Origin of the sequence: Cryobacterium sp. 10C3, from assembly GCF_034314285.1 — a bacterium.
GTDB lineage: Bacteria > Actinomycetota > Actinomycetes > Actinomycetales > Microbacteriaceae > Cryobacterium > Cryobacterium glucosi.
In genome coordinates, this window is the sequence record NZ_JAVIWF010000002.1 from 227,482 (window position 1) to 284,864 (window position 57,383).

General features: G+C 68.2%; 46 protein-coding genes and 5 pseudogenes (2 of these 51 only partly in view). 36 read left to right on the forward strand and 15 right to left on the reverse strand.

Annotated features, from left to right (window positions below; all coding sequences use genetic code 11):
* The 10 genes and pseudogenes from RGU41_RS01660 to RGU41_RS01705 all read left to right on the forward strand — a co-directional run.
* Positions 1-8, forward strand: a pseudogene (locus RGU41_RS01660) (TIGR02679 family protein) (it extends 1,113 nt beyond the left edge of the window).
* Positions 9-195: 187 nt separating this feature from the next.
* Positions 196-648: a helix-turn-helix domain-containing protein gene (locus RGU41_RS01665; protein WP_322135333.1), complete on the forward strand. Its 453-nt coding sequence runs from the start codon at positions 196-198 to the stop codon at positions 646-648.
* 408 nt (positions 649-1,056) lie between these two features.
* Entirely contained in the window at positions 1,057-1,368 is a 312-nt protein-coding gene (locus RGU41_RS01670) for a hypothetical protein (protein WP_134445961.1), read from the forward strand.
* Between the two features lie 127 nt (positions 1,369-1,495).
* Positions 1,496-3,028 carry an MDR family MFS transporter gene (locus tag RGU41_RS01675; protein WP_322135334.1) on the forward strand — a complete coding sequence of 511 codons (1,533 nt, stop codon included), beginning with the start codon at positions 1,496-1,498 and terminating at the stop codon, positions 3,026-3,028.
* Between the two features lie 165 nt (positions 3,029-3,193).
* Positions 3,194-4,130, forward strand: a pseudogene (locus RGU41_RS01680) (ABC transporter ATP-binding protein).
* Positions 4,131-4,133: 3 nt separating this feature from the next.
* Positions 4,134-5,450 carry an ABC transporter permease gene (locus RGU41_RS01685; RefSeq protein WP_322135335.1) on the forward strand — a complete coding sequence of 439 codons (1,317 nt, stop codon included), beginning with the start codon at positions 4,134-4,136 and terminating at the stop codon, positions 5,448-5,450.
* 83 nt (positions 5,451-5,533) lie between these two features.
* Positions 5,534-6,664: an ABC transporter substrate-binding protein gene (locus RGU41_RS01690; RefSeq protein WP_322135336.1), complete on the forward strand. Its 1,131-nt coding sequence runs from the start codon at positions 5,534-5,536 to the stop codon at positions 6,662-6,664.
* A pseudogene (locus RGU41_RS01695) lies at positions 6,654-7,515 on the forward strand (ABC transporter permease). Before RGU41_RS01690 ends, RGU41_RS01695 begins: the two are co-directional and overlap by 11 nt.
* On the forward strand, positions 7,512-8,357 hold the full coding sequence (locus tag RGU41_RS01700; protein WP_241975406.1) for an ABC transporter permease: 846 nt from the start codon (positions 7,512-7,514) through the stop codon (positions 8,355-8,357). Before RGU41_RS01695 ends, RGU41_RS01700 begins: the two are co-directional and overlap by 4 nt.
* Complete coding sequence (locus RGU41_RS01705) at positions 8,354-9,523, forward strand: ABC transporter ATP-binding protein (protein ID WP_322135337.1); 1,170 nt, start codon at positions 8,354-8,356, stop codon at positions 9,521-9,523. The genes RGU41_RS01700 and RGU41_RS01705 overlap by 4 nt, the downstream gene beginning before the upstream one ends.
* Before the next feature lie 3 nt (positions 9,524-9,526).
* On the opposite strand, the gene RGU41_RS01710 is transcribed toward RGU41_RS01705, so the two are convergent.
* Positions 9,527-10,549 (reverse strand): diacylglycerol/lipid kinase family protein, encoded by a 1,023-nt coding sequence (locus tag RGU41_RS01710; protein ID WP_322135338.1) that lies wholly within the window; start codon positions 10,547-10,549, stop codon positions 9,527-9,529.
* Positions 10,550-10,690: 141 nt separating this feature from the next.
* Positions 10,691-12,634 (reverse strand): DUF2207 family protein, encoded by a 1,944-nt coding sequence (locus tag RGU41_RS01715; protein WP_322135339.1) that lies wholly within the window; start codon positions 12,632-12,634, stop codon positions 10,691-10,693.
* A 256-nt stretch (positions 12,635-12,890) separates the two neighbouring features.
* Here RGU41_RS01715 and RGU41_RS01720 point away from each other — a divergent pair.
* Both RGU41_RS01720 and RGU41_RS01725 read left to right on the forward strand, forming a co-directional pair.
* A pseudogene (locus RGU41_RS01720) lies at positions 12,891-13,285 on the forward strand (wax ester/triacylglycerol synthase domain-containing protein); the annotation flags it as partial.
* A 119-nt stretch (positions 13,286-13,404) separates the two neighbouring features.
* Positions 13,405-14,211, forward strand: coding sequence for a WS/DGAT domain-containing protein (locus tag RGU41_RS01725; protein ID WP_322135341.1), 807 nt, complete (start codon positions 13,405-13,407; stop codon positions 14,209-14,211).
* 76 nt (positions 14,212-14,287) lie between these two features.
* Here RGU41_RS01725 and RGU41_RS01730 read toward each other — a convergent pair whose 3' ends face one another.
* The gene (locus RGU41_RS01730) at positions 14,288-15,280 is read right to left on the reverse strand and encodes a hypothetical protein (RefSeq protein ID WP_322135342.1); all 993 of its coding nucleotides are present in this window, start codon (positions 15,278-15,280) and stop codon (positions 14,288-14,290) included.
* Positions 15,281-15,502: 222 nt separating this feature from the next.
* On the opposite strand from RGU41_RS01730, the gene kduI reads away from it, so the two are divergent.
* From kduI to RGU41_RS01745, 3 genes are read left to right on the forward strand one after another with little or no spacing between them, the layout of a single operon-like run.
* Entirely contained in the window at positions 15,503-16,351 is an 849-nt protein-coding gene (gene kduI / locus RGU41_RS01735) for a 5-dehydro-4-deoxy-D-glucuronate isomerase (protein ID WP_134445951.1), read from the forward strand.
* Positions 16,351-17,208, forward strand: a complete 858-nt coding sequence (locus RGU41_RS01740; RefSeq protein ID WP_322135343.1) for an IclR family transcriptional regulator — start codon at positions 16,351-16,353, stop codon at positions 17,206-17,208. The genes kduI and RGU41_RS01740 overlap by 1 nt, the downstream gene beginning before the upstream one ends.
* Positions 17,205-17,972 carry an SDR family NAD(P)-dependent oxidoreductase gene (locus RGU41_RS01745; RefSeq protein WP_322135344.1) on the forward strand — a complete coding sequence of 256 codons (768 nt, stop codon included), beginning with the start codon at positions 17,205-17,207 and terminating at the stop codon, positions 17,970-17,972. The genes RGU41_RS01740 and RGU41_RS01745 overlap by 4 nt, the downstream gene beginning before the upstream one ends.
* Positions 17,973-18,121: 149 nt before the next feature.
* Here the strand turns inward: RGU41_RS01745 and RGU41_RS01750 are convergent, their stop codons facing one another.
* Entirely contained in the window at positions 18,122-19,144 is a 1,023-nt protein-coding gene (locus RGU41_RS01750; RefSeq protein WP_134445950.1) for a LacI family DNA-binding transcriptional regulator, read from the reverse strand.
* A gap of 298 nt (positions 19,145-19,442) precedes the next feature.
* Here RGU41_RS01750 and RGU41_RS01755 point away from each other — a divergent pair.
* The 6 genes and pseudogenes from RGU41_RS01755 to RGU41_RS01780 form a co-directional block, all read left to right on the forward strand.
* Positions 19,443-21,076 (forward strand): annotated as a pseudogene (locus RGU41_RS01755) (beta-galactosidase); the annotation flags it as partial.
* Between the two features lie 30 nt (positions 21,077-21,106).
* Positions 21,107-21,346, forward strand: coding sequence for a Beta-galactosidase C-terminal domain (locus tag RGU41_RS01760; RefSeq protein ID WP_322137278.1), 240 nt, complete (start codon positions 21,107-21,109; stop codon positions 21,344-21,346).
* Complete coding sequence (locus RGU41_RS01765) at positions 21,343-22,302, forward strand: carbohydrate ABC transporter permease (RefSeq protein WP_134445948.1); 960 nt, start codon at positions 21,343-21,345, stop codon at positions 22,300-22,302. Before RGU41_RS01760 ends, RGU41_RS01765 begins: the two co-directional genes overlap by 4 nt.
* Before the next feature lie 110 nt (positions 22,303-22,412).
* The gene (locus tag RGU41_RS01770; protein WP_134446013.1) at positions 22,413-23,219 is read left to right on the forward strand and encodes a carbohydrate ABC transporter permease; all 807 of its coding nucleotides are present in this window, start codon (positions 22,413-22,415) and stop codon (positions 23,217-23,219) included.
* 87 nt (positions 23,220-23,306) lie between these two features.
* Positions 23,307-24,635, forward strand: a complete 1,329-nt coding sequence (locus tag RGU41_RS01775) for an ABC transporter substrate-binding protein (protein ID WP_198413369.1) — start codon at positions 23,307-23,309, stop codon at positions 24,633-24,635.
* Positions 24,636-24,732: 97 nt separating this feature from the next.
* Entirely contained in the window at positions 24,733-26,964 is a 2,232-nt protein-coding gene (locus tag RGU41_RS01780; protein WP_322135345.1) for an alpha-galactosidase, read from the forward strand.
* Between the two features lie 90 nt (positions 26,965-27,054).
* On the opposite strand, the gene RGU41_RS01785 is transcribed toward RGU41_RS01780, so the two are convergent.
* From RGU41_RS01785 to RGU41_RS01795, 3 genes are all read right to left on the reverse strand, one after another.
* On the reverse strand, positions 27,055-28,227 hold the full coding sequence (locus RGU41_RS01785; protein WP_322135346.1) for a GmrSD restriction endonuclease domain-containing protein: 1,173 nt from the start codon (positions 28,225-28,227) through the stop codon (positions 27,055-27,057).
* 80 nt (positions 28,228-28,307) lie between these two features.
* Positions 28,308-28,991 carry a nucleoside/nucleotide kinase family protein gene (locus RGU41_RS01790; RefSeq protein ID WP_322135347.1) on the reverse strand — a complete coding sequence of 228 codons (684 nt, stop codon included), beginning with the start codon at positions 28,989-28,991 and terminating at the stop codon, positions 28,308-28,310.
* Entirely contained in the window at positions 28,988-29,389 is a 402-nt protein-coding gene (locus RGU41_RS01795; protein WP_241975404.1) for a winged helix-turn-helix transcriptional regulator, read from the reverse strand. Before RGU41_RS01795 ends, RGU41_RS01790 begins: the two co-directional genes overlap by 4 nt.
* Positions 29,390-29,559: 170 nt before the next feature.
* On the opposite strand from RGU41_RS01795, the gene RGU41_RS01800 reads away from it, so the two are divergent.
* A complete protein-coding gene (locus tag RGU41_RS01800; RefSeq protein WP_322135348.1) occupies positions 29,560-29,922 on the forward strand; it encodes a DoxX family protein in 363 nt (120 codons plus the stop codon).
* 1 nt (position 29,923) lies between these two features.
* On the opposite strand, the gene RGU41_RS01805 is transcribed toward RGU41_RS01800, so the two are convergent.
* From RGU41_RS01805 to RGU41_RS01820, 4 genes are all read right to left on the reverse strand, one after another.
* Positions 29,924-30,901, reverse strand: a complete 978-nt coding sequence (locus RGU41_RS01805; protein ID WP_322135349.1) for an NAD(P)H-quinone oxidoreductase — start codon at positions 30,899-30,901, stop codon at positions 29,924-29,926.
* A 49-nt stretch (positions 30,902-30,950) separates the two neighbouring features.
* Positions 30,951-31,364, reverse strand: coding sequence for a DUF6176 family protein (locus tag RGU41_RS01810; protein ID WP_322135350.1), 414 nt, complete (start codon positions 31,362-31,364; stop codon positions 30,951-30,953).
* Positions 31,365-31,580: 216 nt separating this feature from the next.
* On the reverse strand, positions 31,581-32,471 hold the full coding sequence (locus RGU41_RS01815; RefSeq protein WP_322135351.1) for a DUF4190 domain-containing protein: 891 nt from the start codon (positions 32,469-32,471) through the stop codon (positions 31,581-31,583).
* A gap of 86 nt (positions 32,472-32,557) precedes the next feature.
* A complete protein-coding gene (locus tag RGU41_RS01820; protein WP_322135352.1) occupies positions 32,558-33,451 on the reverse strand; it encodes a neutral zinc metallopeptidase in 894 nt (297 codons plus the stop codon).
* A 262-nt stretch (positions 33,452-33,713) separates the two neighbouring features.
* On the opposite strand from RGU41_RS01820, the gene RGU41_RS01825 reads away from it, so the two are divergent.
* The 3 genes from RGU41_RS01825 to RGU41_RS01835 are packed head-to-tail and all read left to right on the forward strand — an operon-like array spanning position 33,714 to position 39,444.
* Positions 33,714-36,266, forward strand: coding sequence for an NAD-glutamate dehydrogenase domain-containing protein (locus RGU41_RS01825; RefSeq protein ID WP_322135353.1), 2,553 nt, complete (start codon positions 33,714-33,716; stop codon positions 36,264-36,266).
* A complete protein-coding gene (locus RGU41_RS01830) occupies positions 36,263-38,587 on the forward strand; it encodes an NAD-glutamate dehydrogenase domain-containing protein (protein WP_322135354.1) in 2,325 nt (774 codons plus the stop codon). Before RGU41_RS01825 ends, RGU41_RS01830 begins: the two co-directional genes overlap by 4 nt.
* A 14-nt stretch (positions 38,588-38,601) precedes the next feature.
* Entirely contained in the window at positions 38,602-39,444 is an 843-nt protein-coding gene (locus tag RGU41_RS01835; protein WP_322135355.1) for an alpha/beta hydrolase, read from the forward strand.
* Positions 39,445-39,575: 131 nt separating this feature from the next.
* Here RGU41_RS01835 and RGU41_RS01840 read toward each other — a convergent pair whose 3' ends face one another.
* Both RGU41_RS01840 and RGU41_RS01845 read right to left on the reverse strand, forming a co-directional pair.
* Entirely contained in the window at positions 39,576-41,027 is a 1,452-nt protein-coding gene (locus RGU41_RS01840; protein ID WP_322135356.1) for an HNH endonuclease signature motif containing protein, read from the reverse strand.
* A gap of 105 nt (positions 41,028-41,132) precedes the next feature.
* A complete protein-coding gene (locus RGU41_RS01845) occupies positions 41,133-42,050 on the reverse strand; it encodes an IclR family transcriptional regulator (protein WP_322135357.1) in 918 nt (305 codons plus the stop codon).
* 374 nt (positions 42,051-42,424) lie between these two features.
* Between RGU41_RS01845 and RGU41_RS01850 the strand changes: the two genes are divergently transcribed.
* The 6 genes from RGU41_RS01850 to RGU41_RS01875 all read left to right on the forward strand — a co-directional run bounded on the left by RGU41_RS01850 (position 42,425) and on the right by RGU41_RS01875 (position 51,075).
* Positions 42,425-44,623, forward strand: coding sequence for a tagaturonate reductase (locus RGU41_RS01850; protein ID WP_322135358.1), 2,199 nt, complete (start codon positions 42,425-42,427; stop codon positions 44,621-44,623).
* A gap of 64 nt (positions 44,624-44,687) precedes the next feature.
* The gene (gene uxaC / locus RGU41_RS01855) at positions 44,688-46,085 is read left to right on the forward strand and encodes a glucuronate isomerase (RefSeq protein ID WP_322135359.1); all 1,398 of its coding nucleotides are present in this window, start codon (positions 44,688-44,690) and stop codon (positions 46,083-46,085) included.
* Between the two features lie 153 nt (positions 46,086-46,238).
* Positions 46,239-47,699 carry a glycoside-pentoside-hexuronide (GPH):cation symporter gene (locus RGU41_RS01860; RefSeq protein ID WP_322135360.1) on the forward strand — a complete coding sequence of 487 codons (1,461 nt, stop codon included), beginning with the start codon at positions 46,239-46,241 and terminating at the stop codon, positions 47,697-47,699.
* Between the two features lie 51 nt (positions 47,700-47,750).
* Positions 47,751-49,298, forward strand: coding sequence for a UxaA family hydrolase (locus RGU41_RS01865; protein WP_134559596.1), 1,548 nt, complete (start codon positions 47,751-47,753; stop codon positions 49,296-49,298).
* Complete coding sequence (locus RGU41_RS01870) at positions 49,298-50,419, forward strand: sugar kinase (protein WP_322135361.1); 1,122 nt, start codon at positions 49,298-49,300, stop codon at positions 50,417-50,419. The genes RGU41_RS01865 and RGU41_RS01870 overlap by 1 nt, the downstream gene beginning before the upstream one ends.
* Positions 50,416-51,075: a bifunctional 4-hydroxy-2-oxoglutarate aldolase/2-dehydro-3-deoxy-phosphogluconate aldolase gene (locus RGU41_RS01875; RefSeq protein ID WP_134559592.1), complete on the forward strand. Its 660-nt coding sequence runs from the start codon at positions 50,416-50,418 to the stop codon at positions 51,073-51,075. The genes RGU41_RS01870 and RGU41_RS01875 overlap by 4 nt, the downstream gene beginning before the upstream one ends.
* A 101-nt stretch (positions 51,076-51,176) precedes the next feature.
* On the opposite strand, the gene RGU41_RS01880 is transcribed toward RGU41_RS01875, so the two are convergent.
* Entirely contained in the window at positions 51,177-51,776 is a 600-nt protein-coding gene (locus tag RGU41_RS01880) for a histidine phosphatase family protein (protein WP_322135362.1), read from the reverse strand.
* 289 nt (positions 51,777-52,065) lie between these two features.
* On the opposite strand from RGU41_RS01880, the gene RGU41_RS01885 reads away from it, so the two are divergent.
* The 5 genes from RGU41_RS01885 to RGU41_RS01905 all read left to right on the forward strand — a co-directional run bounded on the left by RGU41_RS01885 (position 52,066) and on the right by RGU41_RS01905 (position 56,753).
* Positions 52,066-52,878, forward strand: a complete 813-nt coding sequence (locus tag RGU41_RS01885; RefSeq protein WP_322135363.1) for a hypothetical protein — start codon at positions 52,066-52,068, stop codon at positions 52,876-52,878.
* A 314-nt stretch (positions 52,879-53,192) separates the two neighbouring features.
* Positions 53,193-54,161: a phospholipase gene (locus RGU41_RS01890; RefSeq protein WP_322135364.1), complete on the forward strand. Its 969-nt coding sequence runs from the start codon at positions 53,193-53,195 to the stop codon at positions 54,159-54,161.
* A 123-nt stretch (positions 54,162-54,284) separates the two neighbouring features.
* Entirely contained in the window at positions 54,285-54,710 is a 426-nt protein-coding gene (locus RGU41_RS01895; RefSeq protein WP_134445931.1) for a hypothetical protein, read from the forward strand.
* A 75-nt stretch (positions 54,711-54,785) separates the two neighbouring features.
* Positions 54,786-55,805 (forward strand): LLM class flavin-dependent oxidoreductase, encoded by a 1,020-nt coding sequence (locus RGU41_RS01900; RefSeq protein ID WP_322135365.1) that lies wholly within the window; start codon positions 54,786-54,788, stop codon positions 55,803-55,805.
* 138 nt (positions 55,806-55,943) lie between these two features.
* The gene (locus tag RGU41_RS01905; protein ID WP_134445929.1) at positions 55,944-56,753 is read left to right on the forward strand and encodes an endonuclease/exonuclease/phosphatase family protein; all 810 of its coding nucleotides are present in this window, start codon (positions 55,944-55,946) and stop codon (positions 56,751-56,753) included.
* Positions 56,754-56,821: 68 nt separating this feature from the next.
* On the opposite strand, the gene RGU41_RS01910 is transcribed toward RGU41_RS01905, so the two are convergent.
* Positions 56,822-57,383, reverse strand: partial view of a potassium channel family protein gene (locus RGU41_RS01910; RefSeq protein WP_322135366.1) — the 3' portion only. The gene runs 191 nt beyond the window's last position; the window shows 562 of its 753 coding nt (coding positions 192-753); its start codon lies off the right edge, out of view; the stop codon is at positions 56,822-56,824.

Below are 57,383 nucleotides of genomic sequence, written 5' to 3' on the forward strand. Positions count from 1 at the left end.
TCGACTAGTCCGGCCATCGTGGTGGCGCCCGCGCTGGTTTGCGCAGGCCGCGCCCGAAACGGCGGGCGCGGTGTGCCGAAACCGGCGCGGGCGTGAGGGCAAGGGGGCGCGGGCTGCCGAAAGGGGCGCGGGCGTGAGTGACGGTGACGGGAGCGGGCCCGCGGAGGTCCTATAGCTGCGAGCTATACTCCGTGCATGAACACAGCGGAGAGCATCCTCGAGGCACGCACGCGCGAAGGGCTCTCGCAGAGCCAGCTCGCCGTGCGCGCCGACGTGCCGCAGCCGAATCTCTCCGCCTATGAGTCCGGTCGGGTGCAGCCGCGCCCCGAAACCCTCGCCCGCATCATGGCCGCGACCGCCGAGCGACCATCGGTCGTGCTGCAGCGGGGGCGCGAGCGCGTGATCGAGCTGGCCGCACGCCGCCGCGCCGGCAATGTGCGGGTCTTCGGGAGCATTGCCCGGGGCACGGATGCCGTCGGCAGCGACATCGACCTCCTCGTCGCATTCGCGCCCGAGGCCTCAATCCTCGATGCGGCGGGCCTGGTCCTCGATCTTGAACACCTTCTCGGCGTGCGGGTGGACGTCATGAGCGACCGGGCCGAGGGCAGCATCCGTGATCGTGCCGTCGCCGAGGCGGTGCCCCTGTGAGGGAGGGGCCAACGGGCGAATCCGCCGAGGTCGGAGCCGCTGTTTCAGGGCACCTTGCTCGATTCCCTTGCGCGATCGTGGGGGCGACGGGTACCGTGGCAGCTACGCCACCCGACGAGAGGAGCCGTCCCATGATTCAGTCCAAGATTTCCGCAGTGAACTGCCTCGCCGTCGGCCTCGTCGGCGTCTTCACCGCCTGACCGGCGCGAGTTTCCGTCACCGGTTCTGCGGTGGCGACGCCCTCGATGTCCGCACGCAGCCAGCGTTTTCCGCGCCCCGGGATCACTCCCGTTCCCTGACGTCGCACTCCTGGCGACGTCCCTTTGCGCCGCCTCGGCGGCCCCGCCGGTGCACTCGACGGATGCCTCCGCATCCGTTCTGGGCACCGCCACAGTGAGGCTCACTCTCATGACCACAACGCTGTCGACCACTGCCGGTCGCCACGACCACCCGCTGCACCCGCAGCCCGAACCGGACCCGCACTCCGGATCCGAACGCGCATCCGCTGACCGCAACCTGCGTCCCCTCGGCCGCATCGATCGCCTGGCGCTGCACCTCGGCGTCGCCCTGATCCGGTGGGGACGTCGGCCGCGCGTGCAGCGCCCGGTCGCCGCCGTCGACTGGGAGGCCGTCCGCCTCGTCCGCGAGGAACGCGAGCGGGCTCTCGAGCGCCAGCATGCGGACCTGCTGCGCTACCGGATGACCACGCCCTATCGGTGACCGGTGAAGCGGAATTCCGTCCCACGGAGTTTCGCTTCACCGGAACAATCGGGCGGTGTCAGTGGTTTGAGTTTGAATAGCTGCACCGCCCCACCATCTTGACCGCACTTCTCGACGGGACCTTCACATGGCTGAAATCGCCACCGCCACCACCACACACGAGAACACGAACCACGGTTCACCGGGGGCGGATGCCGCGGCATCCGCGGCCGAGGCTGCCCTCGGCGTGCGCAACCGCCTCGTCATCACCCTGCTCCTCATCTCCACCTTCGTCGTGATCCTGAACGAGACGATCATGGGCGTGGCGCTGCCGCGACTGATGGAAGACCTCAGCATCTCTGCGAGCGCAGCCCAGTGGCTCACGAGCGCGTTCATGCTCACGATGGCCGTGGTCATCCCGATCACGGGGTTCCTGCTGCAGCGCTACAACACGCGGCCGGTGTTCATCGCGGCGATGACCCTGTTCAGCACCGGAACGCTCATCGCAGCGCTCGCACCCGGGTTCACCGTGCTGCTCGTCGCCCGGGTGGTGCAGGCGACCGGAACGGCGATCATGTTCCCGCTGCTGCTCACGACCGTGATGACGCTCGTTCCGGCGGCGCACCTCGGCCGGATGATGGGCAACATCTCCATCGTGATCTCGGTCGCACCGGCGATCGGCCCGACGATTTCCGGGGCGATCCTGAGCGTGCTCGACTGGCGCTGGATGTTCATCATCGTGCTGCCCATCGCGCTGACCGCGCTCGTCGTCGGCGGCATCCTGATGAAGAACGTCACGACGCCGACCAAGACCCCGATCGACGTGCTCTCGGTGATCCTCTCCGCGCTCGGCTTCGGTGGGCTCGTCTACGGGCTGAGCAACCTGGGCGCTGCGGGCGGCGGCATCGGTTCGGTGTCCGGCTGGTTGCCGCTCGCGGTCGGCGCGCTCGGCCTCACGGCGTTCATCCTGCGTCAGCTGTCCCTGCAGAAGCGCAACCGCGCCCTGCTCGACCTGCGCACCTTCCGCTCGCGCACCTTCACGTTCGCGATCGTGATGATGGCGATCAGCATGATGGCCCTGTTCGGCACCATCATCCTGCTGCCGATCTACATTCAGACCGTGCTCGGCCTCGACACGCTCACCACCGGGCTGATGCTGCTGCCCGGGGGGCTCGTGATGGGCCTGCTCGCGCCGCTCGTGGGACGGCTCTACGACCGGTCGGGCCCCACCCGGCTCCTCGTCACTGGCTCGGTGATCGTGAGCGCGGTGTTCTGGGGGATGACCCTGCTGAACGAGCACAGCGCGCCCTGGATGGTCGTCGCTGCGCACGTGACCCTGAGTCTCGGCCTCGCCCTGCTCTTCACTCCGCTGTTCACCGCGGGGCTGGCGGCTGTGCGCCCCGAGCTCTACTCGCACGGCAGCGCCATGGTTGGCACAATTCAGCAACTCGCCGGCGCGTTCGGCACCGCCCTGTTCGTGACGGTGATGGCCTCCGTCGCCGCGTCGCAGCTGGCCACCGGTGTGACCGCAGTGACCGCAACGAGCGCAGGGATCCACGCGGCCTTCCTCTGCGGCGCCGTGATCTCGCTGTTCGCGATCCCGGCGGCGTTCTTCATCCGCCGCACGCCGGCGGTCGAGGGCGCGGATGCCGACGCACCGGCCGGAGCGCACGGCCACTGACGCGCGCAGGCCCCTCCGGTGTAACGTCGTGGTAACGAAACTGGGGGGATCTTCGGCATGGCGTCTTCACTTCTTTCTTCACTTGATAAGCCCGATCAGCAGGCTGTTCCGCGGAAGGACTCGCGGTCGGAAACTGAGCCGCTCGTGCACATCAGCAACTTCCGGATGGACTTCGGCCGCACCACCGTGATCCGCGACCTGTCCTTCGACATCAACCGGGGCGAGACCTTCGGGTTCCTCGGGTCCAACGGATCCGGCAAGACCACCACCATCCGCGCGCTGCTCGGGATCTACCAGCCCACCGCCGGTCTGCTGCACATCAACGGGAAGCCGTTCAGCCCCGAGGACGGCGCCACCCTCGGCTACCTGCCCGAGGAACGCGGCCTGTACAAGAAGGAATCCGTCATCGACGTGATGACCTATTTCGGGCGCCTCAAGGGACTCAGCCGATCGAACGCGCACTCCTGGTCGCTGCAGTATCTCGAACGGGTCGCGCTGGCCGATAAGGCGAAGGTGCGGCTCGACAAACTTGTCGGGCGGCCAGCAGCAGAAGGTGCAGCTCGGCGTCACGATCATGAACGACCCGGAGCTGCTCATCCTCGACGAGCCGACCAAGGGCTTCGACCCGGTCAACCGCAAACTTCTGATGGACATCATCGAAGACCAGAAACGCGCCGGCGCCACCGTGCTGATGGTCACCCACCAGATGGAAGAGGTCGAGCGCCTCTGCGACCGGATCGTGCTCCTGAAGAACGGTGAGGCCGAGGCATACGGCACCGTCGAAGACGTGCAGGACCAGTACGGCGGAACCGTGGTCCGGGTCCGCTACTCCGGCGAGATCCCCGACTCTCCGCACTACACGGTCACCCGGCGCGAGAGCAGCTACGCCGAACTGACCGTGACCGGCCCGATCGACGAGGCCGTCATCCTGCGCGAACTGATGGATGCGGGGGTGACCGTTCGCGAGTTCACCGCCGGTCGTCCTTCCCTCGACGACATTTTCGTCGCCGTCTATGGTGACCAGAACACCGGTGATCAGAACCCCGGCGACCAGAACGCCGGCGCTACTGCCGGTGAACGTAACGGAACGGCGGGGGAGTAGACCATGGCTCGGCACAATCTCGGCACCGTCGTCTCCTTCGAAGTGACCCGCACGCTCAAGAAGAAGCAGTTCTGGCTCACGACCCTGCTCGTGCCAGTGGTGATCGGCATCGTGATCGCGCTCATCGTGCTGTCCAACACCTCCACGGAGAGCAAGGTCGACTCGCAGAAGGACGCGACCCTCCGGTTCACCTACAGCGACGCATCCGGTTACATCGACCCGGCCATCGCCACCGCGTTCGGGGGCACCCTCGCCGCCGACCCCGACCAGGCGATCGCGGACGTGAAGTCGGGCGCATCGGCGGCCTACTTCTCCTACCCGGCCGAACCGACGAAGGAGGCCACCACGGTCTACGGCGCCGACGTCGGCATCTTCGACAACGGCAAGTACTCCTCGGTGGCGACCCAGTTGATGGTCGCCAGCGCCCAGGCGAAGATCGGCGACCAGACGTTGACCGGGCTGGCGCGGGGCTCCTTCCAGGTCGATGCGATCACCTATAAGGACGGCGCGGTCTCCGGCGGAATCCTCGGTGCCGTCGCCCCCCTGCTCTTCCTGCTGATCTTCTACGTCGTGATCGTGATGCTGGGCAACCAGATGCTCACGAGCACCCTCGAGGAGAAGGAGAACCGGGTCACCGAGATGATCCTGACCACCCTCAACCCGACGACCCTGATCATGGGCAAGATCATCTCCCTGTTCATCATCGGGATCGTGCAGATGCTCGTGTTCATCCTGCCGGTGCTGGTCGGCTACCTGTTCTTCCGCACCTCGCTGAGCCTGCCCGACGTCGACCTCTCCCAGCTCATCGTCAACCCCGGCCAGATGGTCGTCGGCGCCCTGCTCCTGATCGGTGGGTTCACCCTGTTCATGGGCACCCTCGTCGCAGCCGGGGCGATCATGCCCACCGCCAAGGAGGCCAGCCAGGTCTTCGGCATCGTGATGGCGCTCGTTTTCGTGCCCCTCTACGCGGTGTCGCTCGTGGTGTCCGATCCGCACGCGCTGATCGTGCAGCTCTTCACGTTCTTCCCGTATTCCGCGCCGGTGACGGCGATGCTCCGGAACGGACTGGGCTCGCTGAGCCCCTGGAGTCCGGCATCGTCATCGCGGAACTCTTCCTGCTCGGCGGAATCGTGCTCCGGCTCGCGGTGCAGCTGTTCCGCTACGGCTCGGTCGAATACACCAAGCGGGTCTCGCTGCGTACCGTGTTCGCGCGCTCGCGGCGGTGAGCGCGGGAGTCGTTCCGTGCGGAGGGAAACGTGGCGCCGAGCATTCATGAGCTGTTCAGGAACGTTTCGCCGTCCCGTCAAGAACGACTTTTAGTCTCTCGGTGACCAGCACCGCGGCAACGAACTGCGCTCGCCGATGCGTGTGCGGCCTCTCGCTGCTGGTCAGACGGAGGAAAATTGATCACCCCACGCACCCTGATCACATCCCTGGCTGCCACGGCCGTGCTTGCGATCGGCCTCACCGGATGCTCCGGCACGGCCGCGAGCGGAACCGCCACCACCGATGCCGCAACAGCCACCAGCCTGAGCGCATTCGGCGACCTGCCGGCCCTCGAGAACGCAGCCAAGGCGGAAGGCAATCTCAACGTCATCGCCCTCCCTCGTGACTGGGCGAACTACGGCGCCGTGCTCGACGCGTTCTCGAAGAAGTACCCCGAGATCACGATCAACGAAGCCTCCCCGGACGGCTCGAGCGCCGAGGAAATCCAGGCGGCGGACACTCTGAAGGGGCAGGACACCGCGCCAGACGTCTTCGACCTGGGCCTGGCCGTAGCCCTGTCCAGTACCGACCGGTTCGCCCCGTACAAGGTGGCCACCTGGGCCGATATCCCCGACGCCCTCAAGGAAGCCACCGGGCTCTACACCGGCGACTACGGCGGATACCTGGCCGTCGGCTATGACCCCGACGCCGTCCCGGCGCCGACGCAGCTGAGCGACCTGCTCGGCGCAGCCTACAAGGGCAAGGTCGCCATCAACGGCGACCCGACCCAGGCCGGGGCCGCGTTCGCCGCCGTCGGGATGGCGACCGTGCAGAACGGTGGCACCGTCGACAACTTCCAGCCCGGAATCGACTTCTTCGCCAAGCTCAACGCCGCGGGCAACTTCGTCAAGATCGACCCGACCCCGGCCACGATCGCTTCCGGCGAGACCCCTGTCGTCTTCGACTGGGACTACCTCAATGTCGGCTACGGCACCAAGCTCGCCGGTCAGCGCAACTGGAAGGTCGTCGTGTTCCCGGGCACCGGCTACGCCGGGTACTACAACCAGGCCGTGAGCAAGGACGCCCCGCACCCCGCCGCAGCCCGGCTGTGGCAGGAGTTCCTCTACAGCGACGAAGGCCAGAACCTCTGGCTCGCCGGTGGTGCACGCCCTGCGCGTGCCGAAGCGATGACGGCCGCGGGCACCATCGACGCGGCACTGTTGGGCGCCCTTCCGACGGCCCCCACGGAGACCGTGGTCCCGACCAAAGAGCAGAGCGCAGCCGCGGCTACCCTGCTCGGCGCGACCTGGGCCGCCGCTGTCCAGTAGCACCCGCACAACGGCAGCAGCCTTCGGGCTGCTGCCGTTCGCGGTCTACGTGCTCCTCTTTCTCGCCCTGCCGACGCTGATCGCCGTCGGTACCGGATTCTTCGACAAGTCCGGCTCGTTCACCCTGGCGACGGTCGCGGCACTCGGTAACCCCGTGGTGCTCAACGCGTTCGCCAATTCCCTGTGGTTGTCCGCCCTCACCGCGGTGCTTGGCGCGTTGGTCGGCGCGATCGCGTGTTACGGGCTGCTCGGCGCACGTCCGGACGGGGCCCTCCGCACGGTGGTCGATTCGCTCAGCGGAGTCCTCGCCCAATTCGGCGGCGTGATGCTGGCCTTCGCGTTCGTCGCCACCATCGGCATCCAGGGCATCGGTCACGCTCATCCTGCGCGACACCTTCGGCCTGGACATCTTCGCGGGCGGTGTCTGGCTCTATGAATTGCCCGGGCTGGTGCTGCCCTACCTCTACTTCCAGGTGCCGCTGATGATCATCACGTTCATGCCCGCTCTCCAGGCCCTCAAACCGACCTGGGCCGAGGCCAACGCCACCCTGGGCGGGAGCACCGCCTCCTACTGGCTGAGGATCGCCGGCCCGGTTCTCGCGCCCTCCTTCCTCGGCAGCCTCCTCTTGCTGTTCGCGAACGCGTTCTCGTCGTATGCGACCGCTGCGGCGCTCACGAGCCAGGGCTCCCAGATCGTGCCGCTGCAGATCCGGTCGGCGCTGACCAGCGAGACGGTGCTCGGCCGGGAGAACCTGGCCGGTGCGCTCGCCCTCGGGATGGTCGTGGTGATGGTGGTCGTCATGGCCGGCTATTCGGCCCTGCAATCGAGGGCCGCACGGTGGCAGCGGTGACCGGCCCGATCGTGCGGGAGGGCGTAGCGCACGCTCCTTCGCGCGCCGTGCGCGCCCTGATCCTGGGTGTGATCGGTTTCCTCTTCGTCATTCCGTTCGTGGCCATGGTCGAGTTCACCCTCCGCAAGGGACTGGCCGGTGGCCACGATTTCTCCCGCTGGAGCGCGCTGTTCCAGGGCGGTCTCACCGGGCCGTACCGCCAGGTGCTCGTTGCCGTCGGCAATTCGGTCGGCCTGGCCGTCGGAACGGTGCTGATCGTGCTCCTGCTGCTCGTGCCTACGATGCTGCTGGTGCACATCCGTTTTCCCCGGCTGCGACGCCTGCTGGAATTCGTCTGCATCCTGCCGATCAGCATCCCGGCGATCGTCCTCGTCGTCGGACTGGCGCCGGTCTACTCGGTGCTCTCCCGGCTCGCCGGCAGCGGAGTCTGGACGCTGTCCCTGGCATACGGCATCATCGTGCTGCCGTACGCCTACCGGGCGATCCAGGCCAACCTCGATGCCGTTGACGTGCGCACGCTGAGCGAGGCGGCCCGCACCCTGGGAGCAGGCTGGGGGAGCGTGCTGTTCCGCGTGCTTCTGCCCAACCTGCGCCGTGGCCTGCTGGCCGGCGCATTCATCGCGGTCGCCGTGGTCCTCGGCGAATTCACCATCGCGTCGCTGCTGAGCCGGGTGAACCTGCAGACCGCGCTCGTCGTGGTCAGCAAGGCCGACCCGTACACGGCCGTGATCCTGTCCCTGCTTTCGCTGATCCTCGCGTTCCTGCTGCTCCTTCTCATCGGCCGCCTGGGCGCCGAACGCACCCGCTCGCCACGACACCGCCCCATCGGAGGCAGGCAATGACCCGCAACACGAGCAACACCCCGCTGGACACGCCGACCGGGAGCACCGCGCCGGCTCCCTCCGGTCAGGCTGCTCAGACGGAGGTGTCGTCGAGCGCAGCCACGCACCGCCACGGAGCCGTCGTCGAATTCTCGGGCGTCACCAAGGATTTCGGGGGACACCGAGCCCTCGCCGGATTCGACCTCACCCTGCACGCCGGCGAGTTCGTGGCGCTTCTCGGCCCGAGCGGAAGCGGCAAGACCACGGCACTCCGGGCGCTCGCCGGTCTCGAATCGACGGATGCCGGCATCATCCTGGTCGACGGAGTCGACGTGTCCACCCTCCCGACGAGCCGGCGCGACATGGGCATGGTCTTTCAGGCCTACTCCCTGTTCCCGCATCTGAGCGCGGGCGAGAACGTCGAATTCGGGCTGCGGATGCGCGGGGTCGCCGCCGCGGCTCGCCGGCGTCGAGCCGGGGACGCCCTCGCCCTCGTCGGCCTTGCGGACCACTACGACAGGTTCGCCCACCAGCTGTCCGGCGGTCAGCAGCAGCGGGTCGCACTGGCCCGCGCCCTGGTCACCGAACCACGGGTGCTCCTGCTCGACGAGCCGCTCTCCGCTCTCGACGCCAAGGTGCGGGTGACCCTGCGCGAGGAGATCCGGCGGATCCAGACCGAGCTGGGCATCACGACCCTGTTCGTGACGCACGATCAGGATGAGGCGCTCGCGATCGCCGACCGGGTCGCAGTCATGCGCGACGGCCGGATCGAGCAGGTCGGTACCCCCGAAGACCTCTACTCCCGGCCGGTCTCGCCGTTCATCGCCGATTTCGTCGGCCTGAGCAACCAGCTGACGGGAATGGTGCGCAACGGATTCGCGGAGCTGTACGGAACCCGGTTGCCCCTTCTCGACCCGTCACAGGCGGACGGGACCGTACTCGTCGCGGTGCGGCCGGAAGACCTCGAGCTCGCCGCGGACGGGGTGGAGGGCGTCGTCACCGCTTCCAGCTTCCACGGGTCGCTTCGCCGCACCCGGGTGCGGTTCGCCGACGGCGCCGAGGTCTCGGTGCAGCACGGCGTGCGCGTGCACCCCGCTCCCGGCGACGCCGTGCGGGTGCGCTTCACCGGCGCTCCGGTCTCCGTCGCAGCGGCCGCGAACCCGGTGCAGGCCGGATCCCGGCCGTAATGGCTACGCAGCCGGGGCGGGCACGCGCACGGTGAGGCCGCCCGGGGAGATCCAGGTCTTGAACGCGATGGCCGACCCGAATTCGTCGCCGTCGAGCTCGATCTCTTCCGGCCGGTGCAGGCGCAGGACGAGCTCGGTTCCGGTCGCGTAGTTGAGGGCGTCGACGTCCTTCGTCCTCAACCGGCGCGCGAGTGGGGTGCGGCTGAGCACCCCGTTCTCCCAGATCACCTTGGAGACGATCTGCACCCAGCCGAGCACTCCCTTCGGCTTGAGCACGACGATGTCGAAGTGCCCGTCGTCGACGACCGCGTCGGGCAGCAACACGATCTCGGCAGGAAGCAAGCCGCAATTGCCGACCATGATCGTGTGGGCCCGCATGGACTGCGCGGGCTGTTTGTCAAGGCTGTACCGGAAGTGCAGGTCGTTCCGGTCCTGCCCCACGGCGACGAGGGCCTTCACGTAGGCCAGCCAGCCGACCTTCGCCTTGAGGTCGTCGTCGGTGTTGGCGAGCATCTTGGCATCGAGGCCGAGACCGGCCATGACCAGGTAGGCGTGCCGGTCGACCGTGCCGTCGGCGCGCCGGATGTCGATCATGCCCACGTCGATGGGGCGGTCGGTCCCGGTGAACGCCGAGCGGATCGACCCTGCGGCATCGTCGAGGGCGAGTTTGAGGTTGCGGGCGAGCAGGTTCCCGGTGCCAGAGGGCACCAGGACGAGCGCGCGATCGGTGCCGTGCACGACCTCGGCGACCGCGCGCACGGTGCCGTCGCCGCCCGCCACGATGATGACGGATGCGCCCGCCTCGATCGCCTGCCGGGCCGCGCCCTGTCCCGGGTCGTCTTCCGAGGTCTCGAACCAGAGCGTCTCCGGCCAGCCCGCGGCGGACTCTTCGGTCGCGACGGAGGCCTTGAGCGCGGGGAGGTCGACCTTGATCGGGTTGTAGACGACCGCGGCCAGGCGGGTCCGGGCGTCCGGGGCGGTTCCGTTTCCGGTCGCGTCGGGATCCGTCAGCTCTGTGTTTGTCATGGGGTGTCCTCCGGGTTCTGTGCGGGAAGCCTAGCGCCCCGCAGGCTCGGCGGTCACCGTCGTGCGACATCCGTCACCTGTAAGACGGTTCTTCGGCGGAATTGTCACGCCGATCGGCCAGAATTCCCTGAGCCTCTCTGTTCAGGGGGTGCGGTCAAGGTCCCGCGGGAGCCACCAGCCACGGGGCAGCGCTCCGGCCGACGCGAGGTCGAGCTCGCGTCGCCAGCCACGCTCCAGGCCGAACAGCACGGCGTAGGCGAGCAGCGGATCGTTGAGCTCGGCGACCTCGACCGTGGCCTTGCGTTGCGTGTACAGCGCGCCGGACGGGCTCTGCAGGAAGTTGATCCGGAGCTGCTCGGCGACCCGGATGTACTCCCGCAGGCCGAGCAGGTGCTCCCGGGCGAGGGCGCCCTTCCGGGTCAGAGGGTAGCGGGTCACGGCGAGCGTGAAGGCGCTGAAGGTGACGGCGGCGCTCGCCGCGCTCACCCAGAACAGCAACCAGGCCTGCGATTCGATGCCGTCGTAGGCGAGCTGGCGGGAGAGACCCCATTGCAGGGCGGTCGTCGCGATGACGCCCCAGGTCAGCAGGTCCCTGACGAAACCGTTCGGCACCCGCCGGTAGCCCTCCGCGAGGGACCGGCGCCAGCCGCGCAGGCTCAGTTGCCGGAATGCCGGTCGCAGCAGGCCGCCGCGCACGTCGAGGCGAACGGGTCGCATCGAGCGTTTGGCGGGACGTCTCTTCGTGCTGATGATGCGGGCGTCGCCGAAGACGGCGTTGAGCAGGTCCTTGTCGGCGTCGGTCAGGGTCGCCTCATTCACGTATTCGAACTCGTACCAGTGCCGGCCGGCGGGGGAGTTTGCGCCGTCGTTGCCGCCGTCGACCCTGCCGTCGGTCACGGGGCTCACCCGGAGCAGTCGCACGTTGCCGCGCACGGCGAGGTCGAGCAGGGAAGCCACGATCGACCGGCGGCTCCGGCCCAGGATGTGAGAGGCGAGCATGAGGTCGACGCCCGCCTGGGGCGTGCTCTCGGCGATGACGATGCCGCGACCGGAGGCATTCCGCCACACCGTGGCCCGGGCGAGGAGCCCGAGCAGGAGCAGCCCGACGCCCACCAGGATCGGCAGGAACGGCGCGAGCAGGCGCATCCACTCGAGTAGCGAGCGGTCGGAGGGCATGAAAGTGCCGTCGGCGAAGTGGAATTCCACCCAGACCGTGCCGAACGGCGGCAGCGTGGACAACACCCGGTTGTGGAAGACCGCCTGCCCGGGCTGGGCGAGGGGATCGTCGTCGGCGACCCGGTCGAATGAGGCGGTGCTGCCCAGGATGGCCCAGGCGACGCCCCAGCTCGGTTCTCCGGCCAAGTGCGCCGCGAGCGCTGTGTCCATGCGCACGGTCACGTCGACGCCGCCTATTCCCTGCAACCAGCGTTCGCCCGTCACGCTCCAGTTCAGGCTGTCTTCGAACGCGGTGTTCTGGGCGTCCTGGACATGATCGGTCAGCTCGGTCTGCACGTAACGGATCAGGAATCGGTGGTCGCCGACGAGTCGTGCGCCGGTGTCGGTGGAGATCTTCCAGGTGTCGCCGCTGCGGGTGACCGTGAACGGAACGGCGGTGCCCCCGGCATCCGTCACCGAGGTCACCGTGGTGTGTACGGTATGGCCGCGGCTCTCGGCGACCAGGTAGCGGGTGATGCCGGTAGCCGTGGAGTCGGAGCCGAAGATTCCGTCGACGGTCTCAAGCACGCTCGCCCGCGAGTGGCCCTGCGCGTCTGCGTCGAGCGTGTAGTCGACGGAGAGGTTGCGGATCAGGAACTCGTCTGCGGAGGTCTTGGCCGGGTGCAGGTACTCGTCGAGGGTGTCGGGCGGGGTGAGGTCCTTGCCGAGCAGCATGGCCAGCCCGGCCAGGGTGATGAGCAGGCACACCGCGCGGAGGATCAGCCGCTTGCGACCGATGCCGATCGCATCCGCCCAACGATCGAGGCGTTCCAGGCGCCGGCCGAATACGGCGACGAAACCGGATGCCTGTGGTGCCGCCGGCGCCGGTGGGCCTGCGTTGTGCGCTGGGCTGGAGCTGGAGTCGGCCATCCCGCCAGCCTACGGGCGGTTCGGGAACGCCTCGCCCGCGGCCGTATTGTCAGGGCCGCCATCGCTCCACTGGATAGTGCCCGACATCCTCGGCGTGCTGATGTGGGCCTGGTCCGTCTGGACGGGAATCGCGTTGATCCGGCTCGGGCTGCGGACCCCGCGGGTATAGCGTGGCGCTATGCCCACCCTGCCACCCATCGATCGGGTCAGTGCGGACGATCTGATGTCGCTCGCCACCGAACGAGGATCCTCGCCCATGCAGGTCGGAGCGGTGCTGTTTCTCGATACTCGTGCGGGCCTCGACACAGAGGTGGCCCTCGGCGTGCTCGCCGACCGCATCCGCCGGGTGCCGCGGCTGCGGCAAAGTCTGATCGACGTGCCCATCGGATGCGGCCGGCCGGCCTGGGTCGACGACCCCGACTTCGACGTGTCGCGGCATCTGTCCTCGCGAGTGTGCCCGGCGCCCGGGGAGAGGCGGCGGTCCTCGACATCGCCGCGGGGCTGCTCGGCACCCGGCTGTCGCGTTCCCGGCCGCTCTGGGTCGCGGTGCTCGTGACCGGGGTCGGTGCGGGTGCGCCGGCCTCACCGGACGACCGAGCCGCGCTCATCATCGTGTTCCACCACGTGCTCGCCGACGGGATGGGCGGCCTCGCCGTGATGGCGAGCCTCGTCGACCGCCCCGCGGATCCCCTGCCGCGAAACCGGGTGAATCGTCGGTCTGGGGTGCCCATAACGACGATTCACCCGCTTTCGCGAAAGGGTTCTGGGGGATGCCCTCTGTCTCGGCGCTCGCGCGTGACGCGTGGGCGGGCAGGGTTCGCGCGGTGCCGCAGCTGCCGGCCTCCCTGGCGCGTGCGGTCGGCGGCCTCCTCGCCTTGCGCGGATCGATCGGCGCCCCGCGCCTGGCCCGCACCTCGCTCAACGTGCCGACCGGGCCGCGGCGGCGCTTCGTGTCGATCCGGCTCGACCTGGGGCGTGTGCTCGCGGTCGGCCACGCGCACCACGCCACGGTCAACGACCTCGTGCTCACGGCGATCGGCGGCGCGCTGCACCGGCTGCTCGAGCAGCGCGGCGAGCGGCAGGAGACCTTCGTGTTGTCGGTGCCGTTCTCGGGTCGGCGCCAGGCTGTCGCGGGCGAACTGGGGAACCAGAGCGGGGTGATTCCGATTCGTGTGCCCGGGGTCGGGCATCCGTTCACTCGGCTGGATGCTGTCGCCACTGCCACGAGGGCGGCGAAACTCGCGCCCGCGGGCGCGTCGACGGCGTTGCTCGGGCCGTTCTTCCGGCTGCTCGCGCGGCTCGGACTGTTCCAGCGGTTCATCAGCCGGCAGCGGACCATCCACACCTTCGTGACCAACCTGCGCGGGCCGGCGGAGCCCCTCTCGATCTTCGGGTGCCCGGTCACCGGCCTCGTGCCCCTGACCGGCCCCACCGGAAACGTGACGGTGTCGTTCGCCGTGCTCTCCTACGCCGGCAGCCTCGAGGTCACCCTCGCGGCAGACCCGGACACCTGCCCAGACCTGGACGCCCTCCGCGCGCTCCTCGAGCACGAGTTCGCCGCACTGCTGCACCCCTGACGCGTGGGCATGGCACCTGCAAATTCTTCGGTTGCGAACTCGCGGCCGCGTAACTCCGGGCTCGTTTCGGCCAGTGTCAGAGGCAGGCGAAGACGGTCAGGTCCCACTGTCTCGTCTCAAAGGCAATCTGGACGATGTATGAGTACGCGAAGTCGTAATCGAAGGTGTACGAGCTGCCACCCTCGACCATGATGTCGTCGAAAGCCTCGCCCTGGCACATGGATTGGTAGTTGGCGTTGTTGTGGACAACGGGCGGGTCCAGGAAGGTGGGGTGGGGCAGGAACTGAATGCCAGGGGAGCCGGACGTCGTGCCGCCGGTACTGCCGGTTCCGCTCGACCCGGAACTCCGGGAAGTACCGGAATTCCGGGCGCTGGTCGCTGCCGCGACCCGCGCGGCTTCAGCGGCGGCGGCTTCGGCCGCGGCTTGGGCTGCGGCCACGGCAGCAGCCTGATTTGCCGTCAGTGCGGCATTCGCGACGACGACCGCGGTGAAGGCCTTCGGCAGTTCCCCGTGGGTGATGGCCGCGGCACGCAGTGCGCGAACGGCCGCGGTGACAGCATCCCGGGCGTTTTGATCGGCAGCGGTCTGCACACCGACCGCGGTCTCCGCTGCGGTGGCTTCCGCCTCCGCGATGGCCTGGAGCCGACGCACGACGACGGAGTGAGCTTCGGCGATCGCCCGGGCGTAGCCGCCGTGAGCGGCCAAGCTCAGTCGGTCTCGGGCGACGTTCAGCTGTGCGATCAGGGCCGGGTCGACGACACCGACCAGGCGCCTATCGAAGTCATCCAAGGGGAGAACGAAGAGGGCGACTTCGGTGCGCAGCGCCGCGAGTTCGCTCACGGCTCGTGCGGCTGTCGCCGCGAGGGTCGCACGCTTGGTGTTCTCGGCGACGACCCGATCGTGTTCGGCCGATGTCAGCGGGATGCCGATCCCGGCGGTAAGGAGAGTCGCGAGACCGACAGCGAGTGTCAGGAAGAACCACGTTCGCTGTTTCCGGGACCGCGCGGGGACCCGCACTGTGGACCCGTCGGCAGTGGAGGTCGTGTCGGTTCCTGCGCCGGTGCGCATGCGGTCCTCGCTTCATCGGTGATCGTGGGACATCGGCTGGGCATCCACGGGATTCACCAGCGCACCTCTCGTCAGGCTATCGGTTGGCCGTGCCGCAGCCGGAGCCCCCGTTCGAGGCTCGTCGCACCAGTCTGACGGCCGCGGTCGGTTTGACTGAGGACGCGCCAGCGCCCAGAATGGAACTAAGTTCCATTTTGGGGCCGTGAAGCGCAAGGAGTCTCCGTGCAGATCCGCAATGCCACCAGCCCGACCGAAGTCCGGGGAATGACGACCGCCGAGCTGCGCGAACGCTTCCTCGTCACCGACCTCTTCGTCGACGACGAGCTGCGCGCCGTCTACTCCCACGAAGACCGGGTCATCCTCGTCGGGGTCAGCCCCGTCACGGCCCCGCTCACCCTCGAGAGCTTCCCCGAACTGCGGACCGACCACTTCTTCGAGCGCCGCGAGGCCGGGATCGTCAACGTCGGCGGATCCGGAACCGTTGTCGTCGATGGAGTGCCGTTCGCCCTCGGACACGGATCGTGCCTGTACATCGGCCGCGGGGCATCCGTCGTCGAATTCATCTCGGACAGTGCGAGCGCCGCGCCCGAGACCGAAGACTCCGCCCGGTTCTACATCTTCTCCGCGCCTGCCCACACCGAATACCCGACCACGCTCGTGCCCGCGGGAACCGGTATCGTCCGTGAGCTCGGCGACCAGTCGACCTCGAACCGCCGCACGCTCAACCAGTACATCCACGAGAACGGCGTGCGCAGCTGCCAGGTCGTGATGGGCGTGACGAGCCTGCACGAGGGCAGCATGTGGAACACCATGCCCGCGCACACCCACGACCGCCGCATGGAGGCCTACCTCTACTTCGACCTCCCCGAGGCCGCCCGCGTCGTGCACCTGATGGGCGAGCCGACCGAAACCCGCCACCTGATCGTCGCCAACCGCCAGGCGACCATCGCGCCGAGCTGGTCGATCCACTCGGGCGTCGGCACCTCGAACTACTCCTTCATCTGGGCCATGGCCGGCGAGAACCAGTCCTTCGACGACATGGACGCCGTGGACATCACCGCCGTTTCCTGATGACTGCTGACCTGGCCGGCGAGCGGATGCCGTCGGCCCCCGCCGCCGTCCGGGTCGCCACCCCTGCCGCCCCTGCCGCCCCTGCCGGCGCAGCCGAGCGCATCCTAATCGTGCTCGAGGCGGCCCTCGAGCACCCGCGGTTCTCGGACGTCGTCGCCGCGACAGGCCTGCCCAAGGCCACCGTGCACCGCCTGCTCGCTACCCTTGTGACCCAGAGGTTCCTCGCGACCGACCCCGCCGGCAGCTATCTGCCGGGCCCGGCGATCCTGGCGATCGCCGGCCGCGCCCTCGCCGGCGTCGACATCTCCGCGATCGCCCAACCCTTCGTCGACGACCTCGTCGCGACCGTGGACTGCACCGTGCACATCGGCTACCTCGCCGGCGACTCGATCGTCTACGTGATGCGCAGCGACTCCCGCAAACCGTACACAATGCCCTCCCGCGTCGGCCATGCCGCCCCGCTGCACACCACCGGCATCGGCAAGGTCATCCTCGCGAGCTACCCAGACGACACCGTCGACCGTATCATCGCGAGCGCCGGCCTCGCCCGCATCACGGATGCCTCGATCACCGACCCGGACGCCTTCCGCCGCGAGATCGCCGGCGTGCGCTCGCGCGGCACCGCCCGCGACCGCGGCGAGAACGTGCCCGGAATCGCCTGCATCGCGGCGCCCCTCTTCGACCACACCGGAACCGTCCGCTACGGGCTCAGCGTGTCCACGCTGTCGATCGAGCACAGCGACGAGCAGATCGAGGCGATGTCCGGCCCCCTACTGAAGGCCGCGGCGGCCATCTCCCAGGCCCTCGGCTACCAGGGAAGCGCATTCGCGACCACAACGTTAGGAAATCACTCATGAGTGTTCTGAACCTCTTCGACCTCAGCGGCAAGACCGCCGTCGTCACCGGCGCGAGCCGCGGCATCGGCTTCGCCATGGCCGTCGCACTCGCCGAGGCCGGCGCGGACATCGTCGGCGTTTCGTCGAGAATGCCCGAGCGCCGCAGCGCGATCGAGACCGCGGTCACCGCACTCGGCCGCCGGTTCACCGCACTGCACGCCGACTTCGCCGACCGGGACGCCGTCGCCGCGCTCGCCGCCGAGATCACCGCGCTCGGCCCGATCGACGTGCTCGTCAACAACGCGGGCACGATCGCGCGCGCCCCCGCCGCCGAACACTCGGACGAGATGTGGGACCGCGTGATCGCCGTCAACCTCTCGAGCCAGTTCGTGCTCAGCCGGGAGATCGGCCGCACCATGATCGCGCAGGGCCACGGCAAGATCATCTTCACCGCCTCACTGCTGAGCTTCCAGGGCGGGCTCAACGTGCCCGGGTACACGGCTTCGAAGTCTGCGATCGCCGGACTCACCAAGGCGCTCTCCAACGAGTGGGCGCCGCTCGGCGTCAACGTCAACGCCATCGCCCCCGGGTATTTCGCAACAGACAACACACAGGCCCTCCAGGACGACGCCGGCCGGTCCGGGGCCATCCTCGAGCGGATCCCCGCCGCCCGCTGGGGTACCCCAGCCGACCTCACCGGAGCGACGGTCTTCCTCGCCTCCGCCGCCTCGGACTACGTGAACGGCATCATCCTCCCCGTCGACGGCGGCTGGCTCGGCCGCTAGCCGCCCGCCCCTCCCCTCCCCCTCCCGCTCCACGAACCGGGCCACGACCTCCCGCGAGAGTACACTTTTGGCCCTTGAACCCGTGGTTTAAGGGCCAAAAACGTACTCTCGCGAGGGAGGGAGACGGGTGCAAGGCAGGGCAGGGCGGGTCAGGCGGAGTCGCGCCAGACGATCGGGGTGGTGAGCAGGATGCCGCCGAGCTCTGGCTCCTCGCCTCGCAGCTGGGCCAGCACCGATTCGGCAGCCCGCTCGCCGAGGCCGGCGGCCGGTTGGTGCACGGTCGAGAGCAACGGCTGGCACCGGAGCGCCCAGGCGCTGTCGTCGAAGCCGACGACGCCGACGTCCCCCGGCACGCTGCGCCCGGCCTCGCGCAGCGCCTCGAGCGCGCCCGCAGCAACGGCATCGGATGCCGCGAACACCCCATCGAGTCCGGGCTCGGCGGCGAGCAGCGCGCGCATGCCCGCGACACCATCGGCATACGCATAGAACGGCACCCGGGCCACGAGGGCCGGGTCGAACAGGGGACCGAGGGCATCCGTGAACCCGGCCAGCCGGTCGGCTCCCGAGTCGCGGTCGAGGGCGGAGGCGATCATGCCCACGCGCGTGCGGCCGGTGGCCAGCAGGCGCTCCGTGATCGCACGTGCGGAGCTCCGGTTGTCGATGCCGACGAACGGCAATTGCCGCAGGTCCGGCGGATGCCCGACAAACGTCGACGGCAGTCCCAGTTTCTCGATAATGCGCGTGATCGGGTCATTCTTGCGGGCCGACACGACGATGACCCCGTCGACGAAGCCGCCGCTCAGGTACCGGGCGACCCGGTCGGTGTCCCGCTCGGAGTCGATGATGAGGCAGACCATCTGGAAGTCGGCAAGGGACAACGCGGCGTTGGCCCCGAGCAGGATCTCACCGATGTTGGGGTCTTCCAGAAAGAGCGAGTGCGGTTCGTGCACGATGAAACCGATCGCCTGCGAGCGCTGCATGACGAGGTTGCGGGCCGCTGTGTTCGGCACGTAGCCGACCTTCTCGATGGCGGCCTCGATCGCGATCCGCGCCTCGGCGGACACGTAGGGTTCGTCGTTCACGACCCGGCTCACCGTGCCGCGGGAGACCCCGGCCTCGAGGGCGACATCGTGGATCGTGGCACGTTTGCGCCGCCCCGGATTGGTCACCATTCGATAACTGTATCGCCCGTTTCGCGAAATGGTCCTTGACACGGATCGCGATCCGTACTTACTCTGTGTACGTTCACAGATCGGCCGCAGGGTCTTTTTTCCACCCGGTCTGTGCACGTTCACAGATCATCCGGCGGATGCCGGTGCCAACGACGTCAGGGAGCCGATGAACGCGCGAGCAGCAGTCCAGAACGAGGCGGCATCCGCGGTCCCGTTCGCCCACGACGGCATCGCATACGGGTGTGACTACAACCCCGAGCAGTGGGGCCCGGAGACCTGGGCCGAGGACATGCGGCTGATGCGCGCGGCCGGCGTCGACCTCGTCGCGATCAACATCTTCGGCTGGTCACACATCGAGCCGAGGCCGGGGAGTACGACTTCGCCAACCTCGACACGATCATCGAGCTCCTGCACGCGAACGGCATCCGGGTCAACCTCGGCACCGGCACCTCCTCGCCGCCGCCGTGGCTGACCACGCTGCACCCGGAGATCCTCCCGGAGACCGAGGACGGCAGCATCCGCTACCCCGGTGGTCGCCAGGCCTGGTGCCCGAGCTCGCCGGTGTTCCGCGAGCACGCCCTCGCCCTCGTCGAGAAGGTCGCCGAGCGCTACGGCCGGCACCCCGCGATCGCGCTCTGGCACGTGTCCAACGAACTCGGCTGCCACAACGCGCTCTGCTACGACGAAGACAGCACGCTGGCCTTCCGGCGCTGGCTCCAGGCGCGCTACGGCACCATCGCCGCGCTCAACGCCGCCTGGGGAACCTCGTTCTGGAGCCAGCACTACGGCGACTGGTCCGAGATCCTCACCCCGCGACTCACCCTCTCGAGCCGCAACCCCGGCCAGGTGCTCGACTTCCACCGGTTCAGCTCCGACGAGCTGCTCGACTACTACCGCAGCGAACGCGACGTCATCCGCCGCCACAGTGCGGTGCCGGTCACCACCAACTTCATGGTCACCGCCCACATCCGCAACCTCGACTACTGGCAGTGGGCGCCCGAGGTCGACGTGGTCGCCAACGACCACTACCTCGACCACCGCCTCGGCGACCCCGTCACCGAGCTCTCCTTCGCAGCGGACCTCACCCGTGGGCTCGCCGGCGGGGCCCCGTGGCTGCTGATGGAGCAGGCGACCGGTGCCGTGAACTGGCAGCCGCACAACCTCGCGAAGGCGCCGGGCGAACTGACCCGCAACTCCCTCACCCACGTCGCCCGCGGCGCGGACGCGGTCTGCTTCTTCCAGTGGCGGGCCTCGCTGCAGGGCTCGGAGAAGTTCCACTCCGCGCTGGTTCCCCACGCCGGCACAGACACCGAGCTCTGGCGCGAGGTCGTCGACCTCGGCGCCATCCTGGACCGGCTCGGCGACATCGCAGGCACCCGCGTCATCGCCGATGCCGCGATCGTCTTCAGCTGGGAGGCCTGGTGGGCCGGGGACGGCGAATCCCGGCCGTCACAGTCGGTCGAGTACCTCGGCCAGATGCACGCCGCATACACCGCGCTGCACCGTCTCGGCATCACGGTCGACGTGATCGCCCCGGACGCCGACCTGAGCGGCTACCGCCTCGTCGTCGTGCCCACCCTCTACCTCGTCACCGACGCGGATGCCGCCGGTCTCGCCGACTATGTCGCGAACGGTGGGCACGCGCTCGTCACCTTCTTCAGCGGCATCGTCGACGAGGACGACCGGGTCCGCCCGGGCGGCTATCCCGGCGCGTTCCGCGAGATGCTCGGCATCCGTGTCGAGGAGTTCTCCCCGCTGCTCCCCGGCCGGACGCTGAGCCTGGACTCCGGGGCGACTGCCGGCCTCTGGACCGAGCGACTGCGCCTCGACGGCGCGACCGCCGTTGCGAGCTACCGCGACGGCCCCCTGCCCGGCGTCCCGGCGATCACCCGCAACGGCTTCGGCCGGGGCACCGCCTGGTATCTCGCCACCGCACTCGAACCCGACGCCCTGCGCGAGGTGATGCGCACGGTCGCCCAGGCTGCGCGGGTCACCGCCCTCGGCCCGGAATCGGACGGCACCATCGAGGTCGTGCGTCGCGCCGATGCGACGCACAGCTACCTTTTCGTCATCAACCACGGCCACGCCGAGATCGAGATCGCCGCCAGCGGGCACGAACTCGTCACCGACGCCGCCGTCGACCGCATTGTGCGCGTACCGGCCGGCGCCGTGCGCGTCATCAGAGAGGACACGGCAGCATGAGTGCTTCCACCGCCCGATTCACGGATGTCCCGGGCGACACCCGCACGGCCCGCCGGCTCGCCGGCCGGCCCGGCCCCCGCCCGGCGAAGCCGCGGGTGCAGCACAAGCGCGCGATCCTGATCTTCGTGCTCCCCTTCGGCGCCCTGTTCTCCCTGTTCTACCTCGTGCCGATCGGGTACGCGATCTACGAATCCCTGCTCGTGATCAAGCGCGAGGGCACCTTCGGCGCGGCGACCGAGGTCTTCGGCGGACTCAGCCAGTACGTCCTGGTCTTCCAGAACGGCCCGTTCTGGCAGTCCGTCGGCCGGGTGCTCGCCTTCGGCGCCGTGCAGGTGCCGATCATGCTCGGGCTCGCGCTGCTGTTCGCGCTGCTGCTCGACTCCCCGCTCGTGCGCGGCAAGAAGTTCTTCCGCCTCGCGTTCTTCGTGCCATACGCGGTACCGGGCGTCATCGCCGCGATCATGTGGGGCTACCTCTATTCACCGAACCTGTCGCCGTTCAGCGCGGTCACCCAGAACATCAACTTTCTCTCGGCGGACCTCGTGCTCTGGGCCATCGCGAACGTCGTCACCTGGGTCTACGTCGGCTACAACATGCTCATCATCTACTCGGCGCTCCTGGCCATCCCGACCGAGCTCTACGAGGCCGCCCGTCTCGACGGCGCCGGGCAGCTGCGGATCGCCTGGTCGGTGAAGATCCCGTTGATCATGCCCGCGATCGTGCTCACCGCGATCTTCTCCATCATCGGAACCCTGCAACTCCTCGCCGAGCCGCAGGTGTTCCGGAGCTTCAGCTCCGCCGTGACGAGCACGTTCACGCCGAACCTCACCGTGTACACGACGTCGTCGATCCCCAACGTCAACCTCGCCGCCGCGTTCTCGGTGGTGCTGGCCCTCGCCACCTTCGTGCTCTCGTTCACATTCCTCAAGTTCACGCAGCGGAAGGAAGCCCAGTGAGCACCCTGACCCCCACCCCCGGCCCGGTGCGGCCGGCCCGTCGCATCCGCTCGACCCCCGGTTCGGCCCCACGTGCCCAGCGGGAGAACCCGTTCGCCCGGGCCAGCGCCATGATCGTGATGGGAGTCTTCACGCTCTACTTCCTGGTGCCGGTCTGGTGGCTGCTCGTCGCCGCCACGAAGGATCGCGCCCAGTTCACCGGCACGAACCCGCTCTGGTTCGCGGACTTCTCCCTGTTCCAGAACATCGGCGCCCTGGTCAGCTACCGCGACGGCGTCTACCTCAAGTGGATGCTCAACAGCGCGCTGTACGCCGGGCTCGGTGCCCTGGTCGGAACGATCATCGCCGGCATGTGCGGGTACGCCCTCGCCAAGTACCGGTTCCCCGGGCGCGAACTGATCTTCAACGTCGTGCTCGGCGGGGTGCTCGTGCCCGCAACCGCGCTCGCGCTGCCGCTGTTCCTGATCTTCAGCCAGATCAGCCTCACCAACACGTTCTGGTCGGTGTTCCTGCCGAGCCTGGTCAGCCCGTTCGGGGTCTACCTCGCCCGCATCTACGCCTCGGCGAGCGTGCCGGACGAACTGATCGAGGCGGCCCGCCTCGACGGTGCCGGCGAGGTGCGCACCTTCTTCACCGTCTCGGTGCGGATGATGGTGCCCGCCCTCGTCACCGTGTTCCTCTTCCAGTTCGTCGCGATCTGGAACAACTTCTTCCTGCCGTTGATCATGCTGCGCGACGAGACCTTGTTCCCGGTCACGCTCGGGCTCTACGGCTGGAACTCGCAGGTGAACCAGATCCCCGTGCTGCGCGACTACGTGCTGATCGGCGCGCTGCTGTCGATCATCCCGCTGATCATCATCTTCCTGCTCCTCCAACGCTTCTGGCGGAACGGCCTCAGCGCCGGCTCGGTCAAGTAGCCCCCTCACCTCACCTCCGCTTCACCCACAGCACCACCCGCCCGGAATGCCGGACGGTTCCTTTCCCAAGAGAAAAGAAGAAGACACATGCGAATGAAGAAAAGAGCGGTCGCCGTTGCCTTGCTCGCCGCAGCTTCGGTTGCGCTGACCGGCTGTTCCGCCTCGACGACAAGCTCCGGCACCGCCGCCGCAGCCTGCGCACCGTCGACCGGCAAGGTCGACCTGACCTTCACCACCTGGGTCCCCGGCATGGAGGACGCCGTCGCCGTGTGGAACAAGGCGAACCCCGACATCCAGGTGAAGGTGCAGACCGGACCCAACGGCAACGGCGGCACCTACCAGAACTTCTTCAATCAGCTCAAGGCCGGCAACGCGCCCGACCTCGGCCAGATCGAGTATGACGCGCTGCCAAACTTCCGCGTGCAGGACGGCCTGACCGACCTCGCCGCCTGTGCCGGCGTGCTCGACGCGAAGAAGGACTTCGTCGACTGGACCTGGGGACAGGTCAACTTCGGCGAGGACAATGCCGTGTACGCGATCCCGCAGGACGCCGGCCCCATGGCCATGTTCTACCGCGCCGACCTGTTCAAGGCCAACAACATCGCCATCCCGACCACGTGGGCCGAGTACACCGCCGCCGCAGAGAAGATCCGCGCGACCGGCGGCTACATCACTAACTTCTCCCAGAGCGACATCAACCAGTTCGCCGGACTCGTCTGGCAGGCCGGTGGCACCTGGTTCAAGAACGACGGCACCAACTGGACCGTGAACCTGACCGACCCGACGACGGCGAAGGTCGCCGCGTACTGGCAGGACCTGATCGACCGGGACCTCGTCTCGACCAACCCGCCGTGGACCGACGAGTGGAACAACGCCTACAACACCGGCAGCGACTGGACCTGGAACTCCGCCGCCTGGGGCGCCAACTCCATCGCGAGCGGCGCACCGGACACGGCCGGCAAGTGGGCCGTCGCCGAGTCCCCGCAGTGGGCCGCCGGCGACACGGCCAGCGGTAACTGGGGCGGTTCCTCGACCGCTGTCTTCAAGGGATCGAAGCACCCCTATGAGGCCGCGAAGTTCGCGCTCTGGCTGAACACCTCCGATGAGGCGCTCACCCTGCTGAACAAGTCCGCCAACCTGTACCCGGCGGCCAAGTCCGGTCTGGAACTGCCCGCGCTCAAGGCCGGAGTCGACTTCTACGGTGGCCAGGCCATCTACGACGTCTTCTCGAAGGCCTCCTCGCAGGTCTCGCCCGACTTCGTCTGGGGTCCGACCATGACGCAGACGTACAACGACGTCTCCGACGGGTTCAAGGCCGCGGTCACCAAGAAGGGCACCCTGATCGACGCCCTCAAGACCGGCCAGACGGCTACGATTGCGGCCATGACGGCGCAGTCGATTCCCGTCAACAAGTAGGGCTCTCCCAGCAGCTCCCCAGCAGCTCCCCAGCAGCTCCCCGGGAGCGATCCGTACCGACCCGTTCACGCAGTGTGAGCAGTTAGCAGCGATCCACGTGACTCACACTCCGTCGACGGACTCCCCGGCGGGCCTGTATTACCTCCGTGCCGCGGGCACCAGCCTTGTGCTGGACGCCCGCGGCACGGCCGTTCCCGCGATCGTGCACTGGGGCGCCGACCTCGGTGCCCTCTCCGGGCCCGAGCTGGCCGCGCTCGCCGATGCCGCGATTCCCGCGGTCCCGCCGAGCTCGATCGACGTACCCCTGCGGCTCTCGCTGCTGCCGACGCTCGCCGAAGGGTGGAGCGGCCGGCCGGGGCTGAGCGGCTTCCGGCGCGGCGTCGCCGGTTCCGCCGGTTCTGCCGGTTCTGCCGGTTCGATCGGTTCCGGTCGGCCGGCGGATCTCGCGCTGCGGCTCGAGGCGGTGCAGCGCCGGGGTGCGCGCTCGCTCCGGATCGACACGGCGGATGCCGCGGCATCCGTCGCGGTGTCGACCGACCTTGAACTCACGGTCGAGGGCGTGCTGCGCGTGCGGCACACCCTGACCAACACGGGCGACACCGACTTCGAACTCGGCTCGCTCGACATGACCCTGCCCGTACCCGACCGGGCCGGCGAACTCCTCGATTTCACCGGGCTGTGGAGCCACGAACGCCGTCCGCAGTGCACGACGCTCGCGCACGGCGTCTGGAGCCGCGAGAGCAGGCACGGCCGGCCTGGCCACGACGACCCGTTCCTCTCGGTCGCCGGGGTGCCCGGGTTCGGGTTCCGCCGTGGGGAGGTCTGGGCGGTGCACCTCGCCTGGAGCGGCGACAAGCGGGTCTGGGCGGAGCGCTCGGCGCTCGGCGCCGCAACCCTCGGCAGCGGCGAACTGCTCGCCCCCGGGGAACTGGCCCTGCCAGCCGGGGCCGTCTACACCTCACCCTGGACCGTGGCCGCGTACTCGGCGGCCGGGCTCGACGGGCTGTCGGCGCGGCTGCATCCGTGGATTCGGTCGTGGGCGACGATCCACGACCCGCGCCCGGTCGTGCTCAACACCTGGGAGGCCGTGTACTTCGACCACGACCTGCCGACGCTCACCCGGCTTGTCGAGGCGGCCGCGCGGGTCGGGGTCGAGCGCTTCGTGCTCGACGACGGCTGGTTCACCGGCCGCACAGACGACAAACGCGCGCTCGGCGACTGGTTCGTCGACCCCGTGACCTGGCCGGGCGGCCTGCACCCGCTGGTCGAGCGGGTGCACGCGGCGGGTCTCTCCTTCGGGCTCTGGGTCGAACCGGAAATGGTGAGCCTCGACTCCGAGCTCGCGCGGGCGCATCCGGACTGGGTGCTCGGCGCCGAAGGCTCGCTCGAATGGCGGTTCCAGCGGGTGCTCGACCTGGGCAACCCGGATGCCTTCGCGTACGTGCTTGCCCGGCTCACGGCCCTGCTCGACCAGTACCCGATCGCCTACCTGAAGTGGGACCACAACCGAGACCTGCTCGGAGGATCGGCGCATCGCCAGACCGAGGCGGTCTACCGGCTGCTCGGCACGCTGCGCGCCGCGCACCCGGGACTCGAGATCGAATCCTGCGCCTCGGGCGGCGCCCGGATCGACCTCGGCATCCTCCCGCTCGTCGACCGGGTCTGGACAAGCGACACCAACGACCCGCTCGAGCGGCAGCAGATCCAGCGGTACACCGGAGTGCTGGTGCCGCCGGAGTACCTCGGCGGGCACCTCGGCGCCGCGACCGCGCACACCACGGGCCGCACCGCGTCGCTCGGCTTCCGGCTGGCGACGGCGCTCTTCGGCAGCGCCGGCATCGAGTGGGACCTCACCCGTGCCTCGGCCGGCGAGCTCGAGGCCGTCGCCGGGTGGATCGCGGAATACAAACGGCTTCGTCCGCTGCTGCACTCGGGCGTCGTCGTTCACGCGGATGCGTCGGACCCCGCGCTCGAGCTGCACGGCGTCGTAGCCTGCGACGGGGCATCCGCTGTGTTCGCGTACGTCGCGCTCGCCGCGCCGCGGACCGCACTGCCTGCCTCGCTGCGGTTCCCCGGGCTCGACCAGGACGCGCGGTACACGGTGCGGCCGCTGACGATCGGCGGGGCAGTCGACCCGGGCGCTGAGCCTTCCGGGGCGGGGGAGTCCGGCGTGCCGTCGGTTGAGCCGCGCGTGATCCAGGATGCCGCGCCGGCCTGGCTGCAGCACGGGTCGGTGACCCTGAGCGGCACCGTGCTCGCCGAGGTCGGACTGCCCGCTCCGCTCCTCGCCCCCGAGCAGGCGGTCCTCTTCGAGCTCACCCGCCTCTGAGTCGCGCCTCTCGAACTCCGCGAGAGTGCACTTTTGGCCCTTAAGCGGGTGGTTTAAAGGGCCAAAAGTGCACTCTCGCGAAGGGGGCGGCTACTCGCAGCCGATCCCGTCGCCGTCGCGGTCGAACTTGGACTGCCAGCCCGGGTCGCCGGGGTGGATCGGCGCGGCTCCGGCGGCGCGGACGGCGTCGCAATTCTTGTAGTAGGCCGTGGCCGGCGCGGGGGCTGGCGCGGGGGCCGGGGCGACGACCGGCGCGGGTTCGGGGGCGGCGGCGGGGGCGGGCGCCGCGGGGACCGGGGCGACGACGACGGGTGCGGGTGCCGGTGCCGGCGTGAATCCGGACGTGAGGGCGGGCTCGCTGGGGCAGGTGTCGAGGACGCGCGTCATCGCATCCCGTTCTGCCTGCGTCACCCAGAGGCCGTAGGTCGCCTTGACCGAGATCTGCCGGGCGACGTAGTGGCACCGGTATGACTTGTTCGCGGGGAGCCAGGTCGCGGTGTCGCCGTCGCTCTTCTGCTCATTGGAACGCCCGTCGACCGCGAGCAGGTTGAGCGGATCGTTCGCGAGCGAGACGCGCTGCGCCTGGCTGAGCTGCTGCGCGCCGGTCTGCCAGGCGTTCGCGAGCGGCACCACGTGGTCGATCTGCACGAGGGCGGATGTCGCCGCTCCCCGCACGAAGGAAATCGTCGCGTTCGTGTACGGGGAGACGATCGTGCCGGTCATGACCGTGCACGTTCCCGACTTGACGACGCTCGTGAGGTCGCGGCCGAGAACGTCGTTGCGGGTGTCGCAGCCGTTGCGGTCGACGTCGAGCCAGGCGGTGCCGAAGTCGCCGACCCGGTCGTACCCGGTCTTGGGCGCCTTGCCCTTGACCGCGAGAGTCGCGAGCAGGGTGACGGCCAGGCCGTTCGTCGCCGAGGTGTCGGTGATCGCGACCGTCGCAGCATCGGAGGCTGCGGTGACGCTCGTGGGGTCTGCGGGCGATTCCTCGGTGAACGCCGCCGCAGTGGGCGTGGCCGTGGCCGTGGCCTTCACGATCGAACTCGAGCTCGTCGGGGTCGCGCTCGCACTCGAACTCGCCGCCGATGTGTCGGCGAGCCGGCCGCCGTCCGGGCGCGTGGCCGCGGCGACCCCACCGGCGACGAGAGCGACCAGCAGTACCCCGGCGACGCCGCCGATCACCCGGGAGCGGATGCTGAGCGAACCGACGAACCGCCTGATCTTCGCTTCGAGGGTGGTGGGCTTCTTTGGTGCGGGCGTCATGGCGGCCTTCCGGGTCACCTGAGCCTAGGCGTAACCGGAGGCTCGCCCCCACACCCACTCCGGGGCGTTCCGAATTCGGGTCAGTCGGCGAGCCGCAGGATCAGGTCCGCCCGCTCGCGAGTGCGGTCGATGAGGTCTGCGTTGGCCTGGTCGCTCCCGCGGGCGAACGCCGCGGCATCCGCTGCGTCGCGCCCGAAGCTCACGTGCCGGCCGATCAGCCGCGGCAGCCGCACGGCGTCGGGCGTGTCGATGAACCAGACCGCGTCGAGTTCGCCGCGCAGCTCGCGCCAGACGGGGGCATCGGCGAGCAGGTAGTTGCCCTCGGTGATGACCACCGGCACACCGCGGGGTACGGCGATGGATGCCGCGATCGGCTCCTCGAGGCCGCGGCGGAACGAAGGGGCGTATACGACGTCCTCGTCGCGGGCGCGGAGCCGGCGCAGCAGCGACAGGTACGAGCCGGGATCGAAGGTGTCGATCGCGCCGCGGCGCTCGGCGAGCGGCGTGCCGCGAATCAGGTCGGTCGCGAGGTGGAAACCGTCCATCGGCACGATCACGGCGGTCCCGGCTCCGAGCCGCTCGACGAGCGCCGCCGCGAGCGTTGACTTGCCCGAGCCCGGCGCGCCGCAGAGCCCCAGCAGGATGCGCGGCACAGCGTCGGCCGACCCGGCGAGCACCCGGCGCACGCGCGCCGCGAGTTCATCGACCGTGGTCTCGATCACGGTCGGCGCGCCCGCGCCCGCGCCCGCTCCCGTCCCGATCACCGGGTCACCCGCGCGTCGAACTCGGCCCGCCGGGCGAGGATCTCGGCGGAACTGTCGTGCGCCCACGCCGCGAACGCGATCGCCGGCGGGAGCAGCGTGTGTCCGAGCGGCGTGAGTTCGTATTCGACCCGCGGCGGGATCTCCGGGAAGCTCTCCCGGCTCACGAGTCCGTCGCGCTCGAGCTTCTTGAGGGTGAGCGTCAGCATCCGCTGGGAGATGCCGGGCACCCGGTTCTTGAGTTCGGAGTACCGGATTGCCCCGCCTTCGAGCATCCCCACGACGAGGAGGGTCCACTTGTCGCCGAGGTGTTCGAGCAAGTCGCGCACGACCCGTCCGTCGTCGCCCTCGCCGGAACAGATGTCGTCCATCCGGGCGGCGTGTACGTCCGTTGTCGTCATACGGAACTCCATTTCTTACCTCCGTGTGCCCAAGGCACAGAGCAGTGCGTGGGGCCCGTGCGGTATAAAAGTAACCACTCGTGATGTTAGGCACCAATCGTAACAATCACGGGCAAGTCACACCTGCCAGACTCCCAGACAAACACCGGAAACTCAACGAAACGGATGCCATGACTCTCGCCCTCTGGATCACAGCGGTCCTCCTCACCGTCGTCTACCTCATGGCCGGGGGTATCAAGGTCGTCCGCAGCAAGGCCCAACTGCAGCCGATGATGCCGTGGGTCGAGGACTTCACCGAGCCCCAGGTCACCGTGATCGGGGCGCTCGGCCTGCTCGGCGCCCTCGGCGTGATTCTGCCGCTCGCCACCGGAATCGCGCCCGTCTTCACTCCGATCGCCGCGATCGGGCTCGTGCTCCTGCAGATCGGCGCCATCACGGTTCACGTGCGTCGCGGCGAGCTCTCCTCGCTCGGCGTCAACGTCGTCCTGCTCGTGCTCGCCGCCGCCGTCGCGATTCTGGGTTTCCTCGCCTGAGTCAGGGCACGAGCACGATCTTGCCCACGTGGGCGGATGCCTCCATCCGGCAGTGCGCGGACGCCGCCTCGCTGAACGGGTACCGGCTGTCGATCACGGGACGGAAGGCCCCGGATTCGAGCCAGGGCCAGGCATCCGTGCGGAGGGCTGCGATGATCGCGGCCTTCTCGGCGAACGGACGGGCGCGCAGGGTCGTGCCCCAGTAGCGGCCGCGCTTCTGCATGAGGTACATCGGGTTGAAGACGGCGTCCTGGCCGCTCTGGTTGGCGATCACCATGATGCGCCCGTCGAGCGCGAGCGCGGCGATGTTGCGCGCCGCGTACGAGCCGCCCATGATGTCGAGGATCACGTCGGCGCCGTGCCCCTCGGTGGCACGGTCGATCTCGGCGGGGAAGTCCTGGCTGCGGTAGTCGATCAGGATGTCTGCGCCGAGGTCGCGGCAGACCGCGAGCTTCTCGGGGGAGCCTGCCGTGACCGCGACGCGCGCGCCGGCCAGCCGGGCCAGCTGGATCGCGGTCGTGCCGATTCCGCTCGCTCCGCCGTGTACGAGCAGGGTCTCGCCGCTCTGCAGCCCCGCCGCGAGGAACACGTTGGACCAGACCGTCGCGAGCGCCTCGGGCAGCGCTGCCGCGTCGACGAGGTCGATCGCTTCGGGCACGGGCAGGGCGAGTTCCTCGTGCACGACGGCCTCGGCCGCGTAGCCGCCGCCCGCGAGCAGCGCACAGACCCGGTCACCGACGGCGAAGAGCGTTGTCGCGCTGCCGACCTCCGTCACGATCCCCGACACCTCGAGGCCCGGCCAGGCCGGGGCCCCGGCGGGCGATGGGTAGTAGCCCTGCCGCTGGGAGACATCCGCCCGGTTGACGCCGGCGGCGGCGACCTGAATGCGGATGTCCCTGGGCCCGACCTCCAGTTCGGCCACGGTTGACAGGGTGAGGGCGTCGGGCCCTCCGGGTACGGGTACCAGAATTGCGCGCATGCCCTCATCCTACGAGCGGCCGCTGGGACGCCGCCGGAGCGCCGGAGTCCTACTCGGTGTCGGAGGTGCGGGCCTCGCCACGCCTCTCGCCGCGGCCGGCGCCCTGCCTGGCCCAGGTCTCCTCGTTGTAGTCGAGGACCAGTCGCGCGGGCGGCGGACCCTGCAGCATCTCGGGCGTGAGGCCGTGGAACTCGATCATCTTGTCCCGGAACCACACGTCGTGGGGGTCCTGGGAGGTGGCGAAGTCGCGGAACATCCTGGCGAGGTCGTCGGCCTCGTGATAGAGCGCGACGAAGTCGCCCTGCGGGGTCGACATGAGCGAGGCGACCTCGCGATGCAGGCCCATCCGACGCCGGGACCGCTCGTGCTCCTCGCGGCGCGCGCCGGCCATCTCTGCGGCGAAGGACTGCCAGGCCTCGGTCTTGCCGGGCAGGATGGGGGCAAACCACGTGATGTATTCCATGACATCTTCTCCTTTGAAGTAATGACATGCGGCAGGAGCCGAGCGGGCCGAAGCCGCGAGTGGATCATTCCACCGAAGAGCGTAGTCCCCTCATCGCGGGCCGCAACCGTACTTCCGGGCGGCCCGACAAGCGCCCTCAACGCCTCAGTCACGGAGAATGCACCCTCGTCGCGTGGGCGAGGGTGCTTTCTCCGCAACGGAACAGTGCGGATGGGCCTACTGTGCTGCCGAGTAGAACTTCTGGTCGCTGAACGACTGCGAGATGACCCAGGTGCCGGTCGCGGCATCCGCTGTCGGGATGGCGATCACGACGTTGCCGGTCGCCGTTCCGGCGGGGTAGAGCTCGTTGATATCGGACAGCGGCGCGGGGCCGACGACCGAGCTGTCGAGTTCACTGTGCGTGGTGCCGGCGGCGGACACGAAGGACACGTCGAGGTCCATCCAGGGGGTGCCGGTCGTGGTGCCCTGATAGGTGACCGTGATCGGCAGCATGGCGTACTGCATGCCGGCGGGTGCGGCGTCGTTGAACTGGTTCTCAGCGGCGATGATCGCGTCGGCGTTCAGGGTCGGGGCGCCGAGGGTGATCTCATACTCCGGCTCGCCGTCCGCGGTCGTTGCGATCGTCGTGCCGATCGGGGCCGGGTTGGTGCGGGTTCCGACCTCGCCCTCGTTCGAGGGAACCTCGGTGGGGTCGGTCAGGCTGTCACCCGAGTCCGAGCTGTCGCCGGACGTGTCGCTCGAGGAAGTGCCCGACTTCAGGCCCTGGGCGTCATTGACGGCGGCGACGAAGCCGATCGTGTACACGATCGCGAGCACGATCGACAGCAGAAGGGCGACACCGGATGCCGCGATCCCGCCCTTCGCATGACCCTTCGGCTTGCCCTTTCTGGTCACGGCGATGATTCCGAAGACGAGCCCGGCGATGGCGGCGAACCCGGACACGTAATTGACGATTGGAATGAACGCGCCCACGAAGGCGACGGCGCCGACGATGAGGGATACCAGTCCGAAGGGGTTGCTCGTGGGGGCGAGCGGCGCGGGTGCAACGGGCGGCACGGGCGGTGCGGGCGGGAGGTTGCTTCCGCCGAATTCTGGGGGTGAACTCACTGTTTGCTGAGAATCGGACATACATCCAGCCTTGCAGCGTCCCGCTATTTTCAACGACTCCTGTCTACCCCCATTAAGGGGTGTCGTCAGTACGTGTCGTTGAGCCAACCGTCGCAGGACCCTTCGCTGCCGCCGTCGTACCCCTCCAGGAAGGCCTCGTTGCGCTGCTCGGGGGTGCCGTGGTGCTGGGGGTTGTCGAAGGCGTAATCGCCCAGGTCGAGAGTCGTCTGGCCGGCCTCCTTGATGTCGCCCTGGTCGAGGATCCCTTCGTCCTCCGCCGACTTCGCCCAGACCCCGGCCCAGCAGTCGGCGTGCAGCTCGATCTTGTAGACCGGGTAGATCGAACCGGCGGTGCTGAAGATGCCGATTTCGTTCTGGAGCTCGTGCGCGTACTCGTGCGCGACGACGTAAGCGACCGAGAAGTCGCCGGTCTTATGGGTCCTCGTGCCGTCGGTGTTCGCGTAGAGGGTTCCGTCCCAGATCTTCTGGGCGAGGCTCTGCGACACCGTGATCTTGTCGTCGTACAGGCAGTAGTACGCGCTCATGTCATCGGAGAAGCCCGGCGCGCACATCGACGGCACGACCTCGCCCGCCGCGGGGAAGGCATAGGTCACGAAGGGTGCCGGGCGGCCGTCGTCCTTCCACACGCCGGTCCAGTAGGCATCCACGTCGCCGAGCACTGACACGAGGAAGTCCTTCATCGTGCCGCTCGACCCCACGATATTGGCCGTCGGCACGCCCCCGATCCCCGGCGTGCCCGAGGTGCTCGTCGGCGTGATGCCGGACGGTGAGGGGCCGACGGCGACCTGCAGCACCCCGCTCGGGTGCGCGCCCTGTGCGGAGTTCCTGGGGACGGATGCCGCGGCGTGCCCGACGCCCGGATCCGCGGCGGCCGCGGTCACCGCGGTCACCGCGCCACCTCCCGCGAAGGCGAGGACCGACATCAGGGCGATGGCGCGCAGGACAGACGTGAGTTTCATGGTGGTGGACTCCCTTGTGGAGTGCGTGTGTGGTGTTGTCAGGAGCGACCGGAGCGACATCATCCGATTCGCGGCGTGGAGCCCGAGTGTCAACTCTCGCGAGTATAGGCAAACTCATAGCAGCCCGATAGGTCAGTTCGCAGTTCCTGACTCATCGACAGGGGGCGATGTGCGAGCTTCGGCGAACGAAACTACGATGGGGGTCCAAGCGGTCCTCGTTCAAGAGCGAGCGGGATCAGAAGCGAATGGGTGCCTTTTGTCAATGTCGTCAAAATCGTCGTCCGAACTGTCCAGTGCGTTGTCGAACACCGAAGCGTCGACGACCGAGGCCTTCGTCGCCGACTACTACGAGCACCTCGGTGACGATGCCAGGGAATACGACCCGGCCACGCTGCGCGCACGGGCGGAGAGCCACTGGCAGGTCGCCCTCACCCGGCCACCGAAGACGGCGAACATCGAGATCCGGACCGAAACCGATCGCAGCATCCTCTACGTCGTCACCGACGACATGCCGTTCCTCGTCGACTCGGTCAACGCCGAACTGGTCCGCCAGCACGCGGCCATCCACCTCGTCGTGCACCCCCTACTCGTCGTCACCCGCAACCGGGAGACCCACGAGCTCGTCAGGGTCACCCGCATGCCGGTTAACGCGGGCGTCTCGAGTGGCGACACCTCCGCGATGCCCGACATCTCCCACCTGCTCGGCAACGAGGAGGACTCGCCGCATCTCGAGTCGTGGATCGCGATCGAGATCGACCGTGCGAGCGTCGAGGCCCGCGAGCGCCTGGCCGAGGGGATCGCGCGGGTGCTCCACGACGTGCGGGCCGCCGTGGACGACTGGCCCGCGATGCGCTCGAAGTCCGTGCAGATCGCCGACGCACTCGGGAAGCTGCCGCACGCCGAGGGCATCCCCGACCTGGCGCAAGCCAGGGACCTGCTGCACTGGCTCGACCAGGACAACTTCACCTTCCTCGGCTACCGCGAATACGACCTCGAGACGGTCGACGGCGAGGACGTCCTCTCCATCCGCGACGACAGCGGTCTCGGCCTGTTGCGCGCCGTGAAAGACGGGCACGAGATCCAGCACCTGACGGATGCCGGGCGCACGATGGCCCGCGAACGGCGCGCCCTCGTGATCACCAAGGCCAACTCCCGCTCGAGCGTGCACCGTCCCGCGTACTTCGACTACATCGGCATCAAGAGCTTCGACGCCAACGGCAACGTCAACGGGGAGCAGCGCTTCATCGGCCTCTTCGCCGTGAGCGCGTACACGAGCTCCGTGCGTGACGTGCCGATCCTGCGCGAGAAGATCGATGCCGTCATGGCCGAGGTCGGCTTCCCGCCGGGCTCGCACAGCGACAAGGACCTGCTCGGCATCCTCGAGACCTACCCGCGCGATGAGCTCTTCCAGATCGACGTGCCCACCCTCGTCGCAACGGCCGTCGCCATCCAGCGACTGCAGGAACGCCGGCGGACCCGGCTCTTCCTGCGCCCGGACCTGTTCGGCCGCTTCATGTCCGCCCTCGTCTACTTCCCCCGCGACCGGTACACGACGGCGGTGCGCCTCCGGATCGAGAAGGAACTGACCGAGACCTTCTCCGCGGAATCCCTCGACTTCGAGGCCCGCATGACGGAGTCCACCCTCGCCCGCCTGTTCTACCGGATCCGCCTGCCGAAGACGGCCGCTGTCGGAACGGCCGACGACGTCGCCGCGCTCGCCGCGGCACTCGAACCCCGCCTGGCCATGGCCGTGCGGTCCTGGGCGGAGGGGATCACCGAGCAGCTGCACGACACGAGGCTCGCGCACCTCTGGGCAGAGGCGTTCCCGCCGAGCTACCAGGTCGACTATGAAGTCGAGGACGCCCTCGTCGACATCAGCAGGTTCGAGGCATACGCCGCGGGCCTGAAGAGTGCGGTCGCGCGGGATGCCGCGGCATCCGTGACGGGTTCGCCTCGCCCGGGCGTGCACGTCTACCTCTCCCCGAACGCCGCTGACCGGCCCGCCGAAGACGCCCGGGTGAAGCTCTACATGATGGAGTCGCAGAGCCTCAGCCAGATCCTGCCGTACTTCCAGAACCTCGGTATCGAGGTTCTCGACGAGGTGCCCTTCGAGATCAAGACCTCCGACGGGCGTGAATTCTTCCTCTACGACCTCGGCCTGCGCTACCCGGCGGGCGTCGACCCGGTCGGCACCGGCGACCTGCTCGCCGACTCCTTCGGCGCAGCGGTCAGCGGGGCCATCGAGTCGGACGGACTCGACCGCCTGGTCCTCCGCGAAGGCATGCCCTGGCGCCGCGTGGTCATCCTCCGCAGCTACGCCAAGTACCTGCGCCAGATGGGCAACACCAACTCCTACGACTTCGTCGGCGACACCCTGCTCGCCAACCCCGCGGTCTCTGGCGGGCTCGTGGACCTCTTCGAGGCCCGGTTCGACCCCGCGCGGGACGAGACCGAACGCATCCGTCGCACCGAGGAGGTGCGCGCGCAGCTCGCCACGGCCATCGAACAGGTCGCCACCCTCGACGCCGACCGGGTGCTGCGGGTGCTGCTGAACCTCATCGAGGCGACGCTGCGCACGAACTATTTCCAGAACAAGCCCTACCTGAGCATCAAGCTCGACCCGAGCCGCATCGAGGCACTGCCGTTCCCGAAGCCGATGTTCGAGATCTGGGTGTACTCGCCGCGCGTCGAAGGCGTGCACCTGCGCTTCGGCAACGTCGCTCGTGGTGGCTTGCGCTGGTCGGACCGTGAGGAAGACTTCCGCACCGAAGTGTTCTCGGCCTCGTCAAGGCGCAGACGGTCAAGAACGCCGTGATCGTGCCGACCGGCGCCAAGGGCGGGTTCTTCGCGAAGAAGCTGCCCGACCCCGGTGTCAACCGGGCCGCCTGGCTGGCCGAAGGCATCGATGCATACAAGACCTTCATCCGCGGCATGCTCGACCTGACCGACAACCTCGTTTTGACGGATGCCGGTGAGCAGGTCGTTCCCCGGCGAACGTCGTGCGTCACGACGACAACGACTCCGTACCTCGTCGTTGCAGCTGACAAAGGTACCGCAACGTTCTCTGATATCGCCAACGGGATTGCCATCGATTACGGCTTCTGGCTCGGCGACGCCTTCGCCTCCGGCGGCTCGATCGGCTACGACCACAAGGCCATGGGCATCACGGCCCGCGGCGCCTGGGAATCGGTCAAGCGCCACTTCGGTGAACTCGACCTCGACACCCAGACCGAGGAATTCACCGTCGTCGGGATCGGCGACATGTCCGGAGACGTCTTCGGCAACGGGATGCTGCTCTCCGAGCACATCAAGCTCGTGGCGGCCTTCGACCACCGGCACGTGTTCCTCGACCCGAACCCCGACCCGGCCGTGTCGTTCGCCGAGCGGCGCCGGCTCTTCGAACTGCCCCGGTCCTCCTGGGCGGACTACGACACGAGCCTGATCAGCGCAGGCGGCGGGGTGTTCCCGCGGCAGGCCAAAGTGGTCCCGATCTCGGCGGAGGTGCGCGCCGTCCTCGGACTGCCCGAAAACGTCACGCACCTGAGCCCGCCGGAACTGCTCCGCGCCATCCTCACGGCACCGGCCGACCTGCTCTACAACGGCGGCATCGGCACCTACGTCAAGGCGAGCACCGAAACCGCTGCGCAGGTCGGCGACAAGGCGAACGACGCCATCCGCGTCGACGGCCGCGACCTGCGCGTCAAGGTCGTCGGTGAGGGCGGCAACCTCGGCCTCACCCAGCGCGGCCGCATCGAGGCCGCCCTGGCCGGGGTGCTGCTCAACACCGACGCGATCGACAACTCCGCCGGCGTGGACTGCTCCGACCACGAGGTCAACATCAAGATCTTCGTCGACCGGATGGTCGCGGCCGGACGGCTCAGCGCCGAAGAGCGCCCCGGGTTCCTCGCCGCGATGACGGACGAGGTCGGCCGGCTGGTCCTGGAGGATAACGTCGACCAGAACATCCTGCTGCTGAACGACCGGGTCAAGGTCGCGAGCTGGAGCCCGAGTTACGAACGCCTGATGGACGCGCTCGAGGCATCCGGCGACCTGAAGCGCGAGCTCGAGGCGTTGCCGACCACCACGGAGCTGCACGAACGGATCGACCACGGCCAGGGGCTCACCTCGCCAGAGCTCTCGGTGCTCGCCGCCTACGCCAAGATCGAGCTCACGACCGCGCTCCGGGACAGCGACCTCGCGGACGACCCGTGGTTCCGCGGCACCCTGCGCCGGTACTTCCCGCGCCAGCTCGCCGAACGCTTCGACGCCGAGCTCGACACGCATCCACTGCGCCGGGAGATCATCGCGACCGTCGTCGCGAACGACATGATCAACCTCGGGGGAGTGACTTTCGCCTTCCGTGCCATGGAGGAGACCAGCGCGACCCCCGCGGCGATCGCCCGGGCGTTCGTCGCGCTCCGGGAGATCTTCGAGCTCGAGACCATGGTCGCCGAGCTGAGCGCCCTGCCGAAGTCGTTCCCGACGGAGCACTGGACGGCGATCCACCTCGACATCCGCCGGCTGCTCGACCGGGCCGTGCGCTGGCAGGTCAACCACGGCGGCTCGCAACCGGTCGCCGAGGTCGTGGCGCAGTACAAGCCGCAGATCGCGCTCGTCCGCGCGCACCTGGGCGACTACGTGCGCGGCGCCGACCAGGCCCGGCTCGGGTCGCTGCTGGTCAAGGCGGAGGAGTGGGGCCTGCCGTCCGGCCTCGGCCACCGCTGGACCCAGCTCTTCGAGGCCTTCGCCCTGCTCGACGTCGTGAAGATCGCGGCGCAGTCCGGCGAACAGCTCGGGGACGTCGCGTCCGTGTACTACACGGTCTACGACCGGTTCGGCGTGGACAACCTGCTCGAGCGCATCACCGCGTTGCCGCGCACGGACCGCTGGCAGGCCCTCGCCCGCGCGGCGCTGCGCGACGACCTCTACTCGACGGTCGCCGACATCACCACGGCCGTGCTCGAGGCGACGGATTCGGGAAGCGCGGAACACCGTCTCCTCGCCTGGGAGGCACTCAACGCCGAAAAGCTCGCCCGCTCACGCAGCGTATTCGACGAGGTCAACGCCCTCGGCCAGGACGACATGGCCTCGCTCTCGGTCGCAATGCGGCTGCTGCGCTCCATCGTGCGGCGGTAGGCAGGCCCGGGCGGATGCTGCGGACGACGCGCCTGGCGGAGGGGCCAGTCGAGTACCGGCTCGATATTCGCGCGGACCCGGTCATCGTGGTCTTCCACGGCGGACACCTCCGGGCCGGGATCGCGGTCGGCGAGGACGTCTTCGCCGCCGCCGGCTACTCCGTGCTCGCACCCTCCCGACCCGGCTACGGTCGCACTCCGCTGTCCACAGGGACGACCGTGACCGGATTCGCGGATGTCGTGGGTGACCTGTGCGCGCACCTGGGCATCACCCGGGTCGCGGCGGTCGTCGGCATTTCCGGCGGGGGACCGACCGCCGCAACGTTCGCCGCGCGACACGCCGGCCTTGTCGACCGGCTGGTCCTGATCAGTGCAGTCGGCTGGCTTCCGTACCCGGACCCGGTCACTCGCCTGGGAGCCCGGATCGGATTCAACGGCGTGACCGGGAGGGTCACCTGGGGCCTGGTTCACGCGCTCGCCCGGTTCGCTCCCTCCATGTGCCTGCGCATGATGATGGGAGCGCTGTCCACCCGTCCGGTGGGCGAGGTCCTGGCCGGCTTGGATCCGGACGCTCGCGCCGGACTCCTCACACTTTTCCGGCGGATGCGCTCCGGACGCGGGTTTGTCAACGACCTGCGCCCCACCCCCGATGTCACCGCTCTGGTCGATCAGCCCACCCTCGTGATCGCCACCCGAACCGACGGCGGAGTGCCCTTCGCACAGTCGCGTTCGCTCGCCTCAAGCATCCGTGCTGCCGAACTCATTGAGAGTCATGCGGACAGCCACATGGTCTGGCTCGGTGCTGACTGGCCGGTGGTCGGCGAACGAATCGTCGCCTTCCTCAAGGGCCCCTCCTGAGCTGGACCAGCTCGTGGCCGCACACCTCGCAGATGCCGCATCGCGTTTTCCGCGCCCGGCCTCCGATCCACCAGGAGCGGCTCTGCCTCCTCGGAAAGGACGGCTTCGCGGAGCCCGCGTGGGCAAGCGACCTAGAACGGTGTCGGGTCTTCGGGGTCTTCGGGTGTGGGGTCGAGGTTCCAGACGTCCACGATCGGGGCCGGTGGTTTCGGTGCGGGTTTGGGTTTCCGGGGTGGTCTCATGTCGGCGGAGGGTTCGACGATGTAGCTGTACCCGGCCGGTGAGGTCCATTCGATGCGGCCGTCGCCGAGGTGCCTCGGCGACCACCGGGTGTAGCTCTTCACCGCGTGGTGATACGGGCAGAGGTGGGCGAGGTTCATCGCGTCGGTTTCCCCGCCGTGCTGCCACTCCACACTGTGGTCGAGGTCTGATCGTTTGGCGGAGCGGCGGCACCCGGGGAAGGTGCAGGTTTCATCCCGTACCTCGAGCCATTTCTTGAGCGCGGCGGGTGGTTTGTAGGTGTCGCGTCCCATGGAGAGCACGACCCCGGTCTCGGGGTGGGTGAGCAGCCGGGTGAAGCTCGGCGCCCCGGCGGCGAGACGCCTCGCGGTGTCGGGGTCGATCGGTCCGTACCCGGCGAGGTACCCGGGTTCCTCGCTCTTCCCCAACAGGGTCAGTACCGGGACCGTGACGTTGACTTGCGCGGCCACCCCGGCACCGAGTCCATCCGGGGTGACCCCGCCGATCAGGACATCGGTGAGCACATCGGCCGCGATCTGGGTCAGCGTGCGGGTTTCCTCCGGGCCCTGCAGGGTCAGGGCGGTGTCGAGGGTGCGGTGGTAGGCGGCCTGCACCTTCTCCGCGTCCCCGGTCAGATACAGCGACGCCATGCCGTCGTTGAGGGCGTGGAACACCACGTGCCGATCCTCCACGCTCTTCTGGTGCCGGGCGGTGATGGTTTCCGGGTGGGTGCGTTCCCGCACCCTTCGGGCCCGGTCGGCGAGCTTCGCCACGGTGAGCACTTCCGCGTCGGGCACGAGGACCTCCTCGAACACCGCACGCGCCCGCGCGGACGCTTCCGGGTCATCAGCGACGCGGATGCCCCAGGCCTGCTCCATGATCACCTGCGCGTGCCGGTAACTGATCACCCCGGAGGCCAGGGCCTCCCGGGTCACGGGGAGGTCTTCGGCGAGGGTGCGGCTGGCTTCGATCAGGGTCTCCGCCGTCCGGCGCGGGAGCCGCAGCAGGGCGCCGACCTCGCACGTGAACTCCTCCTTCGTGGCCTCCTCCGGCGACCACGGCGTGCGGAGGCCGCCGGCGCGTTCTGCGGCCTCCGCACGGGCCCGGCCGACATCGGCGAGCACCCGTTGGGCGGTGTAGATCGCGGCCGCCCGCTTCGCGGCGGCCCGGTTCATCTCCCGGTCCGCCTCCCGGATCGCGTCATAGAAATCGGCGAGGGACGGCTCCACCAGGCTGAGATGCCGGGGGTTGAGGTAGGTGTCGGGAGGACTGTCGGGAGGGGTCCCGGGCGGGGGTTCCGCCGTGCTTTCGGGCTGAGGTTCTGAGGTATTTTCAGTTGTCATACCGGTTACTCTACGGACGACCACCGACATTCTTGAGGCATCCGCATGCCCATGAATCACCTGTGGAAAACCCGGTCAAGGGCTCATAACGAAAGTCGGTCAGCTTCAATCGTCCAGAGATATCGATAGGTTACCCGATGAGCGATTCCTGTCCAGGGGGCGTCCGCAAAGTCGGATCGGAACAGACCTACGTGGCCGCGAAACGCTCCCCACGCAACGGCCAGAGCTAGACGAGTGACATGATGTCGCGCGCCGCGGTGAGGAGCAGGGGGCGTATGACTCGAGTTTCGCCTGCGTCACCAATGGTGCGATTGTGGTGATGCCGATTCCGCCCAGCAGATTGTGCCGGGTGTCGAAAACGGGCGTCGCCATGCAGCGGATGTGCTCCTCGTTCTCCTCGTCGTCGATCGAGAAGCCGCGATTGCGCACAAGTTCGCCGTCGGCGAGCAAACGGTTGACGTCCGTGATGGTGTTGTCGGTGCGCCGCGGCAGCCCGGTGTTGGCGGCGTACCGCCGCACCTCGCTCTCGGGCAGGTAGGCCAGAACGGACTTGCCGATCGCGGTCGAGTGCAACGGGATCTGGGCGCCGACGCGGGACGCCATCCGGATCGGCTGCGCGGTGTCCTCGATCTTCTCAACGTAGGTGGCCCAGTCGCCGGTGCGGAGGGCGAAGTGGATGGTGCTGTGCACGTCCTGCTGGAGGCGCTGCAGCCGGGTGCGCACGCGGTCCGAATCCTCCGTGCTGGCAGTCAGGCGCAGGCCGAGCAACCGAAGCGCGCGTCCGGGTGTGTACGCGCCGTCCGACGTGCGGCTGACATAGCCGTCGTCGACGAGTTCGGACAGCAGACGGAACACGCTCGTCTTCGACAGGCCGGTCTCCTTAACCAGGTCGCTCAGCCGGTGCGTTTCGCCCGGGTTCGACACGGCTTCGAGCACGCGCAGCAGTTTGCGGGCTGCGCTGTCCTTCGCGGGCTCGCCGGCCTCGCCCGAGGTGTGAGATCCGTCGATCAAAGTCGCTGACATTTTGTCCTCCTGCGGCCAAAGATTGTGCATTGTGCACCATGAAAAGGCGGTTCTGCCCGATGGAACTCAATACGGCAATTCTACCGCGAAAGCAGTTGTTACGAACGTGTTAACCGGTGCTAGTGTTTCATCTGACGGACACGCGTTCTGCTGAGCGGAACGATTATCAGGCTCCGCCACACTTTCGCCTCACGTTTCTCGCCTCAAAGAGGAGTACGCATGACAACCCAGCAGCTCGCACAGGGCATCCGTCTGGTGGAGGGCCACGGCGGCCTCGCCGCCGTCGAAGTCACCACACCCTCGGCATCCGCCCTGATCTACCTGCACGGCGCGCACGTCGCCGACTGGACTCCCGCAGGCGGCATGCCGGTCCTTTGGATGAGCACCTTCGGCGTCTTCTCCGACACCGACCCGATCCGCGGCGGCGTCCCCTCTGCTTCCCCTGGTTCGGCCCGAACGGCACGGATGCCTCCGCTCCCAACCACGGCTGGGCTCGCCTCTCCACCTGGTCGCTCGTCGACTCCCGCACCCTGGACACCGCGACCGGCGCCGTTGCCACAGAGCTCGTCTTCGAACTGACCCAGGACAGCGTCGGCGTTCCCGCCGGATTCCACCCCTTCACCGCGCACTACACGGTCACCGTGGGCGCAGAGCTCGGCCTCGAGCTGTCCGTCCGCAACGACGGTGCCACCCCGTTCGCGTTCGAGGAAGCCTTCCACACCTACTTCGCCGTCGGCGACGTCACAACGAGCACCCTCACCGGCCTCGAGACGTTCGGCTACACGGACCGCTCGACCAAGCCGGCCACCGAGGGCTCGTCCCTCCTGCCGCTCGGCTTCACCGGCGATGAGATCGATCGCCTCTACCCGATGCCCGAGGCGCTCGAACTCAGCGACCCGGCGAACGACCGCATCATCCGCGCCGTCTCGCAGGGCGCCGCGCAGACGGTCATCTGGAACGCCGGCCGCATCAAGGCCGCCGCCATCGCAGACTACGGAACCGACGAGTGGACCGAAACCGCCTGCGCAGAGACGTGCAACGTCGGCGCCCACTTCATCACCCTGGATCCCGGAGCGACGTCGACCATGCAGGTCACCGTCACGTCCACTACTACCGAACGGAACACGAAGACCATGCAGAGACTGTCCAAGAGCGTTGTTCCCGCGATCGCGGAACTGCCCACGAAGGCCATCCAGTTCGGCGAGGGGAACTTCCTCCGCGCGTTCGTCGACTGGCAGCTGCAGCAGATGAACAACCAGGGACTGTTCCAGGGCGGCGTGAAGATCGTCCAGCCCATCGAAGGCGGCCGCGTCGCCTCCCTCGAGGAGCAGGACAACCTCTACACGGTCCTCCTCGAAGGCCTTCAGGATGGCAAGGACGTGCAGAGCCACGAGGTCATCACCGTGGTCACCGGAACGGTCAACCCGTACGTCGACAACCGGAAGTACCTCGACCTCGCCAACGACGACAACATCGAGTTCATCTTCTCCAACACGACAGAGGCCGGCATCGCCTTCGACGACCGCGACCGTCTCAATGACAAGCCCCAGCACAGCTTCCCCGGAAAGCTCACCGCGCTCCTCTTCGAGCGTTTCTCCCTCGGCAAGAAGGGCTTCCAGATCATCCCGTGCGAGCTCATCGAGCACAACGGCGACAAGCTCAAGGAATCCGTCCTCGCGACCGCCGCGCTCTGGGAGCTCGACGCAGCATTCGTCCAGTGGGTCAACACCGACAACACCTTCTACTCCAGCCTCGTCGACCGGATCGTTCCCGGTTACCCGGCCGACCGCGCCGCCGAGCTCGCCGAGGAATTCGGCTACGACGACCAGTCGATCGTCAAGGCCGAGCCATTCCTGCTCTGGGTCATCGAAGGACCGCAGTCATTGACGGAGTCCCTCCCGCTCGCGAAGGCCGGCCTCAACGTGACCGTCACCGACGACATGACGCCGTACCGCGAACGCAAGGTGTTCCTGCTGAACGCCCCGCACACCACAATGGCCTCGATCGCCCGCCTCGCCGGCGTCGAGACCGTGCGCGACGTGATGATCGACCCCGAGTTCTCCCAGTTCGTCAACTCGGAAATGTACGACGAGATCATGCCGGTCATCGACCTGCCGCACGACGAACTCGCCGCATACGCCGAGTCCGTCAAGGAACGCTTCGAGAACCGCTTCATGCACCACGAGCTCGCCTCGATCGCGCTCAACAGCATCTCGAAGTACAAGTCCCGCCTGCTGCCGATCCTGGTCAACTTCCACGAGAAGGTCGGAACCTTCCCTCCCCGCGTCACCCTGGCCCTTTCGGCACTGCTGCTCACCTACAGCGGCGACGCTGCGGTCACCGTCGTCCCCGTCGACAGCGACGAGGTGCTCGCCACCTTCCACGCCGCATACGCGACGGCCACCGCGACCGGTAGCAACGTGACGGCCGACTACGTCGAAGCGATCCTGAGCGATGACTCGCTCTGGGGCCGCGACCTCACCGAACTCCCCGGCCTCGTCGCCGAGGTCACCACCGGCCTCGACAACCTGCGCACCCTGGGTGCCCGCGCGACCATCGCGCTCCTGGCCTGATCGGCCGAATCAACCCACCGACTGATTCACCACAACGACTGTACGGAACGAAGGACTGTTTCTGATGTTTTTGAATGACGATTTCCTGCTGACCACGCCGATGGCGAAGAAGCTCTTCCACAATCACGCGAAGAACATGCCGATTGTCGACTACCACTGCCACCTGAGCCCCCAGGAGATCCTCGAGGACGGCAACTTCGCGACGATCACCGAAGCCTGGCTCGGCGGCAACAACTACGGCGACCACTACAAGTGGCGCCTGATGCGCACCAACGGGGTCCCCGAGAGCCTCATCACCGGAGACGGCGCCGACTTCGACAAGTTCTACGCCTGGGCAGGCACCCTCGAAAAGGCGCTCGGCAACCCGCTCTACGTCTGGGCGCACCTCGAACTCAAGCGCTTCTTCGGCATCGACACCGTGATCAGCCGCGCGACGGCCCGCGAGATCTACGACGCGGCCAACCTGCTCCTCGCGACTCCGGCGTTCTCCCGCCGCAGCCTGATCCGGGGCATGAACGTGAAGGTCGTCGTCACGACGGACGACCCCGCGGATGACCTGCACGTCCACGAGCTGCTCAAGGCTGAGAGCGCCTTCAAGGTGCTCCCGGCGTTCCGTCCGGACAAGTCCCTGAACATCGATCAGGCCGGGTACGCGGCGTACATCGCCACCCTCGGCACCGCGGCCGGCGTCAGCATCACCGCGTTCGCGGACATCGTCGAGGCCCTCACCCAGCGCGTCGACTTCTTCCACTCCATGGGCGGACGCCTGTCCGACCACGCCCTCGACATCGTCGTCTACGAAGAGGCCACCCCGGCCGAACTCGACACGATCGTCACGACCGCCCTCTCCGGCGGCACCCTGACCGCGACCGAGATCGCGCAGTACCGCACGGCACTGCTCAAGGCCCTGATGCGCATCTACAGCGCCAAGGACTGGACGATGCAGTACCACATCCACGCGATGCGCAACATCAACGACCCGGGCTTCGCCCGCATGGGCGCCGACACCGGTTACGACGCGATCAACGACCGCAACATCGCCGAGCCGCTCGCCAAGCTCTTCAACGCGATGGAATCCGAGGATGCGGTTCCCCGCACGATCATCTTCTCGCTGAACCCCAACGACTACCTGCCGCTGATCACCCTGATGGCCTCCTACCAGAAGGACGTCGTCCAGAAGCTCCAGCTCGGCAACGCCTGGTGGCACAACGACACCCGCAACGGAATGCGCCTGCAGCTGTCCACCTTCGCGGAGGAGAGCCTGCTCTCCAACTTCGTCGGCATGCTGACGGACTCCCGCAGCTTCCTCTCCTACCCGCGCCACGAGTACTTCCGCCGCATCCTGTGCGAACTGATCGGCGAATGGGTCGAGCTCGGCGAAGTTCCCGACGACGAGGCCATCCTCGGCCAGATGGTCGAAGACATCTCGTACAACAACGCGAACACCTACTTCGGGTTCTAGCCCGTTCGGCTCCGAGCAGGCACCTAGGACGTTCACGACCCGCTCGAAGCATCCACCCGCACAGTACCTCAGCACGAAACAGCACGAAACAGCACGACCAGCACGAACCAGCACGACCCCATTAAATCCAGCACATAGGAGTGAATCCGCATTATGAGTACATCCACCAAGGGCCTGCCCGGCGCCATGGGAGCCACCGGCCCCGAAGGCTCCGCCGGCGTCACCGTTATTGATCGCATTTCCCGCAAGGAGAAGGTCGCCTATGGCTTCGGCGACTTCGGTAACGGCTTCATGTTCGACCTCGGACAGTCGTACCTGACCAAGTTCTGGATCGACACCGCCGGCATCGCGCCCGCTGTCGTCGCACTTATCTTTACGCTCAGCAAACTGTTCGATGCCTGCATGGACCCGCTCGCGGCCGCATTCATCGACAGCCGCCGCTTCGGCAAGCGCGGAAAATTCCGCCCCGTCATGATGGTCTCCTCCATCCTGCTCGCCGTTATGACCGTCGTCACCTTCACGATGCCCGACGTGGACATGGGCTGGAAGATCGCCTTCGCCGCCGGCACGTACGCGGTCTGGGGCATCATCTACTCCTTCACGAATGACCCGTACGGCTCCCTCGCCTCGGTCATGACCCGCGACATCAAGGACCGCGCGGAGCTCGCGACCAGCCGCCAGGCCGGTTCGCTCGGCGCCCAGTGGATCTGTGGCTTCGCGTTCATCCCGATGATGATGATCTTCGGCGGCATGACCGCCCAGAACTTCATGTTCGCCTCGATGGTCATGGCCATCGTCGGCGTCGTGTCCTTCTACATCTGCTACCGCGGCACCAAGGAACGGGTGTACGTCAACCGTGCAGTCGGCTTCGAGAAGAACGGCATGAAGGACTACGCCAAGGCGATCTTCACCAACAAGCCGCTCCTCGCCCTCGTGCTCATGACGCTCTTCACCATCTCCTCGATGAACGTCAACAACATGATGATGATCTTCTTCGCCCAGTACAACCTCGGCAACATCGCCCTCCAGGCCGTCCTGAACCTCGTCATGATCGGCGCCTCCATCGTGGGCATCATGTTCATCCCGAAGATGGTCGCCAAGTGGGGCAAGAAGAAGACGGCCATGGCCGGATTCATCGTCTCCATCGTCGCCAACGGCCTGAACTTCATCATCCCGACCAACCTGTGGACGTTCATGATCCTCGTCACCATCGGGTACGCCGCGCTGGCCATCCCGAACGGCGTCACCTGGGCCTTCGTCTCCGACACGATCGACTACGGCGAATGGCACACCGGTGTCCGCAAGGAGACCATGACCTACGCCGCGTTCAACTTCTCCCGCAAGGTCGCCCAGTCCCTCGCCGCCCTCGTCGGCGCCGGCATGCTCGCCATCACGGGCTACGTCGCCAAGGCCACCTCGCAGTCCCCGGAGACGCTCTTCGGCATCAAGGCCGTCATGACGATCTACCCGGCCATCGCGCTCACCATCGCCGCCGTCATCATCTACTTCCTGTACAGCCTGAGCGATGACAAGTACCACGCCATTGCCATCGACCTCGAAGAGGGTCGTTGGGAAAAGGGCATCATCGGCGAAGAAATCGCCGCCAAGGCCTGATCCGGCCAGCAGTACCCTCCCCGACCGCTTCCCAGCGAGAGAAAAGATCTCATGAGCCACATCAACAGCATTGCGACCGGCACATCCGTGCTCGTCATGGCGGAAGGCGACGATGTCGCCGTTGCCCTCCGGGACCTCGTTCCCGGTGAAGCCATCACCCTGGGGGACAGCGTTCTGAATGTGATCGGGGCCGTCCCGAGCGGCCACAAGATCGCACTCGGATCGGTTGCGGTCGGGGAGAAGGTCCTCAAGTACGGCCAGTCGATCGGCACCGCAACGGCGCCGATCGTGCGCGGCGAACACGTGCACAGCCAGAACCTCGGTATGGACCTCGGTGCCCGCGTGCACGAGTTCGGTACCGTGCACACCGAGCTGCCCGCCCCGACGGGAGCCCGCCGGACCTTCGACGGCTACCGCCGGGCGGACGGCCGCGCCGGCACCCGCAACTACATCGCGATCCTCACGACGGTCAACTGCTCCGGCACGACCGCGAAGCTGATCGCGGACCGCTTCCGCGGCGACCTGCTCGACCGCTTCCCGCACGTCGACGGCGTCATCGCCCTCACGCACCAGAGCGGCTGCGGCCTGGTCCTCGAGAGCGAGGGTGCGCAGATGCTCGTCCGCACCCTCAACGGCTACGCGGCCCACCCGAACATCTCCGGAGTGCTCGTGCTCAGCCTCGGTTGCGAAATGACCCCGGCCGACGTCATCCTCGGCCAGGGCGAGCTTCCGGCAGACACCCTCGTCACGACCCTCTCCATCCAGGAGACCGGTGGCATGCGCGCCACCGTCGCAGCGGGCGTCGAAGCCATCCTCGAAATGGCGGAGAAGCTCGACGAACGACGCCGCGAACCCATCGACATCTCGGAACTCGTCCTCGGCCTCAACTGCGGCGGCTCCGACGGCTACTCCGGCATCACCGCGAACCCGGCCCTCGGCTGGGCCTCGGACGTCCTCGTCGCCAACGGCGCAACATCCGTTCTCGCCGAGACGCCTGAGATCTACGGCGCCGAGCACCTGCTCACCGCCCGCGCCACGACCCGCGAGGTCGGCCTCAAGCTGATCGACCGGATCAACTGGTGGGAGAAGTACATCGTCACCGGTGGCGGCACCATGGACAACAACCCCTCTCCCGGCAACAAGGCCGGCGGCATCACCACCATCCTGGAGAAGTCGCTCGGCGCCGTCGCGAAGGCCGGCCGCGCCGACCTCGCAGCGGTCTACGAATACGCCGAACCGATGACCACCCGGGGCCTCGGCTTCATGGACACCCCCGGCTACGACCCGGTGTCCGTCACCGGACTCGTCGCCGGCGGTGCGACGGTCGTCGTCTTCACGACCGGCCGCGGCTCGGTCTTCGGCTGCAAGCCCACCCCGAGCATCAAGGTCGGCACCAACACGGCGCTGTTCGTGCGCCAGGGCGACGACGTCGACATCAACGCCGGACGGATCGCCGATGGCACCGCCCGCGTCGAAGAGGTCGGCGCCGAGATCCTCGACATGATCATCGCCGTCGCCTCCGGAAAGCAGACCACGAGCGAAGAGTTCAACGTCGGCCAGGAAGAGTTCGTGCCGTGGCACATCGGAGCGGTGACCTGATGACCGACGAGCAAGCAGGCGCCCAGGCACTGCAGGAGGAGCCGGGCAACCCGGTCGCCTCCGGCGCCGACCAGGGCGAACCGCAGGTGGTCTGCTTCGGCGAGACCATGGGCATGTTCACCCCCACCTCGACGACGTCGCTCGACATCGCAGAGGGCTTCCGCCTCGGCGTCGGCGGGGCGGAGTCCAACGTCGCCGCGCACCTCGCCGAGCTCGGCCACCACGTGGCCTGGGCCGGCAATGTCGGCCAGGACCCGATCGGCACCAAGATCATTTCGACGCTCGACTGCGGGGGAGTGGACACCCGCTGGGTGAACCGCACCGCGGTCAGCCCGACCGGCCTGTACCTCAAGGAGCCGGACACCGGTACCGGCGCGCACGTCTTCTACTATCGTGCGGGTTCCGCCGCCTCCGAGCTGGGCGTGGCGGATGCCGGGGCCTGGCCCCTCCAGTCCGCCCACCTGATCCACACGAGCGGCATCACGCCCTCGCTGTCGCCGAGCTGCTCCGCCCTGGTGGAACACGTGCTCGACCACGCGGCGGAGTGGGGCACTTCGGTGTCCTTCGACGTCAACTACCGGTCCAAGCTCTGGCCCGTGAGCGTGGCCGGTCCCCGGCTGCGTGAGCTCGCCGGCAAGGCGACGGTCGTCCTCGTCGGACTCGACGAAGCCGCCACCATCTGGGGCTGCGTCACCTCCGACGACGTGCGCGCCCTGCTGCCCGACGTGCCCTACCTCGTCGTCAAGGACGGAGCCGTCGACGCGACGGAGTACGCGCTTCTGCCCGACGGCACCCGCCTCACCACGGTCGTCCCTGCCCACAAGGTCGAGGTCGTCGAGCCGGTCGGAGCCGGAGACGCGTTCGCCGCCGGTTACCTGTCCGCACTCATGAACGGCGAGTCGTCCGAAGTCCGCCTGAACCACGGGCACTCGCTCGCCGCCTGGGCGCTCGGCAGCCGCGAGGACTTCCGGCCCGGCCACGGGCTGTTCGCAGCAACTCCCGCAGCCGCCGCCGGATCCGCCGCCGGATCCGGCGCCGGATCCCCGGCCGCCGTCGGGAACGCTCCCGACACCCACGACTCACATTCCGATCTCACCGATCTTAGGAGACTGACCGTATGACCAGCACAACCGCCCTTCCCACCAATGAGTGGTTCCCTGGAGACTTCTTCCGGATTCCCGTCCTCGCCGTTCTGCGTGGGCTCTCGCTGACCGAATCCGTGCGCCTCTCCGAGCGCGCCTGGGATGCCGGTGTCCAGCACGTCGAGATCCCGATCCAGACCAGTGACGCGGTTCCCGTCCTGAAGGCCGTCGCCGAGGCGGCCGCCGAGCGCGGCCTCGTCGTCGGCGCCGGCACCGTCACGACCCTCGAGCAGCTCGACGCCGCCGAGAAGGTCGGCGTCGCCTTCACCGTTTCCCCGGGCTTCAGCCCGGAGATCGTCGCGGAGAGCGTTCGCCGCGGCATCCCGCATCTTCCGGGGGTGGCTACTGCGACCGAGATCCTCCAGGCTCGTGCGCTCGGCCTCCGCTGGGTCAAGGTCTTCCCGGCCTCGATCCTCGGCCCGAACTGGGCGAAGTCGATGAAGGGGCCGTACCCCGACATGAACTTCATCGCCACCGGAGGGGTCACCGCGCTCAACGCGCCCGACTTCCTCTCCTCCGGAGTCAGCGTCGTCGGCCTGAGCTCGTCCTTCGCGGACGACGCCCAGCTCGAGCTCGTGCGCGGCCTCATCGCCGCCAGCGCAGCATCCGCTCTGACGGGTGCCGGCCGGAAGTAAGACTCAGCGAGAGCGAGTCGCACAAAGACTGCGGCGTCCAGGACGTGCTTCGGCCCCTGGACGCCGCGTTTGCGGTTTAACGCGCGGCCGGGAACGGTACGTCAGAGAACCGGGTCCATCGAGTTCAGGTGGCAGGCGTCGTTCCACATCTGCAGCACACGGTTATCGCGTTCCCAGCCGAGGGTGGACACCGTGGCGGTCCCGAGGCTGAAGTGCTTCCCCGAGGAGGCAGGCAGGCCCATCCAGCGCGCCGTCATGATGCGCAGGAAATGTCCGTGCGCGAACACGGCGACCGGGCCCGGAGCTGCGAGGCACTGCTCGATCGCGAGGTCGGCACGCGCGCCGACCTCGTCTGCGGACTCGCCGCCGGTCATCGAGTGCGTCCACACGGACCAGTCCGGGATCTCCCGGCGGATGGCCTCGGTCGTGCGCCCCTCGAACACGCCATAGTCCCACTCGAGAATGTCCTGGGAAGCGATGCCCTGCGCGGCATATCCCGCGCGCTCCATGGTTTCCCAGGCCCGCTGAAGCGGGCTGGACAAGACCGTCGGGAACGCCTCGCCGTCGAGCATCTCGCCGAGCGCGTCCGCCTGCTGCCGACCGAGGTCGGTCAGGGGGATGTCGGTGCGGCCGGTGTGCCGACCGGAAATGCTCCACTCGGTCTGCCCGTGCCGGATCAGGACGATGTCGTGCGCGGTCATGATGAAACCTCGTGATCTTCAGCGTCGTGGGAACGTCCGCGGATATCGACCGGAATGAACATGTCGATTCTTCGAGTTTAGACAGGCTCGTCGCGGAGCCTGACGGGGCACGCGTGCGGAACGCGCCCCGATACCCATGACTTTCGGAGGAAAAAGTGAGGGTTTGTGCAGGAATCCCGGCCACTATGGCCGATTCGCCTGCGCAGCATCCGAGCGCGTGGGCCCGAGACCAGTGAGCGCTGGCCCACGAGCCCTGTTCGTGCGCCCGCGTTTGCGACACCGGGACTATATGACATCGCATTCAGCACCACCCCGCCGCTCACCGCATTCTCGCCGGATCATCGCCATCTCCCTGGCCTCCGCCGTCGCCGTGGCCCTCGTCACCGGGGGCTCATACGCCCTTCAGGCCGCGAACGCCGCCCAGGACCGCGTGACCGCCACCGCAGCCCTCTCCGCGAGCACCGGCCGCCAGCACGACCAACTGGCCGTGTACGACTCGATCGCCACCGTGCACGCGAAGGACGCCGCCGCCGTCGCGCTCGACAGGGCCAACGCGGTGCTCGCTGCCGCCAAGGACAAGGTCGACGCGACCACCCTGAGCGACGTCGCGAGCTCGCTCGCGAGCTACCAGGTCCTGCCCATCGACGAGGTCGAGTCGCTCACCCAGCGCACGGCCGCCATCTCGACAAGCGTCGAAGCCGCTGCGGCCGAAGCAGACCGGGTCGCCGCCGAGAAGGCCGCTGCCGCAGCCGCTTCGGCAGAGGCCCAAAGGCTGCAGGCCCTCGCCTCAGCGAACACGCCCGCGGGCGCGAAGGCGGTGGCCCAGGGCCTGGCCGCCTCGAAGTACGGCTGGGGCGACGGCCAGTTCAGCTGCCTCGTGCAGTTATGGCAGAGGGAGTCCGGCTGGTCGTACACGGCCCACAACTCGAGTGGGGCCACCGGTATCCCGCAGGCTCTTCCGGGGAGCAAGATGGCTTCGGCCGGCTCCGACTGGGCCACCAACGCCGCGACGCAGGTCGCGTGGGGTCTCGGCTACATCGCCGCCTCCTACGGGACGCCGTGCGCGGCCTGGGCGCACTCCGAGGCCTACAACTACTACTGAGTGCCCGCTGATCGGGAGCCGCGTTCCACCGATCCGGATGCCCGTGGCCGGAAATAGGCCCCTGCATTCCTGAGAAAACCTCAGAAAAGCGGAATCGCGCTCAACAAGGGCGGCGGGCCGGGACTAGTGCGGCCCGCCACCCCTGCAGAACCCGGTTGACCGGTTACCCCGTGGATGACTTGTGGAGGTTTTGGTCGGGACTTTGCCAGAAAGCGTCTGCACTATGGCCAATTCGCCCGCGCCGTCACCGAGAGCGTGGGCCTGACACTCAGCGAACCTGGCGGTTTTCGAGCCGGTTCTCGATGGCAGGAATCATGAACTCAGCTCAATCCGCACCAGATTCGCCAACAGATTCGGCTCCGGTCGACACCCGGGCCTCGCGCAGGAACGGATCCAGGGGACGTCGCCCGAAACGGTTCACCCTCGTCACGGCCGGTCTCGCGATCGCCGCGATCGTGGCCGGAAGCGGCTTCGCGGTCAGTGCGGCCGCCGAGGCGGCCACCCGTTCCCAGAGCCGGATCGCGGCAACGGCCGACGTCGCAGCGGCGACAGGCCGGCAACACGACCAGCTCACCGTCTACACCTCGATCGCGAAGGTACACGCCCAGGATGCGGCATCCGCTGCGTTGGTCGACGCCAACCAGGTCGTCGCCGCAGCCGCGAACAAAGTGGATGCTTCCACTTTGACCGCAGCGGCGAGTTCGCTGGCGAGTTTCCAGGTCCTGCCCATCGACCAGGTCGAGTCGTTGACCGCCCGGACCAAGGCCGAGACGACGACCGTGCAGGCTGCGGTCGCAGAAGTCGACCGCGTTGCGGCCGAGAAGACCGCCGCTGAGGCCGCAGCCGCTGCCGCCGCCAGGGCCGCCGCGGAAGCCCAGGCGGCCCAGGCGGCCAAAGCAGCGAAGGCGGCTGCGGCAGCTGCTGCGGCCGCTGCGCCGCAAGCGGCGGCGTCCGTGTCATCGTCGGGGGACAACAGCCCGGCCGGCGCGCGCGCGACGGCGAGTGCGATGGCCTCCTCCCAGTACGGCTGGGGCAGCGGGGAATTCAGCTGCCTCAGTCAGTTGTGGCAGAGGGAATCCGGCTGGAACTACCAGGCGTACAACAGCTCCAGCGGAGCAACCGGCATCCCGCAGGCGTTGCCCGGCAGCAAGATGGCCTCCGCTGGCTCGGACTGGGCATCGAACGCGGCGACGCAGATCAGCTGGGGCCTCGGCTACATCAAGTCGGCCTACGGCACTCCCTGCTCTGCCTGGGCGCACTCCGAGTCCTTCGGCTACTACTGATCGGTCGGGTGCTGACCCGCCGTCGCTCGCCCGCGCCGCTCCACCCGTTCGTCTGTCGGTGGCCACTGTTAGCGTTATTCCATCCACTCCCTGAGGCTCGTGCCGAGACCGAGGAGGACGGAAATGAAGGTTTTGGTGGCCACCGGGGCGACGCAGGGCTCCCGCGGCAGTGACTCGAACGGCTGTATCGAGGGTGAGCTCGTGTGGATGCTCGAGCCGTGCCCGTATAGCCGGTGGGCCCCATACGGGGACTGCGGCTGCGGGCGCTCGTTCAGCGGAATGAACTCGCTCCAGTCCACGACGACGGCGCGGGTATGCGACGTGCCCGGCCTCACGAGGGACTACTACGAGCAGGCCCTGCGCGCGTGTTTCGACGCGCGCGGCTGGTGCGTCTGCTGCCAGGCGCGCCCGGTCCCTGAACTCGTCGACGAGCTCATCACGCTCGCGACGATCCTCGAGGAGGGCACCGTTGTGGAACGCCGCCTCGACAGGCTCACTGTGCGACGGGTGCCCGCGGCGAAGAAGCGGCGCGGGAAGGAGCGTGGGTAGCGCGGCCAGTCCGGGGAGCGGTGGTGCCGCGCGGGCGACGGGAATACCCGGCGGCCCCTCCGCGCTGCACCGGTCATGAAGCGCATCGGATTCCTCTCCTTCGGCCACCACCAGGCGGTGCGGGGCTCCCTTGCCCGCACCGCACGCGACGCCCTCCTCCAGACGGTGGAGCTCGCGGTCGCCGCCGAGGAACTCGGCGTGGACGGGGCATACGTGCGTGTGCACCACTTCGCCCGGCAGTTCGCCTCACCGTTCCCGCTGCTCGCGGCGATGGCGGCGCGCACGAACCGGATCGAGCTCGGCACCGGCGTCATCGATATGCGCTACGAGAACCCGCTGTACATGGCCGAGGAGGCCGCGATCACCGACCTGATCAGCAACGGGCGCCTCCAGCTCGGCATCAGCCGCGGGTCACCGGAAACCGCGCAGCGCGGCTACGAGAACTTCGGCTATGCGCCCGCAGACGGGCAGACCGACGCGGATGTCGCCCGCGAGCACACCTCGGTCTTCCGGGCGGCGATCATCGGGGCCGGTGTCGCGACGCCGAACCCGCAGATGTCCGCTGGAACGGCGCTGTTGCCGATCCAGCCGCAGGCTCCGGGACTGAGCGAGCGGATCTGGTGGGGCTCCGGCACCCGGGCGACCGCGAAATGGGTCGGTGAGCAGGGCATGAACCTGATGAGCTCGACGCTGCTGACCGAAGACACCGGTGTCCCGTTCGGCGACCTGCAGGCGGAGCAGATCGCGATCTACCGTGAAGCCTGGGCCGCCGCGGGCCACACCGGCACGCCGCGGGTGTCCGTGAGCCGCAGCATCCTGCCGCTCGTCACCGAAGAGGACCGGGCCTACTTCGGCCGGCCGGGCAGCCGGGAGTCCGAGGACCAGGTCGGCTACCTCGACGGCGGCCTCGCCCGCTTCGGCAAAAGCTACGTCGGCGAGCCCGACCAGATCGTCGCCCAGCTGAAGACGGATGCCGCGGTGCAGGCCGCAGACACCGTGCTCGTGACGATCCCCAACCAGCTCGGAGTCGCATACAACGCGCGCCTCCTGGAGAGCATCGTCACCCACGTCGCCCCGGGTCTCGGCTGGCGTTGAGGCCGCCGCACGACCCCGGCACAGAACGCGTGGGGAACTGACCGGTAGCCCACTCAAGCGTCCCGAAGCCTTGTGAACCTTTCAGCCGCGCGCGTTAGGCTTGAATCACCACCACGAGTCGGAAGCCAGGTCAGAGACGTGCGGGTCATCAGCTACAACCTCCGGAAGAACCGAGCGGTCGGTGAACTCGCCGCGCTCTCCGTCACCTATGAGCCGGACGTGCTCTGCCTCCAGGAGGCGGACACCCTCGAACTGCCCGACGACATCGGCACCCTGCATCTCGCCGACTCGACCCTGACCAACCGGCTCGGCCTCGCGATCTACTACCGCCAGGACCGCTTCGACGCCGTCACCACCCAGGCCTTCGCGCTCAAGAAGTCCCTGCACGACATGGTGCTGCGCCCGGCGCACGAGCGCCTGATCGGCACCCGGCTCGTTGACAAGGTCGCCGATCGCGAGCTCGTCGTCGCGTCCTTCCATGCTGCGCCGCTGACCGCGCGCAATTCGCTGCGCCGCAACCAGATCCGTTCGGCGCACGAGGAACTCAATCGCCTCGGCCCCGGCCTGCCGACGCTGATGGTCGGCGACTACAACTACCCGATCTTCAAGGGCAACCTCGGCGACAAGGTCACGGAGTCCGGCTACGACCTCACCCTGAGCGACACCCGCACATACACGCGCTACCGGTTCTTCAGGGGTCACTTCGACCTCGCAACCTCGGTCGGCCTGACCATCGAGAATGTCGAGACGCTCCCGCGCGGCACATCCGACCACATGCCGATCTTGGTGACCTCCTCCTACACCGCGGAGCCCGTGAGCCAGACCCTCCGGCAGAGCGCGCGGAAGAGCATCCGTGAGACGGATGCCGCCCGCTCGGTCGCGAGGACCGCGACGACGACCGCGACCGAGACCGCAGCTGCACCGCCGAGCACGGACTTCGACATCTGAGACGGCCGGCCTGCGACCGGTCTGGACCTAAAGGTGCGGGTGCGGGCCTGCGGGTCTGAGCCTGCTCGTCAGTCCGCGGTCGGCGGGGCCGGGAGTGGCTGGCCGACCAGGCGCTCGACGAGGGCCTTGAGCTCGCCGATCTCCACGGTGAGGGCGTCTATCTTGTCCTCGTTGACGCCGAGCTCGACCTTGATGGCCTCCTCGGCCTCGCGGCCGGCGGCGGCGAACCAGGATGCGATGTACGCGGTGATGGTGCCGATCAGCGCGATCCCGGTGACCACGAGGCCGACAGCGACGAGGCGGCCGTCCGTCGTGACGGGAAAGTGGTCCCCGAATCCGACGGTGGCCATCGTGATGAACGACCACCACCAGCCGTCCCACACCGTCACGATGTTCGCGCCGGTCGCGTTCCGTTCCGCATCGGTCACCGCGAGGCCCGCGATGAACCAGACCGACACCGCCGTGATGCCCACGTAGGTCATCACGCGGTTCTTGAGCACCTTACTCAGCCGGCGGGTGGACAGGATCACGACCGAGACCACCCGCAGGGCCCGCAACGGTCGGAACAACGGCAGGGCGACCGCGAGAAGGTCGAGGATATGGGTGCGCATGAACGCGCGTCGATCCTCC

Bases quoted from the DNA above. Each gene is read 5' to 3' on its own strand.
- RGU41_RS01665 (WP_322135333.1), top strand. From the start codon at position 196: ATGAACACAGCGGAGAGCATCCTCGAGGCACGCACGCGCGAAGGGCTC.
- RGU41_RS01670 (WP_134445961.1), top strand. From the start codon at position 1,057: ATGACCACAACGCTGTCGACCACTGCCGGTCGCCACGACCACCCGCTG.
- RGU41_RS01675 (WP_322135334.1), top strand. From the start codon at position 1,496: ATGGCTGAAATCGCCACCGCCACCACCACACACGAGAACACGAACCAC.
- RGU41_RS01685 (WP_322135335.1), top strand. From the start codon at position 4,134: ATGGCTCGGCACAATCTCGGCACCGTCGTCTCCTTCGAAGTGACCCGC.
- RGU41_RS01705 (WP_322135337.1), top strand. From the start codon at position 8,354: ATGACCCGCAACACGAGCAACACCCCGCTGGACACGCCGACCGGGAGC.
- RGU41_RS01710 (WP_322135338.1), bottom strand. From the start codon at position 10,549: ATGACAAACACAGAGCTGACGGATCCCGACGCGACCGGAAACGGAACC.
- RGU41_RS01715 (WP_322135339.1), bottom strand. From the start codon at position 12,634: ATGGCCGACTCCAGCTCCAGCCCAGCGCACAACGCAGGCCCACCGGCG.
- RGU41_RS01725 (WP_322135341.1), top strand. From the start codon at position 13,405: ATGCCCTCTGTCTCGGCGCTCGCGCGTGACGCGTGGGCGGGCAGGGTT.
- RGU41_RS01730 (WP_322135342.1), bottom strand. From the start codon at position 15,280: ATGCGCACCGGCGCAGGAACCGACACGACCTCCACTGCCGACGGGTCC.
- RGU41_RS01740 (WP_322135343.1), top strand. From the start codon at position 16,351: ATGACTGCTGACCTGGCCGGCGAGCGGATGCCGTCGGCCCCCGCCGCC.
- RGU41_RS01745 (WP_322135344.1), top strand. From the start codon at position 17,205: ATGAGTGTTCTGAACCTCTTCGACCTCAGCGGCAAGACCGCCGTCGTC.
- RGU41_RS01750 (WP_134445950.1), bottom strand. From the start codon at position 19,144: ATGGTGACCAATCCGGGGCGGCGCAAACGTGCCACGATCCACGATGTC.
- RGU41_RS01760 (WP_322137278.1), top strand. From the start codon at position 21,107: ATGCGCACGGTCGCCCAGGCTGCGCGGGTCACCGCCCTCGGCCCGGAA.
- RGU41_RS01765 (WP_134445948.1), top strand. From the start codon at position 21,343: ATGAGTGCTTCCACCGCCCGATTCACGGATGTCCCGGGCGACACCCGC.
- RGU41_RS01770 (WP_134446013.1), top strand. From the start codon at position 22,413: ATGATCGTGATGGGAGTCTTCACGCTCTACTTCCTGGTGCCGGTCTGG.
- RGU41_RS01775 (WP_198413369.1), top strand. From the start codon at position 23,307: ATGCGAATGAAGAAAAGAGCGGTCGCCGTTGCCTTGCTCGCCGCAGCT.
- RGU41_RS01785 (WP_322135346.1), bottom strand. From the start codon at position 28,227: ATGACGCCCGCACCAAAGAAGCCCACCACCCTCGAAGCGAAGATCAGG.
- RGU41_RS01795 (WP_241975404.1), bottom strand. From the start codon at position 29,389: ATGACGACAACGGACGTACACGCCGCCCGGATGGACGACATCTGTTCC.
- RGU41_RS01800 (WP_322135348.1), top strand. From the start codon at position 29,560: ATGACTCTCGCCCTCTGGATCACAGCGGTCCTCCTCACCGTCGTCTAC.
- RGU41_RS01805 (WP_322135349.1), bottom strand. From the start codon at position 30,901: ATGCGCGCAATTCTGGTACCCGTACCCGGAGGGCCCGACGCCCTCACC.
- RGU41_RS01810 (WP_322135350.1), bottom strand. From the start codon at position 31,364: ATGGAATACATCACGTGGTTTGCCCCCATCCTGCCCGGCAAGACCGAG.
- RGU41_RS01820 (WP_322135352.1), bottom strand. From the start codon at position 33,451: ATGAAACTCACGTCTGTCCTGCGCGCCATCGCCCTGATGTCGGTCCTC.
- RGU41_RS01825 (WP_322135353.1), top strand. From the start codon at position 33,714: ATGTCGTCAAAATCGTCGTCCGAACTGTCCAGTGCGTTGTCGAACACC.
- RGU41_RS01835 (WP_322135355.1), top strand. From the start codon at position 38,602: ATGCTGCGGACGACGCGCCTGGCGGAGGGGCCAGTCGAGTACCGGCTC.
- RGU41_RS01840 (WP_322135356.1), bottom strand. From the start codon at position 41,027: ATGACAACTGAAAATACCTCAGAACCTCAGCCCGAAAGCACGGCGGAA.
- RGU41_RS01845 (WP_322135357.1), bottom strand. From the start codon at position 42,050: ATGTCAGCGACTTTGATCGACGGATCTCACACCTCGGGCGAGGCCGGC.
- uxaC (WP_322135359.1), top strand. From the start codon at position 44,688: ATGTTTTTGAATGACGATTTCCTGCTGACCACGCCGATGGCGAAGAAG.
- RGU41_RS01860 (WP_322135360.1), top strand. From the start codon at position 46,239: ATGAGTACATCCACCAAGGGCCTGCCCGGCGCCATGGGAGCCACCGGC.
- RGU41_RS01865 (WP_134559596.1), top strand. From the start codon at position 47,751: ATGAGCCACATCAACAGCATTGCGACCGGCACATCCGTGCTCGTCATG.
- RGU41_RS01870 (WP_322135361.1), top strand. From the start codon at position 49,298: ATGACCGACGAGCAAGCAGGCGCCCAGGCACTGCAGGAGGAGCCGGGC.
- RGU41_RS01875 (WP_134559592.1), top strand. From the start codon at position 50,416: ATGACCAGCACAACCGCCCTTCCCACCAATGAGTGGTTCCCTGGAGAC.
- RGU41_RS01880 (WP_322135362.1), bottom strand. From the start codon at position 51,776: ATGACCGCGCACGACATCGTCCTGATCCGGCACGGGCAGACCGAGTGG.
- RGU41_RS01885 (WP_322135363.1), top strand. From the start codon at position 52,066: ATGACATCGCATTCAGCACCACCCCGCCGCTCACCGCATTCTCGCCGG.
- RGU41_RS01890 (WP_322135364.1), top strand. From the start codon at position 53,193: ATGAACTCAGCTCAATCCGCACCAGATTCGCCAACAGATTCGGCTCCG.
- RGU41_RS01895 (WP_134445931.1), top strand. From the start codon at position 54,285: ATGAAGGTTTTGGTGGCCACCGGGGCGACGCAGGGCTCCCGCGGCAGT.
- RGU41_RS01900 (WP_322135365.1), top strand. From the start codon at position 54,786: ATGAAGCGCATCGGATTCCTCTCCTTCGGCCACCACCAGGCGGTGCGG.